At 72.8% G+C, this 57,671-nt stretch carries 46 protein-coding genes (1 of these 46 running past the window's edge); 22 read left to right on the plus strand and 24 right to left on the minus strand.

Annotated elements, in window-relative coordinates:
- The 7 genes from C1I95_RS00005 to C1I95_RS00035 form a co-directional block, all read right to left on the minus strand.
- Positions 1 to 127 (minus strand): Clp protease N-terminal domain-containing protein (locus C1I95_RS00005; RefSeq protein ID WP_146605600.1); only part of this gene is annotated, 127 nt, incomplete at its 3' end.
- A gap of 85 nt (positions 128 to 212) precedes the next feature.
- On the minus strand, positions 213 to 1,415 hold the full coding sequence (locus C1I95_RS00010) for a DUF6004 family protein (RefSeq protein ID WP_111211634.1): 1,203 nt from the start codon (positions 1,413 to 1,415) through the stop codon (positions 213 to 215).
- A 252-nt stretch (positions 1,416 to 1,667) separates the two neighbouring features.
- Entirely contained in the window at positions 1,668 to 3,047 is a 1,380-nt protein-coding gene (locus C1I95_RS00015) for a metallopeptidase TldD-related protein (protein ID WP_111211635.1), read from the minus strand.
- The gene (locus tag C1I95_RS00020) at positions 3,044 to 4,594 is read right to left on the minus strand and encodes a TldD/PmbA family protein (RefSeq protein ID WP_111211636.1); all 1,551 of its coding nucleotides are present in this window, start codon (positions 4,592 to 4,594) and stop codon (positions 3,044 to 3,046) included. Before C1I95_RS00020 ends, C1I95_RS00015 begins: the two co-directional genes overlap by 4 nt.
- On the minus strand, positions 4,558 to 5,826 hold the full coding sequence (locus C1I95_RS00025; protein WP_111211637.1) for a cysteine desulfurase: 1,269 nt from the start codon (positions 5,824 to 5,826) through the stop codon (positions 4,558 to 4,560). The genes C1I95_RS00020 and C1I95_RS00025 overlap by 37 nt, the downstream gene beginning before the upstream one ends.
- Complete coding sequence (locus C1I95_RS00030) at positions 5,823 to 6,641, minus strand: crotonobetainyl-CoA--carnitine CoA-transferase (RefSeq protein WP_111211711.1); 819 nt, start codon at positions 6,639 to 6,641, stop codon at positions 5,823 to 5,825. Before C1I95_RS00030 ends, C1I95_RS00025 begins: the two co-directional genes overlap by 4 nt.
- Complete coding sequence (locus C1I95_RS00035) at positions 6,638 to 7,528, minus strand: class I SAM-dependent methyltransferase (RefSeq protein WP_111211638.1); 891 nt, start codon at positions 7,526 to 7,528, stop codon at positions 6,638 to 6,640. The genes C1I95_RS00030 and C1I95_RS00035 overlap by 4 nt, the downstream gene beginning before the upstream one ends.
- 202 nt (positions 7,529 to 7,730) lie before the next feature.
- On the opposite strand from C1I95_RS00035, the gene C1I95_RS00040 reads away from it, so the two are divergent.
- Positions 7,731 to 8,474, plus strand: a complete 744-nt coding sequence (locus tag C1I95_RS00040; protein ID WP_111211639.1) for a DUF899 family protein — start codon at positions 7,731 to 7,733, stop codon at positions 8,472 to 8,474.
- Positions 8,475 to 8,479: 5 nt separating this feature from the next.
- Here the strand turns inward: C1I95_RS00040 and C1I95_RS00045 are convergent, their stop codons facing one another.
- From C1I95_RS00045 to C1I95_RS00075, 7 genes are all read right to left on the minus strand, one after another.
- Positions 8,480 to 9,151 carry an NHL repeat-containing protein gene (locus C1I95_RS00045; protein ID WP_111211640.1) on the minus strand — a complete coding sequence of 224 codons (672 nt, stop codon included), beginning with the start codon at positions 9,149 to 9,151 and terminating at the stop codon, positions 8,480 to 8,482.
- 62 nt (positions 9,152 to 9,213) lie between these two features.
- On the minus strand, positions 9,214 to 10,350 hold the full coding sequence (locus C1I95_RS00050) for a trans-sulfuration enzyme family protein (protein ID WP_111211641.1): 1,137 nt from the start codon (positions 10,348 to 10,350) through the stop codon (positions 9,214 to 9,216).
- A 5-nt stretch (positions 10,351 to 10,355) separates the two neighbouring features.
- Positions 10,356 to 10,796: an acyl-CoA thioesterase gene (locus tag C1I95_RS00055; RefSeq protein ID WP_111211642.1), complete on the minus strand. Its 441-nt coding sequence runs from the start codon at positions 10,794 to 10,796 to the stop codon at positions 10,356 to 10,358.
- A 3-nt stretch (positions 10,797 to 10,799) separates the two neighbouring features.
- Entirely contained in the window at positions 10,800 to 16,544 is a 5,745-nt protein-coding gene (locus C1I95_RS00060; protein WP_111211643.1) for a type I polyketide synthase, read from the minus strand.
- A 103-nt stretch (positions 16,545 to 16,647) separates the two neighbouring features.
- Positions 16,648 to 17,607 (minus strand): enediyne biosynthesis protein, encoded by a 960-nt coding sequence (locus C1I95_RS00065; protein WP_233513159.1) that lies wholly within the window; start codon positions 17,605 to 17,607, stop codon positions 16,648 to 16,650.
- Positions 17,604 to 19,526, minus strand: coding sequence for a CRTAC1 family protein (locus tag C1I95_RS00070; protein ID WP_438941264.1), 1,923 nt, complete (start codon positions 19,524 to 19,526; stop codon positions 17,604 to 17,606). Before C1I95_RS00070 ends, C1I95_RS00065 begins: the two co-directional genes overlap by 4 nt.
- Before the next feature lie 54 nt (positions 19,527 to 19,580).
- Positions 19,581 to 20,549, minus strand: a complete 969-nt coding sequence (locus C1I95_RS00075; RefSeq protein WP_111211645.1) for a DUF1702 family protein — start codon at positions 20,547 to 20,549, stop codon at positions 19,581 to 19,583.
- A gap of 269 nt (positions 20,550 to 20,818) precedes the next feature.
- On the opposite strand from C1I95_RS00075, the gene C1I95_RS00080 reads away from it, so the two are divergent.
- The 3 genes from C1I95_RS00080 to C1I95_RS00090 all read left to right on the plus strand — a co-directional run bounded on the left by C1I95_RS00080 (position 20,819) and on the right by C1I95_RS00090 (position 24,117).
- Positions 20,819 to 21,685, plus strand: a complete 867-nt coding sequence (locus C1I95_RS00080; RefSeq protein WP_438941263.1) for a helix-turn-helix domain-containing protein — start codon at positions 20,819 to 20,821, stop codon at positions 21,683 to 21,685.
- A 76-nt stretch (positions 21,686 to 21,761) separates the two neighbouring features.
- The gene (locus C1I95_RS00085) at positions 21,762 to 23,123 is read left to right on the plus strand and encodes a nucleotide sugar dehydrogenase (protein WP_111211646.1); all 1,362 of its coding nucleotides are present in this window, start codon (positions 21,762 to 21,764) and stop codon (positions 23,121 to 23,123) included.
- 4 nt (positions 23,124 to 23,127) lie between these two features.
- Complete coding sequence (locus C1I95_RS00090) at positions 23,128 to 24,117, plus strand: NAD-dependent epimerase/dehydratase family protein (RefSeq protein WP_111211647.1); 990 nt, start codon at positions 23,128 to 23,130, stop codon at positions 24,115 to 24,117.
- 63 nt (positions 24,118 to 24,180) lie between these two features.
- On the opposite strand, the gene C1I95_RS00095 is transcribed toward C1I95_RS00090, so the two are convergent.
- Both C1I95_RS00095 and C1I95_RS00100 read right to left on the minus strand, forming a co-directional pair.
- The gene (locus C1I95_RS00095; RefSeq protein WP_158566217.1) at positions 24,181 to 25,362 is read right to left on the minus strand and encodes an acyltransferase family protein; all 1,182 of its coding nucleotides are present in this window, start codon (positions 25,360 to 25,362) and stop codon (positions 24,181 to 24,183) included.
- Between the two features lie 227 nt (positions 25,363 to 25,589).
- Complete coding sequence (locus tag C1I95_RS00100) at positions 25,590 to 26,327, minus strand: class I SAM-dependent methyltransferase (RefSeq protein WP_111211649.1); 738 nt, start codon at positions 26,325 to 26,327, stop codon at positions 25,590 to 25,592.
- A gap of 119 nt (positions 26,328 to 26,446) precedes the next feature.
- On the opposite strand from C1I95_RS00100, the gene C1I95_RS00105 reads away from it, so the two are divergent.
- Positions 26,447 to 26,836, plus strand: a complete 390-nt coding sequence (locus C1I95_RS00105; RefSeq protein WP_111211650.1) for an ArsR/SmtB family transcription factor — start codon at positions 26,447 to 26,449, stop codon at positions 26,834 to 26,836.
- A gap of 281 nt (positions 26,837 to 27,117) precedes the next feature.
- Here C1I95_RS00105 and C1I95_RS00110 read toward each other — a convergent pair whose 3' ends face one another.
- The gene (locus C1I95_RS00110; protein ID WP_111211651.1) at positions 27,118 to 28,305 is read right to left on the minus strand and encodes a glycosyltransferase; all 1,188 of its coding nucleotides are present in this window, start codon (positions 28,303 to 28,305) and stop codon (positions 27,118 to 27,120) included.
- 188 nt (positions 28,306 to 28,493) lie between these two features.
- Here C1I95_RS00110 and C1I95_RS00115 point away from each other — a divergent pair, with 188 nt between their 5' ends.
- The 3 genes from C1I95_RS00115 (at position 28,494) to C1I95_RS35055 (ending at position 30,519) form a co-directional block, all read left to right on the plus strand.
- Complete coding sequence (locus C1I95_RS00115; protein ID WP_111211652.1) at positions 28,494 to 29,267, plus strand: class I SAM-dependent methyltransferase; 774 nt, start codon at positions 28,494 to 28,496, stop codon at positions 29,265 to 29,267.
- Positions 29,268 to 29,410: 143 nt separating this feature from the next.
- A complete protein-coding gene (locus C1I95_RS00120; RefSeq protein ID WP_111211653.1) occupies positions 29,411 to 29,950 on the plus strand; it encodes an SRPBCC family protein in 540 nt (179 codons plus the stop codon).
- A complete protein-coding gene (locus C1I95_RS35055; protein WP_158566219.1) occupies positions 29,950 to 30,519 on the plus strand; it encodes an SRPBCC family protein in 570 nt (189 codons plus the stop codon). Before C1I95_RS00120 ends, C1I95_RS35055 begins: the two co-directional genes overlap by 1 nt.
- Positions 30,520 to 30,682: 163 nt before the next feature.
- Here C1I95_RS35055 and C1I95_RS00130 read toward each other — a convergent pair whose 3' ends face one another.
- The 4 genes from C1I95_RS00130 to C1I95_RS00145 form a co-directional block, all read right to left on the minus strand.
- On the minus strand, positions 30,683 to 31,525 hold the full coding sequence (locus tag C1I95_RS00130) for an ABC transporter permease (RefSeq protein WP_111211654.1): 843 nt from the start codon (positions 31,523 to 31,525) through the stop codon (positions 30,683 to 30,685).
- Complete coding sequence (locus C1I95_RS00135) at positions 31,522 to 32,514, minus strand: ATP-binding cassette domain-containing protein (protein ID WP_111211655.1); 993 nt, start codon at positions 32,512 to 32,514, stop codon at positions 31,522 to 31,524. The genes C1I95_RS00130 and C1I95_RS00135 overlap by 4 nt, the downstream gene beginning before the upstream one ends.
- Positions 32,515 to 32,641: 127 nt before the next feature.
- Complete coding sequence (locus C1I95_RS00140) at positions 32,642 to 34,348, minus strand: ABC transporter substrate-binding protein (protein ID WP_111211656.1); 1,707 nt, start codon at positions 34,346 to 34,348, stop codon at positions 32,642 to 32,644.
- A gap of 24 nt (positions 34,349 to 34,372) precedes the next feature.
- Positions 34,373 to 35,371, minus strand: coding sequence for a methyltransferase (locus C1I95_RS00145; protein ID WP_111211657.1), 999 nt, complete (start codon positions 35,369 to 35,371; stop codon positions 34,373 to 34,375).
- Positions 35,372 to 35,534: 163 nt separating this feature from the next.
- On the opposite strand from C1I95_RS00145, the gene C1I95_RS00150 reads away from it, so the two are divergent.
- The 3 genes from C1I95_RS00150 (at position 35,535) to C1I95_RS00160 (ending at position 39,889) form a co-directional block, all read left to right on the plus strand.
- Positions 35,535 to 36,902, plus strand: a complete 1,368-nt coding sequence (locus C1I95_RS00150) for an aminotransferase class V-fold PLP-dependent enzyme (protein WP_111211658.1) — start codon at positions 35,535 to 35,537, stop codon at positions 36,900 to 36,902.
- A 1-nt stretch (position 36,903) separates the two neighbouring features.
- Complete coding sequence (locus tag C1I95_RS00155; protein ID WP_111211659.1) at positions 36,904 to 38,580, plus strand: ABC transporter substrate-binding protein; 1,677 nt, start codon at positions 36,904 to 36,906, stop codon at positions 38,578 to 38,580.
- Positions 38,581 to 38,647: 67 nt separating this feature from the next.
- Positions 38,648 to 39,889, plus strand: coding sequence for a DUF885 domain-containing protein (locus C1I95_RS00160; RefSeq protein WP_111211660.1), 1,242 nt, complete (start codon positions 38,648 to 38,650; stop codon positions 39,887 to 39,889).
- A 104-nt stretch (positions 39,890 to 39,993) separates the two neighbouring features.
- Here the strand turns inward: C1I95_RS00160 and C1I95_RS00165 are convergent, their stop codons facing one another.
- On the minus strand, positions 39,994 to 41,187 hold the full coding sequence (locus C1I95_RS00165) for a macrolide family glycosyltransferase (protein WP_111211661.1): 1,194 nt from the start codon (positions 41,185 to 41,187) through the stop codon (positions 39,994 to 39,996).
- A gap of 49 nt (positions 41,188 to 41,236) precedes the next feature.
- Complete coding sequence (locus C1I95_RS00170; RefSeq protein WP_111211714.1) at positions 41,237 to 42,244, minus strand: aldo/keto reductase; 1,008 nt, start codon at positions 42,242 to 42,244, stop codon at positions 41,237 to 41,239.
- A 179-nt stretch (positions 42,245 to 42,423) separates the two neighbouring features.
- Between C1I95_RS00170 and C1I95_RS00175 the strand changes: the two genes are divergently transcribed.
- From C1I95_RS00175 to C1I95_RS00225, 11 genes are all read left to right on the plus strand, one after another.
- Entirely contained in the window at positions 42,424 to 43,554 is a 1,131-nt protein-coding gene (locus tag C1I95_RS00175; RefSeq protein ID WP_111211662.1) for a DegT/DnrJ/EryC1/StrS family aminotransferase, read from the plus strand.
- Positions 43,555 to 43,593: 39 nt separating this feature from the next.
- On the plus strand, positions 43,594 to 44,730 hold the full coding sequence (locus C1I95_RS00180; protein WP_111211715.1) for a nucleotide disphospho-sugar-binding domain-containing protein: 1,137 nt from the start codon (positions 43,594 to 43,596) through the stop codon (positions 44,728 to 44,730).
- A gap of 66 nt (positions 44,731 to 44,796) precedes the next feature.
- Positions 44,797 to 46,002 (plus strand): cytochrome P450, encoded by a 1,206-nt coding sequence (locus tag C1I95_RS00185; protein ID WP_111211663.1) that lies wholly within the window; start codon positions 44,797 to 44,799, stop codon positions 46,000 to 46,002.
- 47 nt (positions 46,003 to 46,049) lie between these two features.
- Positions 46,050 to 47,291: an NAD(P)/FAD-dependent oxidoreductase gene (locus C1I95_RS00190; RefSeq protein ID WP_111211664.1), complete on the plus strand. Its 1,242-nt coding sequence runs from the start codon at positions 46,050 to 46,052 to the stop codon at positions 47,289 to 47,291.
- 69 nt (positions 47,292 to 47,360) lie between these two features.
- Complete coding sequence (locus tag C1I95_RS00195) at positions 47,361 to 48,392, plus strand: ketoacyl-ACP synthase III family protein (RefSeq protein ID WP_111211716.1); 1,032 nt, start codon at positions 47,361 to 47,363, stop codon at positions 48,390 to 48,392.
- A gap of 43 nt (positions 48,393 to 48,435) precedes the next feature.
- Positions 48,436 to 52,230 (plus strand): type I polyketide synthase, encoded by a 3,795-nt coding sequence (locus C1I95_RS00200; RefSeq protein WP_111211665.1) that lies wholly within the window; start codon positions 48,436 to 48,438, stop codon positions 52,228 to 52,230.
- Positions 52,231 to 52,260: 30 nt separating this feature from the next.
- The gene (locus tag C1I95_RS00205; RefSeq protein WP_111211666.1) at positions 52,261 to 53,322 is read left to right on the plus strand and encodes a methyltransferase; all 1,062 of its coding nucleotides are present in this window, start codon (positions 52,261 to 52,263) and stop codon (positions 53,320 to 53,322) included.
- Positions 53,319 to 54,263, plus strand: coding sequence for a formylglycine-generating enzyme family protein (locus C1I95_RS00210; RefSeq protein ID WP_111211667.1), 945 nt, complete (start codon positions 53,319 to 53,321; stop codon positions 54,261 to 54,263). The genes C1I95_RS00205 and C1I95_RS00210 overlap by 4 nt, the downstream gene beginning before the upstream one ends.
- 2 nt (positions 54,264 to 54,265) lie before the next feature.
- Positions 54,266 to 54,532, plus strand: a complete 267-nt coding sequence (locus C1I95_RS00215; protein ID WP_111211668.1) for a MoaD/ThiS family protein — start codon at positions 54,266 to 54,268, stop codon at positions 54,530 to 54,532.
- A 61-nt stretch (positions 54,533 to 54,593) separates the two neighbouring features.
- Complete coding sequence (locus tag C1I95_RS00220) at positions 54,594 to 56,018, plus strand: NDP-hexose 2,3-dehydratase family protein (protein WP_111211669.1); 1,425 nt, start codon at positions 54,594 to 54,596, stop codon at positions 56,016 to 56,018.
- Entirely contained in the window at positions 55,997 to 57,304 is a 1,308-nt protein-coding gene (locus C1I95_RS00225) for a cytochrome P450 (RefSeq protein ID WP_233513160.1), read from the plus strand. Before C1I95_RS00220 ends, C1I95_RS00225 begins: the two co-directional genes overlap by 22 nt.
- A 33-nt stretch (positions 57,305 to 57,337) precedes the next feature.
- Here C1I95_RS00225 and C1I95_RS00230 read toward each other — a convergent pair whose 3' ends face one another.
- A protein-coding gene (locus C1I95_RS00230) for an SRPBCC family protein (protein WP_111211670.1) crosses the window boundary here: on the minus strand, positions 57,338 to 57,671 show its 3' portion. 239 nt of this gene lie beyond the right edge of the window; only the last 334 of its 573 coding nucleotides appear in the window; its start codon lies beyond the right edge, outside the window; its stop codon occupies positions 57,338 to 57,340.

The raw sequence follows: 57,671 nt of genomic DNA on the forward strand, positions 1-57,671 counted from the left end.
CCTCACCCTCATGGATCAGGCCCAACAGGATGTGCTCCGTACCGATGTAGTTGTGATTGAGCATCCGGGCCTCTTCCTGGGCCAGGACGACAACCCGTCGCGCTCGGTCGGTGAACCGCTCGAACATAACTGCCACCCCTGGAGAGTGACGGCGCCCCGGGTGACGGAATGTCACCCGGGACGACGTCTTCTGCTACGGCACTAGCAACCCGTCAGGCGCTGACGTAGGCCTCGGAGCCCACCAGCGCGTCGGCCAGCTTCATCTGCACGCCGGTCAGGCGGGCACGGACCTCGCCGTCGTTGGTACGCAGCGCGGCGTCCGCGTGGTCCGCCGTCAGCACCGTGCCGGTCGGCTCGATGTCCTTGAGCCTGCCGCTCAGGTGCACCGGGGCCGCCGCGTACAGCGTCGCCGTCGGGGTGACCACCTCGAAGTGGGCGTCGAAGTGCAGCTCACCCGGGTAGCGCAGGGTGCTCAGGCTGTCCTCCGTACCCTCACCGAGCTGGCCGCCCGAGACGGTGAAGAAGCTGGCCCGCAGCATGACCTTGCCACCCAGCGCCGGGCTGTTGCCGACCAACGCCACGCGGGCGAGCTGGGCCAGCACGCCCGAGCCCTGGTCGTGCTTCTCCGGGCCGAAGAGGAGGATCTCGGCACCGGCGGCCAGGGGGTAGTCGCCGGCCAGCTCGATCTCCTCGGTACGGCCGTTGACCTCGACCTTGATCTTCGCCTCGGTCGAGGCCTGGATGATGATCGACGGGTCGACCAGCATCGAGACGCACGGGCCGATGCTCGACGCGAAGAAGGCGCTCGGCGTGTTGCCGACGGCCTCGTTCTCGTCGTTCGACGGGTACCACGCGGCCGGCAGGTTGGTGCCCCGGACCACGTTGTGCGCCGGCATGACCTCGCCCTGGTCGCCGTAGGGGCGGCCGAGGAACGGCGAGGTGAGCGGGGTCTTGTACGGCGGCAGGCCGTCCACGATCCCCTTGACGTCGATGACGCCCCGGTGGGCCAGCCGCATGGTGCTGGTCTCCAGGATGCCGAACCGACGGATGTAGAACTCCGCGGGGAAGTTCTTACCGGGCACGATCTGCTTGATGTGGCCGGTGTTGGGCAGGTAGGGGTTCGACAGGATCTGGATCCGGTCGTTCAGCGTGTAGCTGAACCCCTTGATGCCGACCTCGGGGGCGCTGATGAGCTCCAGGTCGAAGCTCGCCGTGCCGTCCTCGTCGACGGTGTGCTTGAACCCCGGCATCGGCCACTTGTTCATCTGCACGAAGCCCGACAGGTTGATCGTCTCCCGCCGGCCGCCGTAGTAGTCGTCACCGAAGACGACCGTCGCCGCAGCCAGGATGTGCGGCCGCAGCGGCTTCGGCTCGATGTTGAGCGACTCGTAGGTCTCTCTCGCCGTGTCAGTCACGGCTCCACCTCCCTGTATGCCCCGGATGCATCGACGCCTCTGTGACGCCTCTCGACCGGAGGACCATTGCCCAAACGCTATCGATTTCTAAAGTGGTCGTCAATCGGCCCACATTGATCATTTGCGAATTGATGTCCGGTTTCACGCATGGCCGAAGGCTGATCTTCGAATCGGCGCGCGGGATCCCTCGACGCGCACATCCCACGGCCGCTATTGGTTTCGTTAGCAAGACGTCGAGGTCGGGCCAGACGTTCAGACCGCCGTCGTCGCGGCGGTCAGCTGGAAGTCGGGCACCCGCAGCATCGGCATGGCGGTGTGCGCCACCGCGTCGCCCCAGTCACGGGCCCGGGTCGGCACGGCGCGACCGGCCTCCGTGACCCGCAGGGCCATCGCCAGCGGGCTGTCGTTGAAGCGGAAGTTGTGCACCGCGCCGACCACCTCGCCCTCCTCGACCAGGTAGACGCCGTCACGGGTCAGCCCGGTCAGGGCCATCGTGGCCAGGTCCACCTCGCGGATGTACCACAGGCTGGTGAGCAGCAGGCCGCGCCGGGTCCGGGCGACCAGGTCCGCGTCGTCGCCACCGCCCGGCGGTCCCTCCAGGATCAGGTTCTCCACCACCGGGGTCAGCGGCATGCCCAGTTCGTCGGCGCTGTCCCGGGTGTGCACCAGCGAGCGCAGCCGCCCCCGCTCCCACCAGCAGGTCGGGCCGAGCGGCAGGCCGTTGTCGAACACCGACCGCGTCCCGGTCGACGACGCGGCGACCAGGAAGGGCGCGCACCGCAACCCGCCGGCCAGCGGGTCGCTGCGCAGGGTCAGCGGCACCCCGGCGACCGTCTCGCCGATCCGGGTACGGCCACCGGCCCGGCTGTACGCCGTCCGTCCCTGCGCCGCCGCCCCGGCACCCGCCGTGGTGTACGCGTAGTTCATCAGGTCGGCGACGGCGCTGGGCGGCACCAGACACTCGTACCGGCCGGGCGGCAGCTCGACCCGCCGCCGCCCCCAGCGCAGCCGCCGGTCCAGCTCGTCCTGGAGGGCGGCCACGGACACGTCGGCGAAGTCCGACGTCACCGCGTTGGTCCACACCGGAGCGCCGGTCGAGTCGCGGGCGGTCAGCTCCAGGTGCCCGGCGGGCTCGTCGTGCCGTAGCCGCACTCCGGTGGAGGTGCCGAGGAACGTGGTCCGAGACCGATGCTCGGCGTACCCGTGCAGGACCTGACCGTTGCGTTCGGCCCGCGCGAACCCGGTCGCGATCTGGTCGACCAGACCGGCGAGCACGCCCGGCGCAGGAGGCCGAACCGGCTCCTCCCAGTGCGGCGACGTCACGCCGGGCTCGGGCAGCGGCCGCGCGTCCGGTGCCGGGGGCGCCTGCCGGGCCGCCGCCTCGGCGGCGTGCACCATGCCGACGACCTCCGCCCGGTCCACCGGTCCGGACACTGACACCGCACCTACCCGGCCAGCAACGACCGACACCACCGACACCCGATGTTCGGCACCGTCGCCGGCGCCCACCAGCGCGCTGTCGGCCCACCGCAGATAGCGGTCGCCACCCCGCTCCACGATCACCACGGTGGCGTCCCCCCGGGCGGCGGCGAGGGCGACCTCGACCGTCTCCTGTGGCCGCAGCGTGCTCATCCGGTCACCTCCGTGGACGTGTCGGTGACGCGTACCCCCCGGAACAGCGCCGACGGGCAACCGTGCCCGGCGGCGGCGATCTGCAGCGGCTGGGCCTTGCCGCACTGACCGGCGCCGGACAGCAGCCACGACTGCGGGCCGCCGACCGCCTCCAGCGAGCGCCAGAAATCCAGCGTCGTCCCGGTGTACGCGGCGTCCCGCACCTGGCCGGCCAGCCGACCGTCCCGGATCCGGTAGAACCGTTGGGCGGTGAACTGGAAGTTCACCCGGGCCATGTCGATGGAGAAGCTGTTGTCGCCGACGACGTAGAGGCCGTCGCGGACCCGACTGATCAGCTCGTCGGTGTCCGGGCCGTCCGGGGCCGGGCAGAGCGAGACGTTCGGCATCCGCTGCACCGGCAGGTGCCGGTACGACTCGGCGTACGCGCAGCCGGTCGAGCGGTCCAGCCCGGCCGCACCGGCGGTCTGCCGGTCGTGCTGCACCCCCACCAGCACACCGTCGGTGACCAGTGGCCAGGACCGGGTGGCCACCCCGTCGTCGTCGTAGCCGACGGTCGCCAGCGCGTGCGGGGTGGTCCGGTCGGCGATCACGGTCATCGCCAGCGAGCCGTAGCGCAGCGTTCCGACGTCGTCCGGCCGGACGAACGAGCTGCCCGCGAAGGCGGCCTCCCGCCCGAGCATCCGGTCCAGCTCGGTGGCGTGCCCGACGGTCTCGTGGATCGTCAGCCACAGGTTGGTCGGGTCGATCACCAGGTCGTACTCCCCCGGCTCGACGCGGGGGGCGGCCGCCTTCTCGGCGAGCAGGTCGGGCATCCGGGTCAGCTCACCGGCCCAGTCCCAGCCGGTGCCGGTCAGGTACTCCCACCCCCGAGCGGCCGGCGGCCCGAGCGTCCGCATGGCCTCGAACGTGCCGTCGCCGGTGTCGATCCGGAAGCCGAACACCATCGGGTGCAGCCAGGTCCGCCGCTGCCGGATCCGCCGGCCGTCGCTGTCGTGGTACACCGTGGACTCGCGGAACACCTGGAGGTACGCCTCGGCCAGACTCGCGCCGCCGTCCCGCAGTAGCCCGCACCACCCGGCCAGCAGCGCGCTGCGCTCGGCGGCCGGGACCCCGAACGGGTCGACCTCGCACGGCGACTCCCAGACTGCGGGGGCGGGCACCGGCTCGGGCGCGAGTCGCACCGGCGCGCCGCGCAACGGGCGCAGCGTACGGGCCAGCTCGCAGGCGCGGGTCGCCAGCGCGGCCACCCCGGCCGGGGACAGCTCGACCCCGGCCGCGAAGCCCCAGGTGCCGTCCACCAGGACCCGCACCCCGATGCCGGTCTCCACGCTCTCCTGGCTGCCCTCCGGGCGACCGTCGCGGACCCGCTCGCGCAGTGCCCGGACCCGGCGCAGCCGGACGTCGGCGTAGCTCGCCCCGCTGTGCCGGGCCCGGCGCAGCGCCGCGTCGGCCAGGTCGTCCACGGGTAGGGTGTCGAAGCCCGGCTCCACGACCGGGGTCGCCGGTGCGGTCACCGGAACCGGACGCCGGGGTAGTGCGTGGTCCACTCCCCGGCCCGCACGGTGCGCAGGGCGGCCACGATCCGGTCGATCTCGGCGGTGGTGCTGTAGACGGCGAACGAGATCCGCACGGTGCCGAGCAGACCGAGCTCGTCGAGGAAGGCGCTGGCGCAGTGCACGCCGGAGCGGACGGCGATGCCGTGCCGGTCGAGATGACCGCCGACATCGTACGGATGCAGGCCGTCCACGGCGATGGAGACGATCCCGGCCGGGTCGGCGGCCGGGTCGCCGACGACCCGTACCCGGTCGACGTCGTGCAGCGCGTCGACGGCGTACCGGACGAGTTGCGCGTCGTGCGCCCGGACCGCCGGCCGGCCGAGCTGGTCCAGCCAGGTCAGTGCCGCGGCGAGCGCCACCGCGGCGGCGATGTCCGGGGTGCCCGCCTCCAGCCGGGCCGGCACCGGCACGTACGACACCGGGGCGTGGTGGGCGACGCCCTTCACCGTGCCGCCACCGACCTGGTAGGGCGGCAGGTCGGCCAGCAGGTCGCGCCGGCCGTAGAGCACGCCGGAGCCCATCGGGCCGTACACCTTGTGGCCGGAGAAGCAGTAGAAGTCGGCCCCGATCTCCCGCACGTCGACGGGCAGGTGCGGGACCGCCTGCGCGCCGTCGACGACGACCGGCACGCCGCGCTCGTGTGCGACGCGGACGAGGTCCCGGACCGGGTTCACGGTGCCGAGCACGTTGGAGACGTGGGTGAGCGCGACGAGCCGGGTGCGGTGGCCCAGCACGGCCGCCAGATCCTCCGGCCGGACCGGGAGTCCGGCGGACGCGGGCACCACCCGCAGGGTGGCACCGTGCCGCTCGCACAGCCGCCGCCAGGGCAACAGGTTCGAGTTGTGCTCCATGCCGGTGACCACCACGTCGTCGCCGGGGCCGACGATCCGCGCGGCGAAGGTGTCGGCGAGCAGGTTCATCGCGTCCGTGGTGCCCCGGGTGAAGATGATCTCGTCGTCGTGGGCGGCGTTGAGGAACTGGCGGACCACCGCCCGGGCCTCCTCGTAGCGAGTGGTGGCCCGGCGGCTCAGCTCGTAGAAGCCGCGCCCGATGTTGCTGTTGGCGGTGGTGTAGTAGTCGACCAGCGCGTCGAGGACGCACCGGGGCTTCTGGGTGGTGGCCGCGTTGTCCAGGTAGGCCAGCGGGGGGCCGTGGTCCGGCGGGTCGAGGAACGGGAACTCGGCCCGCACCGATGCCAGTGGGAGAGCAGCCGTGTCGGTCATCGTGTCTCCTCCGTGAAGCTCGCGGTGAAGCGGCCGAGGAAACCCGGTGGGCAGGGGAACAGTTTCTGCTCCGGGTAGGGCCGATCGGTCGGGGGGATCCAGCCGGGCTCGCCGCGGCGGGGCCACCGCCCGGACCGGTCCGCGAGGTGCGGCCCGTGGAAGAACCAGCAGATCTGGCTGACCTGTTCGGTGAAGACGACCGGGTGCACCTGCGGCGAGTACATCGCCATGTGGCCGTAGGCGGCCCGGAACTCCCCCGCCACCCCCATCGTCGCGCCGAGCAGGACGTGGCCGAAGATGTCGTGCACGACCCGGAAGATGTCGTTGTGCAGCAGTTCGACGCCGTCGACGGTGACGCCGGACGGCGCGCAGAGCGGGTGGTCCGGGGTGGGCCCGTGCGGGCCGTGGCCGTCGTTGGTGAGGTAGACGTACAGCACGCCGGTGCGGTCCAGGGCATCGATCAGGTCCGCCGCGCCCCGGTACGGCTGCCCCGGGCCGGGCCAGGGCACGACCGTCAGCCCGGCCGGTTCGAGCAGCGCGAAGTGGCGCAGCGTCTCCTCGGTGAACCGGGCGTAGCGGGCCGCCAGGTCGGCGTCGAGGGCACGCCGGGGTGCGCGGTCGAAGTGTCCGGCCACCTCGCGGCAGAACTCCGGGTCGACGCGGACCCGGGTGCCAGGCAGCCGGGACAGGTCCCGGTGGGGCAGCTCGCCCCGGGCGGCGGCCTCGTCGACGTACGCCTGGGCGAGTCCCAGCAGACGGTCGTGCCGGGCTGACAGGTGGACCCGGGCCGGCGCGCTGCCGGCTTCCGCGGTCATCCGGGCCTCCCCGGCCCCGCCTCGTCGGGAGCGCCGCGCGCCCGCAGGCACAGCGCCGACCCGGGCAGGGTCACGATGCCGTCGCCGTCGGCGTACTCGGCGGCGGCCTCGGCGAGGCGGTCCCACCCGGCGCGTTCCGCGCCACCGCCGAGGCGCTGTCGCACGCTGCGGAGCAGGCCGGGCGGCGTCACGTCCCGGGCGTACTGGAGGTATTCGTCGACCGAGGCGAACCGCATCGAGACCGGCACGGACTCGGTGGTGATCTCGGTGAAGCCGGCCGCCACCAGTTCGTCGCGGGTGCGCCCGACGTCGGACATGCTGAACGGGCCGGGGCGCTGCGGCGGTGGGCCGGGCAGCTCCGCGGCGAGCGCACGGAAGGCCAGCGCGGTCATCGGGTTGGCTGCCGGGGAGTGCCAGGCCGCCGCGGCCAGCACCCCGCCGGGTACCAGCAGGCGGCGCAGGTCGGAGAGCATCTGGTGCCGGTCGACCGCGAACATCAGCCCCCAGCGGCTGAGCACGGCGTCGAACGAGCGCGGGGGCAGGTCCAGTGACTCCACGTCGGACTCGGCGAACTCGATCGGGTGGTCGAGGCCGGCGGCGCACATCCGGGCCCGGCGCACCATCTCCGGCGCGAGGTCGATGCCGAGCACCCGGCCGGTCGGGGCGACCAGTCGACCGGCGCTGATCGCCGGCTCGCCGGTACCGCAGCCGACGTCGAGCACCCGGTCGCCGGGGCGCAGCCCGGCTGCGCGCAGCAGCCAGGCGGTCACCGGTGCGGCGGCCCGTTCGTACCGGTCCTGCCAGAAGTCCCACCCGGCGCTGACCGCGTTCCAGGTGTCACGTTGCTCGGCCTTGAAGGCCGCGGAGTCGAACTGAACGACAGTCATCCTGCTCTCCTCGAAGGAGCACTCGGCCTCAGCCAACTATATGATTAGCAAGTTGATCGGGCAACGGCAGGCGGCTGCGGGCGAGAATCCCACGCGTTCTTAAAGCACACCGGACGCGAACCCCGGCGTGGTGCGACCGTCGTCGCGCCGACCGCGCCGGTAGCCTTCGCCGAGTTGGCCGGATCGTCCGAAGGGGATCCCGATGACCGAGGTCGACCTGACCGTCCACCCGCAGGCCGCGCCGCCGAGCTGGCCCGTCGGCACCGACGAGGCGTACGCGGCCGCCCGGCGCACGCTCGCCGCGGCCGAGCAGGACCTGCGGGACCGCCTCGAACGGGTGGCCGCCGCGCGTCGCGCCCTGCCGCCGGGCCCGCTGCTCGGCGACTACCGGTTCACCGAGGGACCCGCCGACCTGGACCACGCGGAGCCGACCCACGAGGTACGGCTGCGCGAGCTGTTCGGCGGCCACCACACGCTGTTCCTCTACCACCTGATGTACGCCCCGGACGCCACCGAGGCGTGCCCGATGTGCTCGCTGTGGGTCGACGGCCTCCACGGCGTACTGCCGCACCTGCTCCGGCACACCGCGGTCGCCGTGGTGGCGAAGGCGCCGCTGCCCCGGCTGCGGACCTGGGCGCGGCGTCGCGGCTGGACCGGCCTGCGGATCGTGTCCAGCCACGGCACCTCGTTCAACGCCGACGTTCGGGCCGAGTACCCGGACGGCACGCAGCGCCCGATGGTCAGCGTGCTGCGCGCCGAGGGCGACCGGGTACGGCACTTCTACTCGGCCCCGGCGAGCTTCCCGGACGGCGGCGAACGGGGGATCGACCTGCTCAGCCCGGTCTGGAACGTGCTGGACCTGCTGCCGGACGGCCGGGGCGACTGGTACGCCGGCAACGACTACCCGTCCGACCCGGACGGCGACGGCGGGCCCGGTCGCTGCTGACCGGCTCACGCGGCCGCGAACGTCCCGGTGGCGAGCAGGTCCCGCAACCGCACCGCCGCCAGCCGGCGGCCGGCGAAGTCGGCGTACCAGACCAGCGCGCCGTCCCAGGTCAGGCCCACCGGCCGGCCGTCGACCAGGGCCTCCCCGAGCAGCGTGCCGTCGCGGCCGTCGACCGCCCGCAGCAGCGCGCCCTCGAAGTCGGCGTAGACCACCACATCTCCGGCCACGGTCAGGCCGGACGGCGTACCGGGCACCGAGAACTCGCGCCGCACGGTCATCGTCTCGACATCGCGCAGTTGCACCACCGACGGGCCGCGCAGGCCCATCCACATCATCACCCCGCTGGTCTCGACGCCGCAGAGCCGGCCGCTGGACGGGGCGACCTCCCGCTCCCCGAGGGCGGCCCCGTTGAGCGGGTCGACCAGCAGGATCCGCTTCGGCCGCCCGCCGACCTGGCAGAGCGCCCCGCCGCCCACCGTCAGGTCCGCCCGTAGCCGGGGGCAGGACAGCGTGCGTACCACCGCGCCGGTGTCCGGGGCGAGCGCGTAGATCTCACCGGCCTCCTGGTCGGAGTGCCAGAAGAACTCGCCGTCGTAGGTGAGCCCGCACAGGTAGCTGCCGGGCGCGGGTAACTCCCGGACGATGGGCAACGTCGTGTCGACGCCGGGAACGGTCATCGGTGGTCCCCTTTCATGGCAGGCGGATTTCACGGCAGGCGGAGGGCGGCGGGCACGCCGGGTCAGGTCCCGTCGGCGAGCGCCCGGGACAGGTCCTCGACGAGGTCGTGGGCATCCTCGATACCGGCCGACAGCCGGATGAGCGAGTCACCGATCCCGCGGCGGGCCCGGACGTCGGCCGGCACCGGCCGGTGCGTCATCAGCGCCGGGCACTCCACCAGGGAGTGCACCCCGCCCAGGCTGACCCCACAGGAGAACAACACGAACCGGTCCAGTAGTTGCTCGGCCGGACCACCCAGGTAGTCGAAGGACACCATCGAGCCGGACGCGGCCATCTGCGCCTTGGCCACCGCGTGCTGCGGATGCTCGGGAAGCCCCGGGTAGTGGATCGCCCCGACGGCGGGGCTGGTCCGCAGCCGCTCGACCAGCGCCCGGGCGTTGCCCACCTGCCGGTGCACCCGTAGGGACAGGGTGTGCAGGCCGCGGCGGACCAGGAAGCAGTCCAACGCGCCCGGCACGTTGCCGGCCGCCGTCCGGTACGACCGGAACGACGCGTGCAGATCCTCGTCCCGACAGACCAGCGCACCGCCCAGCACGTCGGCGTGTCCGGCGATCGACTTGGTGGTGCTGTAGAGCGAGACGTCCGCGCCCAGCGCCAGCGGTTGCTGGAGCACCGGGCTGGCGAAGGTGTTGTCCACCACCAGCCGGGCGCCGCGCTCGTGCGTACGGCTGGCGACCTCGGCGACGTCCACGACGGTCAGCAGTGGATTGGTCGGCGTCTCCACCCAGACCAGCGCGACGTCCGGCTGGTCCAGCGCGGCGTCGATCCCCTCCGGCGTGGTCAGGTCGGCGTAGCGCACCCGGATGCCCTGCCGGGCCGCCAGGTCGAACAGGGCGTCAGTGCCGGAGTACACGTCGTCGGTGCTCACCACGCACTGCCCGGGACGCAACAGGGAGAGCACGGTCGCGGCGGCGGCCTGACCCGAGGACAGGACGGTCGCGAACTCGGCCCCCTCCAGCCCGGCCAGGCACTCCTCTAGTTCCTCCCGGGTCGGGTTCTCGCCCCGACCGTAGAAGTAGCGCGGGTTGTCCTGCGCCCGCCGCTCGTACGTCGTCGAGACGTGGATCGGCGGCACCACGTCGCCGGTGCCGGCCGTGGCCCGGCGTCCCCCGTGCACCAGGCGGGTGTCGAACCGCACGCCACTCACCCCGCCCCGACGCCGGCGCCGCGGAACGGCGACAGCGCCCGGACCAGGCCGGCCGGCACGCGGGCCGGCTCGGTGCGTCCGTTCGGCCCCCGCATGCAGGCGATCCGCTGCCGTCCCCGGGCCACCAGCAGGTCGTCGTCGGCGATCCGCAGGTAGTCGAAGGCCAGCTCCATCTGCGTCTGGGTCAGCTCGGCCAGCCGCATCCGGACCGCGAGCCGGTCGAACGGGGCCAGTTCGGCGAAGAACTCGCAGTCGACCTTCAGGGTGAACAGCTTGAGGTCGGCCCGCAGCTCCGCCAGGACCTCCGGCGCGTGCTCGTACAGGAACATCTCCCGGCACCGGCCCTGCCACCGCAGGTAGTTGACGTAGTAGACGTTACCGACGAGGTTCGTCTCCTCGAAGCCCACCGTGTGGCGGTACTCGTAGTAGCGCGGCACCTGTCACCTCCCCGTTCCGGCGAGCACCGCCACCACGACCCGTTCCGCGGTGTCCGCCACTGTGACGACCCGGGTGGCGATCCGCACGCCACCGGAGTCCAGGACCACCCATCCGTCCGGGACAGCGCCGGGCACCAGGGTCAGCGGGCCGTCGGTGCGTCCGGCCTTCTGCAGGCACTCGGTCGCGCACCACACCCGGGTGGCCGCGAGATCCGGGGTGTCTCCCACCTCGGCGACGAGCAGCGCCGCCAGCGGGCCGTGCCGGCCGATCAGGCCGCGCCGGACGTCCGCCGGGCGTACGGTCACCGGCTCCACGTCGCAGGCCAGCGGGCCGTCACCGGCGACCGCCAGGTGCAGCGACGCGGAGTGCGCCACCGAGACGGCGCACGGCAGGTCGACCTCGGGCCGCCCGTCGGGCCGGTGGCGCACCACCACCGGGCGGCCCACCGCCCGGGACAGCAGTCCGCCGGCGTCGCGCGGCCCGCCGCCCGGCGCGGCGGCCACCGCGACGTCGCCGGTGAACACGTCGGCCAGGCGCCGTTGCAGCAGCGGCCCGAGCAGCACCGCCGGCCAGCCGGCCGAGGGCGTGTGCGGGCGTACGGCGCGCAGCCGCAGGCCCGTCCAGTGCTCGATCACCGTCCCGGCGCCGTCCCGGACCACCACGTCGTAGACGTAGCCGGTGCCGTGCTGTTCCCGTTCCCAGGCGGTCATGGTCACCGTCTCGGCGGCGGACAGCTTCGGGCCGGCCGACCAGATCCGGTCGATGCCCTCCGGCAGCAGCGTCGCGTCCGGCACGCACACCTGGATGCCGTGCATGAACGCGTCCCGGGCGCCGGGGTCGCCCAGCACCAGGCGGCCCGGCAGGAAGGGGCTGAACCATTCGCCCGCGTCGCTGGTGACCACCTCCGCCTCGGCGACCCGTGCCGCCGCGTGCCGGTAGCCCCGCAACCGCCGGAACCGGCCGGCCTGGAACAGCACGTCGCCGTAGAGGTCACGGGCCGGGTCCAGGGGCAGCGCCGGCAGCTCCGCCGGGTCCGGTGCGTCGGTGTCCACCTCGTACGTCGCGTCCGGCGCGAACCGCAGGCGGGCCCGGAAATGGTCGGCGGCGAACCCGGTCGCGGCGCTGCGGATCACGACGTCGATCACCTGCTCGGACCGGACCAGCGCGGCCACCCGGACCGTGACACCGGCCTCCGGGTCGACCACGACCGGCCGGTCGAACCGGACGTCCTCGATGACCGGCACTCCCCGGTGGCGGGCCAACGCGGTGGCTACCTGCGCCATGGCCTCCAGGCCGAGCACCGCCGGGAACAGCAGGTCTCCGTCGAGCCGGTGGTCGGCCAGGTACGGGTCGGTGGTGGGCGTGAGGTCCACCTCGCAGACCAGCTCCACGCCGTCGTAGCGGACCAGTGGCCGCTCGGTGAACCGCAGCAGGGGCAGGTCCGGTTGGTGGTACCGCAGCGTCTCCAGCCCACCGGTACGTCCGGTGACCACCACCACCGGCGGCAACGTGTCGTCGGCGACCACCTCGCGCAGCACGCGCAGCCCATCGTCGGGGCTGATCGGGGTGACGCCGGTACCGCTGAGCGTCTCGACCACCGACAGCCGCTCCCCCATGCCGACACCGGACCACACCGACCACTCCAGGCAGACCGCACGGCACTCCGGGTGGGTCGCGGCTACCTCCCGGGTCAGCTCGGCGAGGGCCTCGTTCGCGGCAGCGTAGTGCGCCTCGCCGTGTAGGCCGGCCCGTCCGATGATGCTGCCGAACGTCACCAGCAGCCGCAGCCGCGCGGGATCGACCGCGGCCAGGACCGTCCGAAGGCCGCCCACCTTGGGCGCGAACACTGCCCGGACCGCGGCCTCGTCGAGGTCGCCGAGGGCGGCAGGAGTGTTCAGCCCGGCACCGTGCAGCACGGCGGTCACCGGCCCCCAGCCGGCGGTGAGGTCGGCGACGGCGGCGGCCACCGCGGCGGCGTCGGTGACGTCGACGCGCAGGTAACGCAGGTCGCCAGCGGCCTCGCGGAGCCGGGACAGGTTCGCGGCCAGAGCCTCGTCGGTGGCCGGGTCGGACCGGCCCACCACCGCCAGCCGGGCACCGCTCTCCCCAGCCAGCATCGCCGCCGACTCGGCGGTGATGCCCTTGCCGCCACCGGTCACCAGCAGCACGTCGTCGGGCCCTAGCGGCACCGGTCCCGGCCGGGGATCGACCGGCAGCGGCCGCAGCACCGGCACCCGGCGGACGCCCGTCGCGTCGTACGTCACCTCGGTGAAGTCCGTGGTGGCGGCCACCTCGGCCAGCACCCGGGCCACCGCAGCCGGTCCGAGCGGGGTGGTCACCACCGTGGTACGCAGCCGGTCGCCCTCCAGCCGTGCGGTCTTCGCCAGCGCCCCGCCCCGGGCCGCTGGCTGCACCAGCACCAGTCGGCCGCCGGCGGGTTGCCGCAGGGCGGCTTGGGCCCCGCGTACGGCGATGCCCAGGTGCGCGTCGTCGGAATCGTCGGGCAGGCAGACCAGGACCCCGCCGCCGAGCCCGGCCTCCGCCAGTACGCGACGCAGCGGGTCGGCGAGCGGGTGGCCGGGACTGGCAAAGACCTCCCACCGCCCCGGCCCACCGGCCGGCTCGGCCAGCGGCAGCGGCTCGTCGACCAGGTCGACGACGAAGGTACGCACCCAGGGCGCGACCCCGGCGACGAGATCGGGCCGCTCGGGTGAGCCCTCGTGTTCCCGGGCCTGCAACGCCTCAGCCATCTCCCGCACCGTGGCGGTGGCGAAGTTCGTCGGCACGGCGACCGCGGACAGCCCCATCGCGCGGGCGGCCTCGTTCACGAGCTGCCCGACGGTGATCGAGCTCATGTGCAGGTCGTCGAGGAGCCGGCTGTCGTCGTCGAGCACCTCCACCGGCAGCTCCGCGCGCTGCGCCACGAGTTGCCGTACCAGCTCCAACGCGCCGGTGCCGGCCGGCAGCGCGACGTCGTCGGCAGGGGTCGCCGCGACCGGTTCGGCGGCTACCGCCGCCGCCACCTGGGGGGCGGACTCGCACGGGCTGGCGAAGAAGGTCCGGGGTCGCTGCGGGTCGAACGGCCGGGTGAGCCGGTCCTCGAACAGCGCCGGGTACGCGGCCGGGCCGCCCAGCGCGTACACCGCGCCGACGGTGGCGAGCAGGCCGGCCAGCGACTCGGCGTCGGTGTCCAGGGCCAGCGCCGGGAGGTCCGGCACCTGGTCGCGGGCCAGCCGGGTGAGCACCTGTCCCGGACCGACCTCGACGAACAAGTCGACCTCGGCCGCGGCGCAGGCCAGCGCGGAGGTGAAACGCACCGGCGCCTCGATCTGCCGGTGCAGCAGCCCGGCCAGGTCGGTGTCCGGCGGCAGCACCGCCCCGGTCACCGTCGAGGCCACCCGGCGCAGCGGCGGACCGAACCGGCACGCCCGCAGCCGCTCGCCGAACGCGGCGGCGGCGGGCGCCATCAGCGGCGAGTGGAAGGCGTGCGAGACGTTCAGCCGGGTACAGACCAGCCCGGCCAGCCCCGCCCGCCGGGCCACCTCGCCGACGGCGTCGTCGGCGCCGGCCACCACCGTCTGCCGGGGCCCGTTGTAGCCGGCGATCACCGCGCCCGTGCCGGCGAGCAGGGCGGCGGTCTCGTCCGGGTCACCGGTGACGCCGGCCATCGCGCCGGGTCGGGCCCGGGTGGCCATGATCTCGCCCCGGGCGGCGACCAGCTCACGCAGCTCGTCCTCGTCCAGGCAGCCCGCCCAGTGCAGGGCGGTCAGCTCACCGAGGCTGTGCCCGACGGAGACCGTGGCGTCGATGTCGAGCGCGCCGAGGACGCGCAGCGCGGCCACCGATCCGGTGACGATCCGGGGCTGGGCGGACGCGGTTGCGGCGCGGTCCCCCACCGGCAGGTCACCGGCCGCCCGCCAGGCGTCGTCGACCTCGGTGAACCGCCGGCCCAGCGCGCCGCCGCCCCAGCCTTGGCCGGAGCCCTGACCGGGGAAGAGGAACCCGATGCGCACCGGCCGGGTGGCCCGCCCGACGAAGACGCCCCGGGCCGCGTCGACCAGCGCGCCGGGGCCGCCGGGGGTGAGCGCTGCCGCCGCCGTGCCGAGCGCCCGCTCGGCCTCCTGCGGCGAGCGGGCCACGACGGCCGCCCGGTACCCGCGCCCCCGTTGGGCCCGGTACAGGGTCGTCGCCAGGTCGGCCAGCTCGGCGAAGGCGAGCGCGGCCACCACCGGCCGCAGCGCCTCCAGCCGGTCCCGCAGCGCGTCCGGGGTGTCGGCGTCGAACAGGAGCAGCTCGGCGTCCTGCACCGACCGGGCGAGCTGCCGCGTACGCCGGTCCAGCGCGCGGCGGCGGGGCCGGACCGGCCCGTCGACGACCAGGTGGGTGTTGATACCGCCGAAACCCATCGCGGTGACGCCGGCGCGCTGCGGGGCGCCGGCCGGCCACGGCTCGGCCTGGCGGACGACGCGCAGCGCCGGCCGGTCGCCGGTGAGTTCGAGGTGCGGGTCGACGCAGCCGACGGTCGGCGGGATGACCTGATGGTGCACGGCCAGCACGGCCTTGATCAGGCCGGCGACGCCGGCTGCCGCCTTGGTGTGACCGATCATGCCCTTGATGGAGCCGATGGCCGCGCTGTCGGCGTCCGGGTTGACCGCCCGCCGTTCGGCGCCGAGCGCCGTCAGTTCGGTGGCGTCGCCGACCGCCGTGCCGGTGCCGTGCCCCTCGAAGAGCGGCACGGTGTCCACCCCGAAGCCGGCCCGCTGGTACGCGCGGCGCAGCGCCAGCCGGTAGCCGTTCGCCTCGGGCCGGGTGATGCCGCCACGCCCGTCGGAGGAGACGCCCCATCCGGCGATCGTGGCGTAGATGCGGCGGCCCTGGGCGAGTGCGTCCCGCTCCCGCATCAGCACCACCATGCCGCAGCCCTCGCCCGGCCAGAACCCGTTCGAGCGGCGGTCGTAGACGCGCATCTCCTCTCGGGCGAGCGCGCCGGTGCGGGCGAAGCCGACCATCTCGAACGGGTCGATCGAGAGGTCCACGCCGCCGGCCACCGCCACGTCGGCGTCCAGGTCGGTCAGGTTGCGGCAGGCGGTCAGCACGGACAGCAGCGAGGAGGAACAGGCGCCGTCCACGGTGTAGCCGCCACCGTGCAGGTCGAAATGGTTGCAGATCCGACCGGCGATGGTGTTGGACAGGCCGCCGGCGAGGGTGTCCTCGGTGACCTCGGGGAACGGGGACTTGTAGGAGGTCTCCAGACCGGCCAGGAAGCCGGCCACCTTCTCGTCGTCCCAGCCCTGCTCGCCCAGCGCGGCCCCCACCACTCGGCGGACGTACGGCCAGCGCAGCCGCATCGTGCCCGCCCGGGTGAACTCGCCGGTCAGCGTGTTGCCGACGACGACCGCCGTGCGTTCCCGCGGCAGCCCGTCGCCGTCGGCGAACCCGGCGTCGGCCAGGGCCTGTGCGGCCATGTCCAGCGCCAGCCAGTGGGTCAGGTCGGTGGACCGGTAGGTGCTGCCGCTGACCTTGAACCCGACCCGGTCGAACTCGTACCCCTCGATCACCGCGGCGTTGCCGGCGTAGTAGCGGTCCGGCGCGGTCGGGTCGGCCGACCAGTAGTCCTCCGCGCGCATCCGCTCGTCGGGCAGCCGGCGGAACGCCCGCCGTCCGGCGAGGGCGTTCTCCCACAGCTGCCCGGGCCCGGCAGCGTCGGGGAACCGGCACGCCAGGCCGACGACGGCTATCCGACTCATGCCGCCACCTCGCTCCGCTCGGCGTCGACCTGAGCCCATTCCGCGCTGCATTGACGATTCACTCGCTGCCGCTCGCTCATGCCACCACCTCGCTGCCGCTCGTTCATGTCCGCACCATCTCGCGGGCGACGGTGGACGACACCTTGCCGTCCAGGGCGCCGGTGCCGGCTGGGTCCGGGCGGTTGGCGAGTCGCACCGCGTGCAGCGACCACAGGAAGCCGCCCCGGATCAGGCAGACGATCGCGGTGGCGAAGAACAGGCCGTACACGATGGATGCTCCGGTCAGGACGCCGTAGACCAGGGCGACGCCGCCGCCGAACGCGAACTGCGACAGCGGTTTCGACGGCGTCGTCCCCGGGTCGGTGATCATGTAGTTGGTGAACAGGACGAACGCCACGCCGGTCATGGTGGCCAGCGCGGACGGGATGGAGGTGTCCAGCACCAGACCGCGGAACACCGACTGCAGGACGAACACCCCGAGCCAGCCGGCGATCAACCACATCCGGCCGGTGAGTTTCGCGTTCAGCATGGTCCCGAGAACGACGATCACCGCCGGGACGATCCAGTCGGCGACGCCGGTGAGGTTCTCGGTGAACTGGTACGGCGGAGCGATGGAGATCCAGGGGAACAGCAGCAGCACGATCGCGATGCCGAAGTTCGACGGGTTCATGAAATGCCGCAGCCGTCCCTTGACCGGGGCCCGGAGCAGCCACTTGCCGCTGATCGCGATGGCCACCGCGAAGAGCATGACCGGCAGGCGGTCGTTGACGTACAGCAGCATGTTCACGGCGAGACTGGTGATGTGCGCGGGGTAGAGGAACTCGACGAATCCCCGTACGCCGCCGCCGAGGTAGCGCGGCCGGCGTTCCTCGGCCCACGCGCCGATCGTCTCCAGCAGGATCTCGACGCCGTAGCCCACGGCCACCGCGATCAGCGGCCAGGCCCAGGCCTGCTCGAACCCGAGCACGGTGTACCCGAAGATGTTCAGCACCGTGATGGAGATGGCGAACCTGCGCAGCGCGGTGACGATCCGGGGGTCCTTCTGCATCGGTTGCTGCGTCATCGCGAGGCCTCCCGAGCCTGGGTACCGAGGGCGAGGGTGTGTCGGCCGGGAGTGAGCCGCAGCTCCTGCTCCCGGGGGGTGCCGCCGCGGTCGCGCCAGCTCAGCTGCACGGTGACCGGGCCGGTCACGTTGCCGAGGCCGACCGAGACCTCGTTGCTGCGCCGCCCGGAGTGGCCGCTGCCGCCGTCGACCCGGTCGATCAGCACCCGTCCGTCCGGCGTGGTCACCCGGACCTGCGCGCCGACCACCGGCGATCCGGCACCGGCGAGCGGGTCGGTGGCCGGCGCCTGCTCGTGCAGCAGCCGCAGGGTGAGGTTGGCCCCGGTGTCCGGGCTGTCGTTGTGGTAGAAGACCGGCGCGTCCCACTGCCGGGCCACGGCGAAGTCGAGCCGGCCGTCGCCGTCGGCGTCGGCGATGGCGATGCCCCGGCTGGGCACCCGGTCGGCGAGCCCGAGCTCGACGCTCAGGTCCTCGTACCGGCCGTTGGCGCCCTGCACGTGGAAGGCCAGGTGCTGACCGCCGGCGATGTCGTCGCCCTGCTCGACCCGCGGCCACCACCGGGGGTTGGACAGCAGTTCGTCGTTGGCGGTGGCGGTCTCCTGCAACTGCGCCCAGCGGTTGACCTCGCCCTTGACGAAGCCGGCCGTCTGCACGATGTCCGGCCGGCCCCGGTTGGTGAAGTCGGCGATCTTCACGTCCCAGCTCCAGCCGCTCCACGCCAGGCCCATCTCGGCGCTGCGGTCCTTCCACGGCGCCGTCCCGTCCAGCAGCGCCGCGCGCAGTTCGTCGACGTCCTTGGCGGTGTTCATGAAGGCGAAGTTGCTCTCCTGGATGCCGAACGACGTGGTGATGTTGCCGACGTACAGGTCGAACATGCCGTCGCCGTCGAGGTCGCCGAAGTCGACGCCCATGCCCTTGAACGAGTCGTGCCCGACCCGCTTGGACTTGGGCGTCAACCCGGGCAGCCCCTTGCTCTCCACCAGGGCGAAGGCGATCTTGCCGGGCTCCGAACGGTTGTGCAGCATCCGGTCGGGCCCGAAGTCGTTGGCGATGTACAGCTCGGGGAGCAGGTCGCCGTCGACGTCGTTGGCGGCGGCCGCCAACGTCCAGCCCCGGGACACGTCCGTCGCGAAGACGTCCGGCACCTCGGCGTACGAGACGCTGGGCGCGGTGCCTGCGGTGCCGCCGGTGAACCGGAGCATGTGGTCCTCGCCGCCGTTGAGGGCGTTGGACATCGACCGGTTCATCACCACCCCGCCGTTCTCGCCCGGATCGAGGACCGGGCTGTCCGGGAAGTAGTTGCCGATGTAGATGTCCAGGTTGCCGTCGCCGTCGAAGTCGGCCAGCGTCGCGGCGTTGGTGTTCCACTTCGGGCCGGTGTAGGTGGCTCCGGCGGGCACCCGGTCGGGCAGCAGCTCGACCGCCTGGTAGGCGTCCCGGGACAGGCCGGTCGCGTCGGCCCGGGCCAGGAACGCCACCGGCGTCCGGCCCCAGAAGTAGACCAGCAGGTCGGTGCGGCCGTCGCCGTTGAGGTCGCCGGGCAGGCAGCCCATCGGGGCGATGTGCGGGTTGGTCGGCAACGGTGCCAGGTCCAGCACGAACGGTTGGTAGCGGTCCGCGCCGACGGTCGGTGCCGGGGACACCACGACCTGGTCGATGCGGGGATCGGTGATGCACAGGTCGTTGGCGAGCCCGTCGCCGTCGAGGTCGTTGATCGCGATGCCCGCGCCCACCGAGGAGATCCACGCCGCCAGGTGCTGGTACGCGCCGTTCACCTGGCGGATCGACTGCTGTGGCAGACCGCCCGGCATGGACAGCGACAGGGGCGTGAACCGGTAGGGCTGGGACATCTCACGCCGCTCGTCGGCGCTCGCCTCCGGCAGCCGGACGACCACGTAGGTGCCGATGAGCAGCACCATCGCGACCACCCCGGCCAGTTGCCGGCGGAGCACTCTCAATATTGTCGACAAGGGTCAGCACCTCCCCAAGGTCACGAACTGCTCGGCGATCCGCTGCCGCCACACCAGGTAGGCCGGGACGGGCCCGTCGTGGTCGAGGCCGTCCAGCGCGGTCTGGGTGACCTTCGCCGCCTGCGCCGCAGGCGTGCCGCAGAAGACCTCGGTGGCGACCCCGGTGTGTTCCGTGGTCAGGCCGGCGCGCCCCCGGGCCTGGGCCGCGAACGCGCTGCCCTGGGCCATCGCCGGCGCGTGGGCCGCACCACGTACGGCCAGCCGGAGCAGCACCTCGCGGGAGGCGCCGCCGGCGTAGGTGGCGGCGAGGGCAGTGCCGCTGTACAGGTCCTCGCGCCGCTCGGCGGGGAACCGGTCGATCGTGTCGGCCACCCGGTCCGGGTCGGCACCCGCCACGAACCACAGCGCCCGGCCGATGCCCTGATCCACCACCTGACCGGTCCACCGCCCGGCGGGATCCCCCGGCCACGGCCCGACGTGGCCACGGTGGTGTTCCCGTACGTAGCGCGCGGTGTGGAAGTACGCCTGGTGGAAGCCGTACCCGTCGAGGGCGAGCCAGCCCAGCAGGCGGTCGGTCGGCTGGACGGCCCGCCGACGCCAGCGCGGCAGCCGGGCCATCGCCCAGCCCATTCCGACGTGGACCATGTAGACGTGCCGGTCGGCCGGTCCGGCGAGGAAGCGGGCCACCCGGCTGCCGCCGGTCAGCCCGTCCAGAACGGCGAAGCCCATCGCCGCGCCCTCGTACGCGAAGCCGCGCATGTCCGGCTCGACGGTCTCGAGTCGGTCCGTGGTCTCGGCGGGACCGCGTTCGGCCATGGCGTGTCCGTAGCCGGTGAGGAAGTGGACGCCGACGGACTCCAGCCGCTCGCGGCTCGCCTCGTCCCGAGCGTGGAAACCTCGGGTGGCGAAGCTGGTCTCGGCCATTGCCGGTGTCAGAAGGTATTGACGAATGGTTCGCCAATTGACGGGCATGGCGTACTCCTGACGCGCGTCATCTGCAATGATTCCGACCCGGTCGACAAATAGACTCCACGAAAAAAACTGGCCCCCCGACCGGAGCCTCCGTCGCCGTGCCAGTACCCAAACCATGTTTCACGGCGATCATCGGAGTTACTTCTCTCATCTTGCTCGGCTGGTTCCCGAATTGCGGGACAACCACGGCACCCTGGGCATCAAGAAAACTTCAAGGACGACCGCGCACACTCCACAGCGGTGCCCGAACGACTGCCCAGGGAGTTCTTGTGAAATCGACGCCAGGCGTTACGCGGAGCACGGTCGACCACTCCCGCGAGGCAGCCGCGGCGCGGGCCATCAACTACATGCGCGGTCATCTCGCCGAGCCACTCCAGCTGGCCGATCTGGCCCGGGTGGTCCCCTTCAGCCCGTTCCACTTCCACCGGCTCTTCCGGGACGTGACCTCGATGACCCCGGCCCGGTTCCTCGCCGCGCTGCGGATGGCGGAGGCGCGCCGGATGCTGCTGCACTCCGGCCTTACGGTGACCGCGATCAGCGGTCACGTCGGCTACACCAGCGCCGGCACGTTCACCACCCAGTTCTCCCGCCTCGTCGGTACCTCGCCGGGGCACTTCCGCCAGCTGGCGCGGCTGCTGGCCGGGCGGCCCTGCCACGTACTCGCGGAGTCGCTGCGCAGGGTCACCACCGAGGTCATCCGTCCCCGGCTGACGCTGCACCTGCCGGACAGCGCACCCGGCGACCTCGTCCTGGTGGGCCTGCGGCCCCAGGGGGAGGCCACCGACTCGCCGACGGCCTGGGCGGTCTCGGCCGGTGGCGCGGGCGTGCCGGTGGTGGCCCGTCCCGGCGTGTACCACGCCCGGGCGGTCCTGGTCCGCAGTCACAGCACGGTGGCCCGTGCCCTGGTGGACGAGGAGCCCACCAGCTACCTGGTCGGCGCCGCGGACCTGCTGCTGCCCCGCGACGGCCGGGCGAGCGCCCGGATCGAGGTCGAGCCGCCCAGACCCACCGACCCGCCGGCGTTGGCGATCGGGCCGGTGTGCCGGCTGGTCGAGACGTTCACCGGGCGGTCCGGGTCGAACCGCTGGTCGGGACCGTCCCGACCGCTCGGTCGCCGCACGCTGGCCACCGCGTGACCGGGCCGTACGGGCAACTCCGCACGGTGGTGACGGAACCACCAGGCCACGAACAGGAAGGCGGTGCCGGGCGATCATGCCGTTCGTTCCCGACCTCGGCCGGGCGTCCCCGCTGAGGGTCGCCGTCGCCGGCGCCGGCTACGTCGGCACCTGCCTGGGTGTCGCTCTCGCCGAGCGCGGCGCCGAGGTGGTGGCGATCGACAGCGACCCCGCCACCGTCGCCGACCTGCGGGCCGGCCGTTGCCGGCTGCCCGAGCCCGGCCTCGCCGCCGCCGTCGCCGACCTCACCGCCGCCGGACGGTTGACCGCGAGCACGTCGTACGACGCGGTGACCGGGGTCGACGTGGTCCTGGTGACCGTGGGCACGCCGACCGACCCGCGGGGCGAGATGGTCGCCGACCAGCTCGTGGCGGCCTGCGAGCAGATCGCCGGACGGCTGCACGCCGGGCAGTTGGTGATCGTCAAGTCGACGGTCTCCCCCGGCACCACGCGGACCCTCGTCGCTCCCCTGCTGGAGCGCGGCGGGCTGGTGCGCGAATGCGACTTCGGGCTGGCCTTCTGCCCGGAACGGCTGGCCGAGGGGGTGGCCCTGGCCCAGGTGCGCGCCCTGCCGGTGGTGGTGGGTGGGATCGGTCCCCGTTCCGCCGCGGCGGCCGAACGGTTCTGGCGCTCCGCGCTGGGCGTCGACGTCCACCAGGTGCCGTCGGCCGAGGCTGCCGAAGTGGTCAAGCTGACCACCAACTGGTGGATCGACGCGAACGTGGCGATCGCCAACGAGTTGGCCCGGTACTGCGCGGCACTCGGCGTGGACGTCCTGGACGTGATCGGCGCGGCGAACACCCTGCCCAAGGGCGGCAGCATGGTGAACCTGCTGATGCCCGGGGTGGGTGTCGGCGGTTCCTGCCTGACCAAGGACCCGTGGATGGCCTGGCGTGACGGTCGGCGCCGGGGCGTGTCGCTGCGGACGGTGGAGACCTCCCGGGCGGTCAACGACGACATGCCCCGCTACACCGCCTCGCTGATCGCCGACGAGTTGCTCAAGCTCGGCCGGGACCGGTCGGACACCACCGTCGCCGTGCTCGGCGCGGCGTTCAAGAACGACACCGGCGACGTCCGCAACACCCCGGTCCGGGGGGTGGTGTCGGCGCTGCGCGAGGCCGGGTTCCGGATCCGGATCTTCGACCCGCTGGCCGACCCGGCGGAGATCGCGGCCCGGTTCGACCTCACTCCGGCGGCGAGCCTCGACGAGGCGGTGGCCGGGGCGGGCTGTCTGGCCTTCCTGGCCGGGCACCGCCAGTTCCACGAACTCGACTTCGGTGCCCTGGCCACTCGGGTGGACAGCCCCTGCCTGGTCTTCGACGGGCGCATGCACCTGGCGCCGGCGCGCATCCGCGAGCTGCATCGGCTCGGCTTCGCCTATCGCGGTATCGGGAGGTGAGACGGTGCCAAGGTCTCTGGTCACCGGTGGCTTCGGCTTCATCGGCGGTCACGTCGTCCAGCGCCTGCTCGGGCGCGGCGACGAGGTCGTCGTCTACGATCCCGCCGATCCGCCGCCGGACCTGGCCGACGTGGCCGCCGGGGTCCGGCACGTGCGTGGCGACGTGCGCGACGCCGAGGCGCTGGCGACCGCCGCCGACGGCGTCGACGAGCTCTACCATCTCGCGGCGGTCGTCGGCGTCGACCGGTACCTCACCCGGCCGCTCGACGTGGTCGAGATCAACGTGGACGGCACCCGCAACGCGCTGCGGGCCGGCCTGCGGGCCGGGGCCCGGGTGCTGGTCTCCAGCACCAGCGAGGTGTACGGGCGCAACCCTCGGGTGCCGTGGCGGGAGGACGACGACCGGGTGCTCGGCAGCACGGCGACCGACCGGTGGTCGTACTCGACGAGCAAGGCGGCGGCGGAGCACCTGACGTTCGCGTACCACCGGCAGGAGGGCCTGCCGGTCACCGTGTTGCGCTACTTCAACGTCTACGGCCCGCGCCAGCGGCCGGCGTACGTGCTGAGCCGGACCATCGCCCGGCTGCTGCGCGGCGACCCGCCGGTGGTGTACGACGACGGCCGGCAGACCCGCTGTTTCACCTGGGTGGACGAGGCGGCCGAGGCGACCCTGCTGGCGGCCGGACACCCCCGGGCGGTCGGCGAGTGTTTCAACATCGGCAGCAGCGTGGAGACGACCGTGGCCGAGGCGATCCGGCTGGCCGGCGTGGTGGCGGGGGTGCCGGTACCGGCGCAGACGGCGGACACCGGGGCCGGGTTGGGCACCCGCTACCAGGACATCCCGCGCCGTGTCCCGGACTGCGCCAAGGCCGCCGCGCTGCTCGGCTGGCGGGCCGAGACGCCCCTGGAGACCGGCCTGCGCGCGACCGTCGAGTGGGCCCGGCGCAACCCGTGGTGGACGGCGCAGGCCGACGACGGGCTGGTCGTCCGTTAGACCTGGGTGCGGCATCCGTCTTCCCGGCCCGTGAGTGGTCCCGGGCCGGGAAGACGGAGGCGGTCAGGCCTGCTGGTGCAGGACGGTGGCGGGACCGGAATCGAGGTCGGGCCGGCGGCCGGCGGTGCGGGCCTTGGCGTAGCGGCGGCGCAGCGGCTCCTCCACCCAGCGGTAGAGGCCGACCGCGACGGCGGTCGACGCCAGCAGCATCGCGCCGGCGATCAGGAAGCCCGCCCCGGCGCCGAACCGCTGGTCCGCGCCGACCAGGTGCCGGATGATCAGCATGATCGGGAAATGGATGATGTACAGCGCGTACGACGCGTCGCCCAGCATGACCAGCGCCCGGGAGCGCAGCACCCGTCCGCGGCCCTCCAGGTCCGCCTGGGCCAGGTTCGCGACCAGTGCGAACAGCGGCAGGAACAACGCGGCGCTGAAGATGAAGGTGAACGGCAGCATCGGTGTCACCAGGAAGGCGAGGATCGTTCCGGTGATCAGCTTCCAGCGGGCGACCCGTCGCCACCGGCCGGCCTGGACGATCCGCGCCAGCACCATGCCGAGCAGGAAGTTCAGCAGCCGCACCGGCGGGAAGGTGTAGACGAACCAGTACTCGTTGAGGTTGAACGGCAGCCAGCTCAGCTGGGGGGCGCCGGGCAGCAGCGGGCTCAGCGCCGAGATCAGCAGGATCCCGCCGACGATCGCGAGGCACCACCGCCACAGCCGCTCGGTCGGGATGCGCAGGACCAGCGGCAGCAGCAACGGGAACAGCAGGTAGAAGAAGGCCTCGGTGGAGATCGACCAGGCCGGCGCGTTCAGGTAGAACAGGTAGTCCCAGGACGGCACCCACCCCTGCACCAGAAACAGGCTCGCCACCGCCGGTCCCGGCTCGAGGTCGGCGGAGAAGCCGCTGACCGGTGACGGCGCGGTGGCGATCAGGACGAACGCCACCGCGACGCCCCAGGCGAGTGCGTGCAGCGGCACGATCTTCCAGAACCGGCGGCGCCAGAACCGCCTGGCCGTGTCCCCCGCTGGTGCCGACCAGGTCAGGACGAAGCCGCTGAGGGTGAAGAAGGTGGCCAGGGCGGCCGACGCCAGCGGGGTGGTGAGCCCCAACCCGAGTTGCAGCGCGTCGTCGGCGAAGAGCTGGGAGGTGAAGATGAGGTGGACCGTCGCCACGGTGAGGGCGAGGAAGAAGCGGTATCCGGTAAGTGCTGGCAGCTGATGCGGTCGTGCGTCGGTGTGTGTCACGTCGCTCCTCGGATGGGAAGGCCGCGCCGCCCGGTGAGTCCGTAACATTTCCGACTCATATCTGCCAACGAAACGGGATCAATCCGTCCGCCACGCAAATTTCCGGCACCTTGCGAATTGGTTGCAGCCAATGCGACAATGACACGCCAACAATGGCGTGGTCACCGTCCTATCGGCCGGTTCGACGCTCCGGAAAGTGGTGGCTCGACGCCGAGGAGACGGTACGGTCAGCCCGTTCCCCGGGTGGCGTACCCACCGGTACGAGTAGCCACGAAAAGCCCCCGGCCGGTCAGCCAGCCCGCCTCGTACGAGCCCTCGCAGCCGGCGGCGGCGAACGCCTCCAGGTACTCCTCGCGAGTGAACATCGTGAGCAGACCGACCTGGCTGAACTCGCGGATTCCGGAGGCGTCACCCACCAGCCAACGCTCCTCCATCCGGGTCACCCGACCCTGCCGGGTGGAGCGCGAGACCCGGGCCACCGTACGGTCCGGCTCCCGCACCAGGTCGCCGCCGACGTAGCCGTCGATGAACTGCTCCGGGAACCACCACGGCTCCAGCACCAGCACGCCCCCCGGCGTGAGGTGCGCGGCCATCGCGGCGACGGCGGCCCGCATCTCGGCCAGCGTGCCGAGAAAGTTGATCGCGGTGAACAGGCAGGTCACCGCGTCGAAGGTGACGCCGAGACGGAAGTCGCGCATGTCACCGGCGTGCAGCGGCACCCTGGGCAGCCGGCGACGGGCCAGTTCCAGCATGGGCGGGGCCAGTTCGACGCCCTCGACGTGAGCGAACCGGCCGGCGAACGTCTCCAGGTGCGCCCCGGTGCCGCAGCCGACGTCGAGCAGCCGGGCCGCACCCGGACGCACGGCGAGAATCCGGTCCGCCACGTCGGCCGCCTCCGCCTGCCAGCTCTTGCCCCGGCCGCGGTACGCCGCCTCATACACCTCTGCGTGCTCCGGTCCGAACACCAATCCCCCTCCCGGCGCCACCCGGGCTCACCGCCGGGCGGCGATCTGGATCGGCGTCGACGGAACTACGACAGCCGAACCTGCCGCTTCTATAACCCCAGTCTGATATTGTCGTACCCGTGCACGCGTTCGACATCCTGGGTGACCCGGTCCGCCGGCGCATCATCGAGCTGCTGGCCGACGGTGAGATGTCGGCCGGCGAGGTCGGCGCGATCGTGCAGCGCGAGTTCGGCATCTCCCAGCCCGGCGTCTCCCAGCACCTGCGGGTGCTGCGCGAGAACGGCTTCGCGACCGTGCGCCCGCAGGGCACCCGGCGGCTCTACGCCGTCGATCCGACGCCGCTGCAGGAGCTGGACCACTGGCTGGAGCGCTACCGGGGCTTCTGGAGCCAGCGCCTCGACGCCCTGGGCACGGAGATCGCACGGGGTCGCATCCGGCGGCAGGCCGAGAGCGGCGAGGGGCGGGCTGGCCGCCGACCGCGCCGTCCGGCCGGCGACGCGGGCGACTAGCCGACCGCGCGCGGGCCAGGCCGCGCCGATGAACCCGTCCACCCGCACGGACCCGCTCCGGGCCGCGCCGCCCCTGGCTGACCCGGGCATGATCACGAGCGTCACCGCGGCGCAGTCCGGGCGGCCGCCAGGCGTCGGCCCGGTTGGAGGCGCACCTGTCCCCCGGTCTGGAGGCGGCGCCGGCTCGCCGACGTACCGCGAACCGCATTGACCTGGCCGCACCGGGCGGTCGGTCACCGCGCGTCGCCGCGCCCGGCGCCGGCCCCGGTGCCGCACGGCGATCAGTTGGTCCGTCGCTCGGCGAACTCCGGCAGCCGGCGGACCACCTCCTCGGGCGCCGGCATCGCCGCGATCTCGGCGGCGACCGCCTTCGCCGCGGTCCGGTAGCTCTCGTCGGAGAGCAGCCGCTTCGCGGTGCTCGCCACGGCCTCAGAGTTGATGGCGTCGGGCAGCAGGTGGTCACCGGCCTTGGCCTGGGCGACCGCCTGGGCGTTGGCGAAGGAGTCGCCGGCCCACGGGAAGGACAGCTGCGGCACGCCCGCGTCGAACGCGCCCAGCGTGGTCCCGCTGCCACCGTGGTGCACCACCAGGTCGACGTGCGGCAGCAGCCCGGCCTGCGACACCCACGGCTCGACCCGCACGTTCGCCGGCACCTCGCCGAGGTGGGTGACGTCGAGGGACGGACCGCTGGCCACGAGAACGTCGACGTCCAGCGTGGCCAGCCCGTCGATGGCGGCCCGCAACACCTCGACGGTGCCGCCGCTGGAGGTGCCCAGGGTCAGGTACACCAGTGGGCGCGACCTGTCTCCCGAGGTCACCCAGCTCGGCACATCCGTCCGCTCGGTAAAGGGAACCGGGCGCAGCTCGTACCGCTCGGCCCGGGTCCGGAAGGCCGGGTCCTGCAACGACGGCGGATAGATGTCGAGGAACGGGTTACCGAACGCGTCGATGCGCCCCGGTGGCAGGTCGATACCGAGTCGCGCGGCGAGCCGCCCAACCTCCTCCTCGATGGACCCGGTCAGCTCGTCCGGGGTGTCCCGACCGACGCCGTGGCAGATCGTCGGGATCCCCGCCTTGGTCGCGGCCAGGCCCGCGCCGTAGTTACTGATCTCCTGTACGACGAGGTCGGGGCGGAACCCCTCGATCACCGGCTGGAGTTCGTCGAAGATGCGTTGTGGCATCACGTTGCCGAACACGATCTGGGGCAGCTCACTGAGCTGCTCGGGGGTCAGCCCCTCGGGGCTGTCGGTGTCGAAGCGGATCCGCAGCGCCGCCAGGAAGCCGTCGAAGACCGGCATCCCAGTCGCGACGGGGTCGAAGCCCTGGGCGCGCAGGGTGTCCGCGAAACCCTCACCGGTGGCGAAGGTGATCTCGTGGCCCGCGTCGCGGGCGGCCGCGGCGAGCGGCAGCAGGGGGTAGGTGTGGCCGTGTGTCCCGAGGCTGGCGAACAGCACACGCACGTCGATCACTTGCCTTTCCGGGGAGGGTCAGCAGGAAGACTCATCAACTTGACTCATATCTAGCACATGCTTGAGTCGATCTACATTGGTCTAGCTTGCGGACCTGCCCCCACCGGCGATCCTGGCATGTTGTGCCACCCAACCCCGCTCAACTACGCTTGAAACAATAAAGTGATCTACGTATCGGGAGGCACTGGATGGGCAGCGGTGACGGCCAGGACCTGCGTGCGTTCGTGCACGACTCGGCCGAGGAGACGGATACAACCCAGCGCCTGACGAAGCTTCTGACCAACTCCCCCATCCCCACCGAGGAACTGGTCAACAACCTTCCCCTCTTCCTGCGCCGGCACCAGATAACCGATCTGCTGTCCATGGACCACCTCTACCGCGAGGTCCTGGACGTGCCAGGCGTGATCATGGAGTTCGGCGTCCGGTTCGGCCGCCACCTCGCCGCCTTCACCGCCCTGCGCGGCCTCTACGAGCCGTACAACCCGCTGCGGCGCATCATCGGCTTCGACACCTTCACCGGGTTCCCCGAGGTCCACGAGGTCGACATGGTCGGCCCGACCGCGTACCAGGGACGCTTCGCCACACCCGGCGGCTACCCTGCGTACCTTCAGGAGGTCCTGGAGGCCCACGAGCGCAGCGAGTTCTTCGGCCACGTGACCCAGCGCAGCGTGCTGGTGGAGGGGGACGTCCGGGAGACGGTGCCGCGCTACCTGGCGGAGAACCCGCAGACGGTCATCGCGCTGGCCTACTTCGACCTGGATCTCTACGAGCCGACCAAGGCGGTGCTGGAGGCGATCCGGCCGCACCTCACCAAGGGCAGCATCGTCGCCTTCGACGAGTTGGACAACCCGAAGTGGCCGGGCGAGAACGTCGCGATGCGGGAGGTGTTCGGCCTGGACCACGCCCCGCTGCGCCTGATTCCCGGCCGGCCAGCGCCGGCGTACCTGCGGTGGGGCGACTGAGCGCGAGTGTTCACCCGTGCCACCCGGCCGATCGAGCGGACAACGTATAAACTGGTGCTTACGTTTGTGCCGACTTATGGAGGACCGGGCAGCGGACCTCGACAGACCGCCCGTCTTCCGCACAGCGACAGTGAGGACGAGACATGCCACAGGAGAAGACCGTGCCGGCGAAGAGCACGGCGGCCAAGAGCACCGCCACCAGGAAGCCGAAACCCCCGAACTACGATCCCTTCGTCCGGCACAGCGTCACGGTCAAGGCCGACCGCAAGACCGCCTTCAAGGTCTTCCTGGAAGACTTCCCACAGTGGTGGCCGAAGAACTTCCGCACCACGAAGGTCGGCGCCCCCCTGGGCGTCGACCCCAAGACCGGCGGACGCCTCTACGAGATCGACGAGCAGGGCGAGGAGCACACCTTCGGTCTGATCCGCAAGGTGGACGGCCCGGACACGCTGGCCGTCGGCTGGCGCCTCAACGGCTTCGGCCGCATCGACCCGGACAACGCCAGCGAGTTCACGGTGACGTTCGTGCCGGACGGCCAGAAGAAGACCCGGGTGGACGTCGAGCACACCCACTTCGACCGGATGGGCACCAAGCACGCCAAGCGGGTGCGCAACGGCATGGACAAGGGCTGGCCGACCATCCTCGCGTCCTTCCAGACGAAGATCGAGGAGGCCACGTCGTAGTGACCGACCTCAACAACCCGGTGGCCTCCGGTCAGCCGACCGAGCGGGTGCTCGGCCAGCGGTCCATCCCGGCCGGCGAGGCCCGCAGCATCATCATCCGGCAGCGCTACGACGCTCCCATCGAGGAGGTCTGGAGCGCCTGCACCGACCCGAACCGGATCAACCGCTGGTTCATCGAGCCGAAGGGCGACCTACGGCAGGGCGGCACCTTCGCTCTCCAGGGCAACGCCCACGGCGACATCCTCCGCTGCGAGCCGCCGCGCCGGCTCACCCTCGGCTGGATCTACGGCGACAAGCCGGACAGCGAGGTGGAACTGCGGCTCAGCGAGGAGGGCACCGGCACGCTACTCGAACTGGAGCACGCCACGGTCTCCGACGAGATGCTCGTCGAGGTGGCCGTGGGATGGGAGATGGCCCTCGACTTCCTGGGCATGTTCCTGCGGGGCGACCTGTCCGGCGGGCCGATCCCCGAGGACGCCGCCGCCGAGTTCGAGCCGAGCCCCGAGATGATGCGGATCGCCCAGGAACGCGCCGAGACCTGGGCGGCCCTGGTGAGCTCCGGCTCCTGAACGGGCGCCCGCCCACAGCTACCGACGGCGGCCCGGCCGGACCACACCTCCGGCCGGGCCGTCGTCGTGCCTCCTGCGGCCGGCCACCCGAACGGATCACCGCCACCGGCCAGCGGCCCCGGTACCCTCGGACGAGGAACCGGGGCCGGGCGCCGCTCAGCGCTCAGCGCTGCTTACGGCTGTAGAGCAGGACGGTCGGCGGCGCGAACAGGACGACGAGGACGGCGCAGGCCAGCAGGCCGGCTCCCAGGTCGCCCGAGGCCAGGTCGCCGTGCATCAGACCACGGGTGGTGGTCGCGGCGTGGGTGACCGGGTTGAGCTTCACCACCGCCTCCAGCCAGCCCGGCATGGTCTGTTGCGGCGCCAGGATGTTGCTGCCGAACAGCAGGATGAACTGGAGCAGGTTGACGATGCCGGCCGCGGCTGTCGGCTGGGGGATCAGCACCGCGAAGAACATCCACAACCAGCTCACGCTGAAGGTGAAGAGCTGCAGGTAGAGCAGCGCGAGCAGCACCCCGGAGAAGCCGCCGTCCGGACGGAAGCCGAGCAGCAGGCCCAGCGCCAGCGGCACGACCGAGGTCAACGCGTATCGCAGGACGTCGCCGCCCATCGTGCCGACCAGTACCGCGGGCTGCCAGATCGGGGTGCTGCGCACCCGGTCGAACATGCCGGTCGCGATGTCCCGGTTGAGCGTGAGGGCGCTCATCATGCTCGACGCCACCAGCGACAGGACGATAACGCCGGGCAGGAAGAACTGGAGGTACTCCCGGGGCGATCCGGCGATCGCGCCACCGAGCAGGTAGGTGAAGACCAGCGTCAGGATCACCGGGAAGACCACGGCGGTACCCAGGTGGTCCTGCACGTACTTGAGCTTGATGAGCGTCCGCCAGGCAAACGTGCGGCAGGCGAAGAGCGGGCCCGGGGCGGGCGGTCGTTGCGCGCCGGCCACCGACCGGCTGAAGATCTCGGCTGCGGCTGGCCGAGCCTCCGTGCTGGATGACGTCATGCCGGTACCTCTGCTTCTTCTTCTCGGGTGCCGTCGAGCGTGGAGTGACCGGTGAGCGCGAGAAACACCGTGTCGAGTGAGGGCTTGCCGAGGCTGAAGTCCTCGACGCCGATGCCGGCGCGGGCCAACTCGCCCAGGGCCCGGGCGGCCCGGTCGGCGTCGGCGATCTTCACCGACAGCCGCGACGGGTTGGAGTCGGAGTCGGGCTCGACGCTGGCGCCGATCGCTCCGGCGAGCAGCGCGCCCGCCTCGGCGCGGCGCGCGGGATCGACGAGCTGCACCTCCAGCACACCTTCGGCGCGACTGGCCTTCAGCTCCGGCGGGGTGCCCCGGGCGACCAGGCGACCCTGGTCGATCAGCGTCAACTCATCGGCCAGGTGGTCGGCCTCGTCGAGATACTGCGTGGTGAGCAGGACGGTGCCACCGTCCCGGACGAGGTCCCGGATCATCTGCCAGACCTCGCTGCGGCTGCGCGGGTCGAGACCGGTGGTCGGCTCGTCGAGGAACAGCAGCTCGGGCGTCACCACCATGCTCGCGGCCACGTCGATGCGCCGACGCTGGCCACCGGAGTACGTCTTGACCAGGCGGTTGCCGACCTCGGTCAGATCGAACGCGGCCAGCAGTTGCTCACCGCGGGCGCGCGCCGGGCCGTGCCGCAGCCCCTGAAGGCGGCCGGCCAGGATCAGGTTCTGCAGGCCGGTCATGTCCTCGTCGAGCGCCATGGTCTGCCCGGTCAGGCCGATCCGGCGGCGCACCGCCGATGCCTCGCGCACCACGTCATGGCCGAGGACCGTGGCCGTGCCGGAGGTCGGCCGCAGCAGGGTCGTGAGCATCTTGATGGCGGTCGTCTTGCCGGCACCGTTGGGGCCCAGGACACCGTGGATCGTCCCGGTGCGTACCGCCAGGTCCAAACCGTCGACGGCGCGCGTCTCCCCGTAGACCTTCACCAGCTCATGGGTCTCGATGGCCAGCGCTGGGTTGGTTGTCATGCTCTCTCCCGTCGCGTCACAGGCGAACTCGGGCAGCCGAATCGCGAAAACTCGCCCGGATCAAGCTACAGAACCTACTTATATCATTCAAGCCTGCTATTAGCCGTGACGACATTAGTGGCCGCCATCAGTCCGGCGGGTCCAGCCACAGGTTGGCCGCGTCGTACCAGCGGTCGACGTGCGGGAGCGGAATCGCGTCGCGGACCCGGGCGCTGGTCAGGTGTTCGATGGTCGGCTCGCAGACCAGGATCGGCACGATCGCCACGTCGGCGAGGACCTGCCGGTCGACCTGGTGCCACAGCTCCGCCGCCTCGACCTCGGTCGGCGCGGACAGTGCCCGGTCGATCAGGTCGTCGACGACCGGGTTGAGGTAGCCGCCGTAGTTCGCCGTGCCGACGGCGGTGTGGGACTGGAACATCGGCTGGACGTACGACCGGCCGTTGTTGCCGAACCAGTCGGGCATGAACGCGGCCGGGGTGATGTCCCAGTCCCCCGCCGCGGCGCGCTTCGGATCCTGCAGGATGCGGTAGTACTCGTCGGTCCGGTCGATCTCCACCAGCCGGACGTCGACGCCGCCCGCGGTCAGGTCCTCGGCGATCGCCTTGGCCACCTGGCCGTGCACCGCGTCGATCCGGTAGATCATGGTCAGCGTCAGCCCGTCCGGGTAACCCGCCTCGGCCAGCAACTCCCGACAGCGCGCGCGGTCGCCCCGGTCGCCCGGCGTCGGGTACGGGTCGTACTCACGGTGGCCGACGTTGCCGGGTGGGATGACGGTGTGCGCGGGACGGGTCACCGTGCCGATGTTCATGTCGTCGAAGAACCGGACCAGCCGCGCCTTGTCGATGGCGTACGCGATGGCCAGCCGGACCTCCCGCCGGCGCAACGCGCCCCCCTCCCGTGGGCTGTGCAGGTTGAAGGCGAGGTAGGGGTTGAGCGCCCAGCCGAGGTCACGGTCGGCCTCGGTGCGCCGGCGCGGCCGCCCGACGGCGGCGCCCCAGGACAGGTCCGCCCGGCCGCTGGCGATCTCGGCGCGGACCCGCTCGTCGCTCACCCGGGCCATCCGGACGTCGATCCGCTCGACGTAGCGGCGGCGGATCGGGTCGGCGGCGGCCCGCCAGGCCGGGTTGTGGTCCATGGTGAGGTGGCTGCCCGGGACGTAGCCGGTGATCCGGTACGGCCCGTTGGAACGCACCTGCCGGGCGAAGTCCGGGCTGTCCGGGACCAGTTCGTCGTACTCGGGTGGTGCCGCCGAGGCGAACGGCATCGCCAGCAGGTTGAGCAGGTCGTTGGCGGGCCGCAGCAGCTCGATGACCAGCGTCCGGTGGTCGACGGCGCGCAGGCCGGAGATGTGGTGGCCGTTCTGGTACGCGGCCAACTGCGCGGCGGTGGGCGTACGGCCGGCGAAACGGGCCCGGTAGCCCTCGGCGAACTCCGCCATCCCGGCGATGGTGCTGGTGTAGTAGGCCAGCGCGCCCGCGCCGACCACCGGGTTCGCCATCCGTTTGAAGCCGCGCACGAAGTCCCCGGCGGTGACCGGCCGAGGCGGGCTGGTGTCCCAGCAGACCCCGTCACGAAGGCGGACGGTGTAGCGCCGGCCGTCCGCACTGAGCCCGCCGTTGGCGACGGTGGGCAGCTCGGCGGCCACGTCCGGGACCGGCACCAGCGCGCCGGCGTCCTCGGTGGTCGGGTAGCTGAACAGCTGCCGGGCGAACAGCCGGATCACCTGGTGGGAGAAGGCGTAGTAGGCCGCGGCGGGATCGAGGTGGTCGAGCCCGCCAGGGCCGTAGTAGCGCAACGTGCCGCCGTGGCGGGGGCGTGGGTCGTGGTCCGGCACGGGTCTGCGGCCCTCTCTCCCTGCTCAGGCCGGCACGCCGACCGCGACGGACATCACCGACGAGGTGCCCACCACCTGCTCCAGGCGCAGGCCGGCGGCCGCGAACAGCGGCTCCAACTCGTCGGCCGTGCGCTCCTGACCGGTACGCGCGGCCAGCATCATGAAGTCCATCTCCTTGCTCTGATGCGGGTCGTTGCCCTCCGGCACGATCGCGTCGACCATCAGGACCCGACCGTGCGCCGGCATGACCCGTCGGCAGTTGGCCAGGATCCGGACGCTGTGCTCGTCGTCCCAGTTGTGCAGGATCCGCTTGAGCACGTGCACGTCGGCGTGCGGCGCCTCGCTGAGAAAGTCGCCGGCGACGACCTTCCAGCGCCCGGCCACGTCCGGCTCGTCCAGCCGGTGCCGGGCGACCACCTCGGCCCGGTCCAGCAGGATTCCCTGCAGGCCGGGATGCTCCCGCAGGACGGTGAGCAGGAAGCCACCCCGCCCGCCACCGACGTCGGCGACGGTGCCGGTGTCGGGGAACAGGCCGGTGCGGGCGAGGATCCGGTGCTCGGCCGCGCTGACCGTCTCCATGCCCTGGTAGTAGAGCGCCTCGACCTCGGCGTCGTGGTCGAAGTAGTCGTCCAGCGAGCCGCCGAAGATCTCGGCGAACGCGGGCCGCTCCGGCCCCATCGCGGCCGTCACCCGGTGGCTCATCGTCCAGAACATGGTGTCGGTGAACATGAGGATGCCGGCCCGTGCCGGCACCGGGGAGTCCGAGCGCAGCGCGGCACCCTTGTCGGTGAGGGCGAACCGGCCGTCGCGCTCGTGCACGACGTCACGCGCGGCGAGCAGCCGCAGCACCCGGCGCAGCGCGTCGGCGTCGGTGCCGGTGGCGGCGGCCAGCTCGGTCGCCGTACGCGGTCCGTCGACCAGGTGGTCGGCGACGTTCACCGTCGCGGCCGCCCGCAGGGCGGCCGCGTACGTGTAGCCCATCGCCTCCTGATACAGGGCCAGCGCCGACTGCAACCTGTCCATATCCCCTCCGGCCCGTGATCGTGGACTGCCCGGCGTGCACTGTCCTGAATGCTATACCTGAATGAAGTGGGTGTCAGGGAGGCCGAGCGGGTTTACCGCAACTTGCGCGATAGTCGGGCCCCCATTCACTTGAGAAAGTGGTGGTGGTTCGTCTTCGGCCCGGGTGCATACGACCCCCGGGCACGCCATTGGCTACGAAGGGATCGCCGTGAGCCATACCGTGGAATCCCCGGGCCCGGCCGCCGTCTCGGCGTCGGTGTCACCGAGCCCGTTGCGCACCGCGTCGTGGGCCCGCATCCGGGAACTGTTCGCCCTGGACCCGACGACCGTGCACCTCAACACCGGCACCGTCGGCGCGATGCCGTACGAGGTGCTGGACACCGTCGACCGCGTCACCCGGCAGTGGACCGGCGGGCTGCTCGACGTCTACCGCCCGGCCATGTTCACCGAGTACCGGGACTACATCGCGCGGACGTTCGGAGTGGACGAGGACGAGATCGTCATCTGCCACAACGCCACCGAGGGGGTCGCCCGGGTCATCCACGGGCTGGACCTGCGCGAGGGCGACGAGGTGGTGACCACCACCCACGAGTGCTACTCGGTGCTGTCCAACTTCAACCTGCTGCGCAACCGGCACGGCATCGTGGTACGCACCGTCACCCCGCCGTCGGGCCACCACGTACGGGCCGAGGAGATCGTCGAGCTGGTCGAGGCGGCGATCACACCGCGCACCAAGGTGCTGTCGTTCGCGGCGATCACCCTGTTCACCGGCACCATGTTCCCGGTCCGGCAGCTGTGCGAGCTGGCCCACCGGCACGGCCTGACCACCGTCATCGACGGCGCGCTGATCCCCGGGATGCTCGACGTCAACCTGCGCGACTACGGTGCCGACTTCATCACCTGCTCCGGCTCGAAGTTCCAGTGCGGGCCACTGGGCACCGGCCTGATCTACATCCGCAACAAGGTCGTCCCCGAGTCCAACCCGCTGCCGCTGCCCACCTTCTGGCCGCTCATCTCGACCTGGTACCCGATGATGGGCAGCCCGCCGCCGCGCACCGCCACCGAGGTGGAGAGCTACAACATGGGCGACTACCTGCAGAGTGCGGGCAGCGCCAACCTGGCCCGGGGCGCCGCGCTGGCCCGCGCGTTCGAGCTGTGGGACGACATCGGACGGGACCGGATCGAGGCGTACGTGATGGACCTCGCCGAGTACGCCCGCGGCCGGCTGATCGAGGGCTTCGGCGTCGAGGCCCTGTACTCCCCCGGCGCCGACCCCCGGCTGCGCTCGCCGCTGATCGCGTTCAATCCGTTCCGCCGTCCGGAGGACGCCTGGAACATCAAGAAGTTCATCACCTTCGTCAAGCGGCTGGAGACCGAGCACCGGATCTGGACCCGATGGACCGAGTTCGACGTCCCCGGTTCCCCGCACCAGCACTACGCGGCACGCATCACCACGCACCTGTTCAACACCCGGGAAGAGATCGACCACAGCGTACGGACGATGGTCCGCCTTGCCGAGGAGATGTCCTGACGTGACCCAGGCACGCAGCGCAGTGACCACCAGGCCCGACACCCGGCAGCAGGACCTCCTGCGGCTGCTCGGCCCGGCCGCCGTCCACCAGGCCGACCCGGCCGCCGCCTGGACCCCGGCCGAGCGCCAGCTGCTGCGCCTGACCACGCGGCAGCTGGTCAGCTACCGTGCGGCGCCCGACCCGACCGACTGGCGGGCGCTCGGCCCGGTCGGTGACCTGGCCGTCGACGTGCCCTCGACCTACAACGCCGGGCTCGGTGCCAGCCACCGCTCGTACGTGGCGCACCTGCGCCCGGACGTGTGGTGGGACACCCCGCAGCCGCGACGGATCACCGCCCACGACGTCGTACGCGGCTTCAAGCGCCTGGCCAACCCGGTCATCCGGCACCCCGCCCTGGCCTACTTCCGGGGCACGCTGCGCGGCATGGACCGGTACTGCGCCGAGTACGCCGACGCGGTCGCCGGCCAGCCGGTCACCGCCGCGCTGCTGGCGGCCTTCGCCGACGCCCACGAACTGCCCGGCGTGTTCGCCGTCGACGACGAGACGGTCGTCCTCGAACTCGTCCGCCCGGCGCTGGACTTTCCCGACCTGCTCGCGCTGAGCTGCGCCTCCCCGGCCCCCGCCGAGTACGACGCGTACCTGCCGGGCAGCCCCGAGCTGCACGCCAACCTGGTCGCCAGCGGTCCGTACCGGATCGCCTCCTGGCAGCCCGGGGCGGCGATCCGGCTGGAGCCGAACCCGACCTGGCGGCCGGAGAGCGACCCGGTGCGGCGGCGACTCTTTGCCGCCGTCGAGTTCCGGGTGTCCACCGGCGGTCCACGCCAGCTGGCCGACCGGCTCGCCGCCGACGAGGCCGACCTGCCGTGGGGCGTGCCCGTCGGCCCGGTGCCCGGGCACCGGGCCGACCCGTTCCTGGTGTTCAACCTGCGCGACCCGGCCAACCCGGCGGTCGGCTCGGCCACCGTGCGGCGGGTGGTCGCCGACACGATCGACCGGTCGGCGCTGGCACGGATCGCCGGCGCCGCCGACCCGTGGTCGGATATCCGCGAGGCGCACACGGTGGTGCCGCCGGGCAACGACGGCCACCGACCCCCGGACCCGCTCGCCGACCCGCTACCCCCCGACGGCGGCGCACGCGAGCGGCTCGCCGCGGCCGGGCACCCGGACGGGCTCATCCTGACCGCGGTGCACCCCGACACCGCCGAGGACCTGGCGCTGGCCCGCACCTGGGCGGCCGACCTGGGTGCGGCCGGTGTCGAGGTGCGGCTGGTGGCGCTGGACGAGGTGAATCACCGGGCACTGCTGGCCGGCACCGCGGACGCCCCGGCCCTGCGCTGGGACGTCAGCACCGCGTCACGCACCGCGCCCTGGGGGTACGGCAACGCGCGGGCGTTCCTCCAGCCGCTGGTGGACGCCGGCAGTCCCGGCGGCTACCACGATCCGGAGATCGACCGGATCGTCGAGCAGGCGCTGGACGCCGCCGATCCCCGGGAGGCCGTGGCGCGCTGGCAGGAGGTGCAGCGTCGGCTGCTCGCCGCGGGCGCCGTCGTACCCCTGCTGTTCCGGCGGGCCACGGACGCCGCGCCGCGCGGCCCCCGGGTGCGCGACGTGGCTCCCCTGCCCTCCCTCGGTGGCCTGGCCGACCTCGGTGAGGTGCGCCTGGAGGGGGGCCGGTGAGCGCGCGGAAGCGAGCGAACCAGCAACGCCGGGAGAATGCCGACCCGCGGCGCAGCGGAGGTACGGCATGAGCGGCACCGAGGACGTCGTCACCGACTACCTCGCGTTGGGCCTGCGGATGGGCCGGCTCGTCGACGGCTACGTCGACTGCTGGTTCGGCGACCCGGCGCTGGCCGACCGGGTCGCCGCCGAGCCCGCCCCGGAGCCGGCGGTGCTGGCCGCGCAGGCCGGCGACCTGCTGGCCCGGTTGCCCGACGCGGACCTCGACGCCGGGCGCCGGCGGTTCCTCGTCGCCCAGGTGACCGCGGTGGAGTGCGCGGCCCGGCGGGCCGCCGGCGAACCGCTCGGCTTCCTCGACGAGGTGCGGACCTACTTCGACGTCGAGGTCGGGCTCGGCGACCCGGAGCGGTACGCGGCGGTGCACGCGGCCATCGGCGAGCTGCTGCCCGGCAGCGGCCCGCTGATGGACCGGGTCGAGGCGTTCTACGCCCGCAACGTGGTGCCGCCGCAGCGGCTGGCCGGGGCGGTGCGGGCAGTCGCCGACGCGCTGCGCGACCGGGCCCGGCCGCTGCTCGGGCTGCCGGAGGCCGAGCGGGTCGACATCGAGGTGGTTCGCGACCGGCCGTGGAACGCGTTCAACCGCTACCACGGCGGGTTCCGCTCCACGGTGACGCTGAACGAGACGGCGGGTCGCACGATCGCCGTGCTGCCGTTGATGGCGACCCATGAGGCGTACCCCGGTCACCACGTCGAGCACTGTCTCAAGGAGGCCGGCCTGGTGCGTGCGCGGGGCCAGGACGAGCACCGCATCGCCCTGGTCAACACGCCACAGTGCCTGGTGGCCGAGGGCACCGCCGAGCACGGCGCGGCGGCCCTGCTCGGGCCCGGGTGGGGTCGGTGGACCAGCGCGGTGCTGGCCGACGAGGGCGTCACCGTCGAGGGTGAACTGGTCGAGCAGCTGGTCGGGCTGGTCAACCAGCTCATGCCGGCCCGCCAGGACGCCGCGATCCTGCTGCACGACCGGGGTGCCTCGGTCGACGACGCGGTGGCGTACCTGCACCGTTGGCTGTTGCTGCCGCGGGACCGGGCCGAGCAGATCGCCACGTTTCTGACTGATCCGCTGTGGCGGGCGTACTCCACGACCTACATCGAGGGTGCCCGGCTGGTCGGCTCGTGGCTGGCCGTCCGGCCGCCCAGCGAGCCGCTCCTGAAGCGGTACCGCACCCTGCTGACCGAGCAGGTGCTGCCCGGTCAGCTCCGCGACGGCACCGTCCCGGCACCGGCGGATCCGGTCCGTGCCGCCGGCTGACCCCCACCCCGGCTCGCGGCGTCCGGACCGTTCACCGCCGGGCCGCACGCGACGCCCGGCCGTCGACGCCCGGTCCGGCGGCGCGGGCCGCCGGACCGCTGTGGTCAGCGAGGCCGGGCGAGGTACCCCTCGATCGCGTCGGCGGCCCGGCCGGCGCCGCCGGCCTGCCGGACCTGCGCACGCATCGCCGCCACCCGCCGGGCCAGCGCGGAATCGGCGGCGACCACGTCGACGGCCGCGAGCAGCGCATCCCCGTCGGCCTTCTCCCCGGGCAGGAGCACGCCGAGACCGAGCTGGTCGACCCGGCGGGCCATCGGCCACACGTCGAAGGACTGCGGCACGACGACCAGCGGGCGGCCCCAGTGCAGCGCCTCCATCAGTGTGCCCATGCCGCCGTGCGTCACGCAGACGGCCGCCCGCTCCAGCACCTCGACGTGCGGCACCCACCGGTGCACCTCCACGTTCGGTGGCAGCTCGCCGAGCTGCGCCGGGTCGACCTGGCCGCCGAGGGTCATCACGACGTGCCAGGGCTGGCCGGCGAACGCCCGCGCGCAGTCGCGGAAGAAGTCCGGCCGGTCGTTGAACGTGGTGCCCAGCGACACCAGCACGATCGGCCGGTCGTCGGCCGGCGGGGTCCACCGGCCGAGGAACCGCCGTGGCCCGAAGCACGGCCCCACGAACACGAAACGGTCGTCGAAGGTCTCGCCGGCGATCTGGAACGCCTTCGGCACGAACACCAGGTTGAGATCCTCGACGTGCTGCCAGCAGTCGGCCACCGACCGGGACAGGCCGTGCTCGGCGAGCAGTTCCCGCAGGGTGTCACGGAACGCCGGCAGGTCCAGCGGATCGATCGTGCCGGCGAGGTCGATCATGTCTCGGGAGAACGAGTAGTGCTCGTTGGAGGCGAAGGCGGCGCTGAGCCGGCCGGCCGGGCGATCCCACCGGGCGGCCAGCAACTGACCGGCGATGAACGGGAAGTCGTCGTAGAGGACCAGGTCCGGGATGTCGTCGTCGAGCGCGGCGGCGGTGGCCCGCAGGACCGACAGGTTCTCCCGCAGGTACATCAGGTGTGGGCGGACGCCGAGGTCGTCGGAGCCGAACACCTCGGCGGCGTCCGCGTCGATGATCTCCGAGGCGTACGGCACGACGGTGGCGCCGGCCGCCGCGACCGGTTCGGCGAAGCCGCCCGCGGTGACGTAGCTGACCCGGTGGCCGCGCCGGACCAGCTCGGTGACCACGGCCAGGGTGGGGAAGACCAGGCCGTGACTGGCCACGTTGACGAACAGGAGATGGGCCATCGTCGGCTCCGTCCGTGGTCGGGATCCCGGCCGGGCGGCGCGGGGCAGGTCAGGACATCCAGGCGTCCGGAGCCGGGCCGCCCCGACCCGGCGGCGGAAACAGCTCGTCCAGCCGGGCCAGCTCGTCGACCGCCAGCGGCCGGTCCAGGGCACGCAGGGCACCGTCCAGATGCGCCGGCGTACGCGGGCCGACCACGGCGGCGGTCACGCCGGGCCGGTGCAGCACCCACGCCATGCCGACCTCCGCCGGATCCCGGCCGATCTCGGTGCAGAACTGTTCGTACGCCGCCAACGCCGAGCGGTGCCGGGCCAGCCCGTCGGCGGCCCGTCCCTGGGCGGACTTGACCGCCGTGCCGTCGGCGAGCTTGCGCAGGGCGCCGCTGAGCAGGCCGCCGTGCAGCGGCGACCAGGCCAGCACGCCGATGCCCTCGGCCGCGGCGGCCGGCAGCACTTCCAACTCGACGTACCGGCTGACCAGGTTGTAGACGCACTGTTCGCTGGCCAGGCCGAGCAGCCGGTGCCGGCGGGCGGTCTCCTGGGCGCTGACCAGGTCCCAGCCGGCGAAGTTGGAGGAGCCGACGTAGCGGACCTTGCCCTGGGCCACCAACTGTTCCATGGCCTGCCAGACCTCGTCCCAGCCGACCTCCCGGTCGACCTGGTGCATCTGGTAGAGGTCGATGGTGTCGGTCTGCAGCCGGCGCAGCGACGCCTCGCAGGCGGCGACGACGTGCCGCGCGGACAGGCCCCGGTCGTTGGGGCCGTCGCCCATCGGGTTGCCCACCTTGGTGGCCAGGACGACCTCGTCGCGCCGGGCCGGGTCCTTGGCCAGCCACCGACCGATCATCTCCTCGGTCCAGCCGCGGTGCACGCGCCAGCCGTAGATGTCGGCGGTGTCGACCAGGTTGACGCCCCGGGCCAGTGCGTGGTCGAGCAGCCGGTGGGCGTCCGTCTCGTCGACCCGGCCGCCGAAGTTGACGGTTCCGATCGCGACCCGGCTGACCCGCAGGCCGGTCCGCCCGAGCCGGACATGCAGCGACGCCACCGGTACCTCCCGCACGAGGCCGGACCCGACGTCCGGCAACGCGTCAGACGATATACATTTCTGAACTCATTGACCTCGGACGGGACGAGTTCCGCAATCACGAAGAACTGTTCCGAGGGCCAACGGCGCACCCCTCCCTTGACTGCCTCCGATCGTTCACTTGAGAATCATGTGGCACAGACTGAGGGGGTGCCATGATCCCGTTGTCCAAGGTCGCCATGTCTCCGGACGTCGGCGCGCGCGTCTCCGCCGTGCTGAGCAGCGGCCGGCTGGAGCACGGGCCGACCGTCGCCGAGTACGAGGCGGCCGTGGGTGAGCGCCTCGGCAACCCTCGCGTGGTGTCGGTCAACTGCGGCACCGCCGGGCTGCACCTGGCGCTCAGCCTCGCCGCCCGGCCCGGACCGGACGGACCGGAGCGGACGGAGCCGGGCGAGGTGCTCAGCACCCCGCTCACCTTCGAGGGCACCAACTGGCCGATTCTCGCCAACGGGCTGCGCGTCCGCTGGGCGGACGTCGACCCGATGACGCTCAACGTCGACCTCGACGACCTGGAGGCCAAGATCTCGCCGGCCACCCGGGCCATCGTGGTCGTGCACTGGCTCGGGTACCCGGTGGACCTCAACCGGCTCCGCGCCATCGTGGACCGGGCCGAGGCCCGGTACGGCCGCCGGCCGCTGGTGGTCGAGGACTGCGCGCAGGCGTGGGGGGCCACCTACCGGGGCACCCCGCTCGGCACGCACGGCAACGTCTGCGTGTTCAGCACCGGCGCGATCAAGACCCTCACCACCGGCAGTGGTGGCTTCGTGGTGCTGCCCGACGACGACCGCTACGACCGGCTGCGGCTGCGGCGGTGGCTGGGCATCGAGCGGGCCTCGGACCGGATCACCGGCGACTACGACGTGGCCGAGTGGGGCTACCGGTTCGTCCTCAACGAGATCGGCGGCGCTATCGGCCTGTCCAACCTGGAGCGGGTCGACGAGCTGGTGCACCGGCACCGCGAGAACGCCGCCTTCTACGACAAGGAGCTGGCCGGCCTCGACGGTGTCGAGCAGACCGAACGCGCCGACGACCGGGAGCCGTCGTTCTGGATGTACCCGTTGAAGGTGCGCGACCGGCCCGCGTTCATGCGGCGGCTGCACGACGCCGGCATCGCCAGCAGCATCGTCTCCCGCCGCAACGACGCGCACAGTTGCGTGTCGTCGTCGCGGGCCCATCTGCCCGGCCTGGACTCGGTGGCCGACCGGGTGGTCTACATCCCGGTGGGCTGGTGGCTCACCGAGGACGACCGTTCCCACATCGTCGAAACGATCAGATCCGGCTGGTGAACCGTGCCGGCCCGTTACCCGACCCAGAAGGGCACCGACATGCGCGTCCTGTTCGTCTCCTCTCCCGGTCTAGGTCATTTGTTCCCGCTGATCCAGCTCGCCTGGGGTTTCCGCACGGCCGGTCATGACGTGGTGATCGCGCTCGCCGAGCACACCCAGAAGGCCGCCGCCGCCGGCCTGGAGGTGGTGGACGTCGCACCGGACTACAGCGCCGTCAAGGTCTTCGAGCAGGTGGCCAAGGACAACCCCCGCTTCGCCGAGACGGTCGCCACCCGCCCGGCCATCGACCTGGAGGAGTGGGGTGTGCAGATCGCGGCGGTCAACCGCCCACTGGTGGACCGCACCATCGCCCTCGCCGACGACTTCAAGCCCGACCTGGTCGTCTACGAGCAGGGCGCGACGGTCGGCCTGCTCGCCGCGGCCCGCGCCGGAGTGCCGGCCATCCAGCGCAACCAGAGCGCGTGGCGTACCCGCGGCATGCACTCCTCGATCGCCTCCTTCCTCACCGACCTGATGGAGAAGCACCAGGTCAGCCTGCCCAAGCCGAGCGTGACGATCGAGTCGTTCCCGCCGAGCCTGCTGCTGGAGGCGGAGCCGGAGGGCTGGTTCATGCGCTGGGTGCCGTACGGCGGTGGCGCGGTTCTCGGCGACCGGCTCCCGCCGACGCCACCCCGCCCGGAGGTGGCCATCACGATGGGCACCATCGAGTTGCAGGCGTTCGGCATCGGCGCGGTGGAGCCCATCATCGCCGCCGCCGCCGAGGTGGACGCGGACTTCGTGCTGGCACTCGGCGAACTCGACATCACCCCGCTGGGCACCCTGCCACGCAACGTGCGCGCGGTCGGCTGGACGCCGCTGCACACCCTGCTACGGACCTGCACCGCGGTCGTGCACCACGGCGGCGGCGGCACGGTGATGACGGCGATCAACGCCGGCATCCCGCAACTGCTCGCGCCCGACCCGCGCGACCAGTTCCAGCACACCGCCCGGGAGGCGGTCAGCCGGCGGGGCATCGGCCTGGTCAGCACCTCCGACAAGGTCGACGCGGACCTGCTGCGCCGGCTGATCGGGGACGAGTCGATGCGTACGGCGGCGCGGGAGGTGCGCGAGGAGATGATCGCACTGCCCACGCCGGCGGAGACGGTACGCCGCATCGTCGAGCGTGTCTCGGGCTGAGCCGGCTCGCGTCGTCCGCCGGCCCGGCCGGCGGGCGGCGCGACGAGCCACTGGAAGGGGTGCCTCGTGCTGGCCGACGCCGTGACCGCGTTCGACCCGACCGCCGACGATGTCCGGCGGGACCCGTACCCGTCGTACCACTGGCTGCTCCGCCACGATCCGGTGCACCGGGGGGCGCATCACGTCTGGTACGTCTCCCGCTTCGGCGACGTGCGCGCGGTCCTCGGCGACGAGCGGTTCGCCCGCACCGGCATCCGGCAGTTCTGGACGGATCTGGTCGGGCCGGGCCTGCTCAGCCGGATCGTCGGCGACATCATCCTGTTCCAGGACGAGCCGGACCACGGCCGGCTGCGTGGCGTGGTCGGCCCGGCCTTCAGCCCGTCGGCGTTGCGGCGGCTGGAACCGGTGATCGCCGCCACCGTCGAGGACCTGCTGCGCCCGGCGCGGGCCCGCGGCACGATGGACGTCGTCGCCGAGCTGGCGTACCCGCTGGCGCTGCGCGCGGTGCTCGGGCTGCTCGGCCTGCCGGACGGCGACGAGGACGCGGTCGGCCGCTGGTCGCGTGCGGTGGGCCGGACGCTCGACCGAGGTGCCTCCGCCGAGGACATGCGGCAGGGCCACGCGGCCATCGCCGAGTTCGCCGATTACGTGGAGCAGGCGCTGGCCGCGCGGCGCGACGACGGCGAGGACCTGCTGGCCTTGATGCTCGCCGCCCACCGGCGCGGCCTGATGAGCCGCAACGAGATCGTCAGCACCGTGGTCACGTTCATCTTCACCGGTCACGAGACGGTCGCCAGCCAGGTCGGCAACGGGCTGCTGAGCCTGCTGAACCATCCGGACCAGCTGGACCTGCTGCGCGGCGCTCCGCAGCTGGTGGCACCGGCCGTCGAGGAGTGTCTGCGCTACGACCCGGCGGTGCAGTCGAACACCCGGCAGTTGACCGCCGACGTCGAGCTGCACGGCCGGCTGCTGGGCCGCCACGACGTCGTGGTGGTGCTGGCCGGCGCGGCGAACCGGGACCCGCTGCGGTACGACCGGCCGGACGAGTTCGACATCCGCCGCGACCCGATCCCGTCGATGTCCTTCGGCGCGGGGATGCGCTACTGCCTCGGGTCGTACCTGGCCCGGTTGCAGTTGCGGACCGCTCTCGGCGCGTTGGCCGGGCTGCCGGACCTGCGGCCGGCCACCGCCCCGGAGGGGCTGACCTACCAGCCACGAACGATGTTCCGCGGCCTCACGAGGCTGCCGGTCGCGTTCACGCCGGCCGGCTGACCGCCGTCGGCGCGGTCCGCGAACGCGAGCAGGAGGAGCAGCTTGCCATGAGCCATCCCGTTCCCGAGTACGACGTCGTCGTCGTCGGCGGCGGCCCCGCCGGGTCGTGCACGGCCGGCCTCCTCGCCCTGGAGGGGCACCGGGTCCTGTTGCTGGAGCGCGACAAGTTTCCCCGCTATCACATCGGCGAGTCCCTGATCACCGGTGTGGTCCCGACGCTGACCGCGTTGGGCGTGCTCGATCGCATGGCCGACCTGCGGTTCCAGGTCAAGTACGGCGGCAGCCTGCTGTGGGGCGCCGACCAGAGCGCGCCGTGGTCGTTCCGCTTCCGGGAGGTCCGCGGCGGCCGCTTCGAGTACGCCTGGCAGGTCCGACGCGCCGAGTTCGACGCGATGCTGCTGGACCGGGCCCGGGAGTTGGGCGTGCAGGTGGTCGAGGGGGCCACCGTCCGGGAACCGCTGACCGACGGCGACCGGATCGCGGGTGTCCGGTACCAGCTGCGGGGCGAGTCGTCCCCGGTGGACGCACGGGCGGTGATGGTGGTCGACGCCTCCGGCCAGCAGCGCTGGCTGGGCCGCCGGTTCGGGTTGGTCGACTGGTACGACGACCTGCGCAACGTGGCCGTGTGGAGCTACTGGCAGGGCGCGCTGCGGTACCCGGGCGAGCACGAGGGCGACCTGCTGACCGAGAGCTGCCGGCAGGGCTGGCTCTGGTACGCGCCGCTGAGTCCGACGTTGACCGGTATCGGGTACGTCACGACGAGCGACCGGCTGGTGGCGTCCGGGCTGCCCCCGGAGCAACTGCTGGAGAAGCAGATCGCGGGATCCTCCGAGGTCGCCTGGCTCACCTCGGGCGCGAAGCGGGTGGACATCTACCGCGCCGCGCGCGACTGGTCGTACACCTGCACCCAGTTCTCCGGTCCGGGCTGGGTCCTGGTCGGCGACGCGGCGGCGTTCATCGACCCGCTGCTGTCCTCCGGCGTGACCCTGGCGATGCGCGGTGCGAGCAGCGTCGCGCGGGCGGTCCACGAGACGCTGACCGCGCCGGACAAGGAACGTCACGTCATGCAGGCCTACGAGGACCGGTACCGCGACTTCCTCGGGTCCCTGCTGGAGCTGGTCCGGTTCTTCTACGACGGCGCCCACGGCAAGGAGGAGCTGCACCTGCGGGCCCAGGCCATCGTGGACCCGGACCACAGCCTGCCACCCAAGATCTCGTTCGTGACGCTGCTCTCCGGGTTGGTCCGGGGCGACGAGAGCCTGGAACTGGGCAGCCTGAGCGACCATTGACCCGACACCGGGCGCTATATAATCTTAAAGTGAAATCGCCTCGATCATCGGACCCGAGGAGTGAACTCGATGCGCACCGCCGGAACGTACATTCGTGGGATCGGGGCCTACCTTCCTGAGACCGTCACCGTCGAACACGCCGTCGCCCAGGGCTGGTACCCCGAAGAGGACATCGAGACCCACGGGCTCGGCGGCGCGGCCGTCGCCGGCGAGCTGCCCGCCCCGGAGATGGCGCTACGCGCCGCGCAGGACGCCCTGAAGACCAGCGAGCTGAGCCGCGGCGACATCGACCTGCTGCTCTACGCCGCCGCCTGGCACCAGGGCCCGGAGGGCTGGATCGCGCACTCCTACCTCCAGCACTACCTGCTCGGCGGCGTTGCCCGGGCGAGCGAGATCCGGCAGGGCTGCAACGGCATGTTCACCATGCTGGAACTGGCCGCCAGCTACCTGAAGGCCGCGCCGGAGCGCAAGGCCGCGATGCTGGTCGCCGCCGACAACTACGGCACCCCGCTGCTGGACCGCTGGCGGACCAACCTCGGATTCATCCTCGGCGACGCCGCCTCGGCGGTGGTGCTGAGCACCGAGAGCGGCTTCGCTGAACTGCTGTCGGTCTGCTCGATCACCGTGCCGGAAGCCGAGGAGGTGCACCGCGGCGGCGAGCCGATGTTCCCGCCCGGCGCGACGCTCGGCAAGGATCTCGACTTCGGTGCCCGCCTCTTCTACCACATCACCGAGCAGACCCCGGTGCTCGCCGTGCTGGCCGAGGCGCAGGAGACCATGACCACGGTGGCCGAACAGGCGCTCGCCGAGGCCGGTATCGGCACCACCGACCTGGCCCGGGTCTCCTTCATGAACTACTCCCGGGAGGTCGTGGAGCAGCGCTGCATGGCGCCGCTCGGGCTCGGGATGGACAAGTCCACGTTCGACTTCGGCCGGATGATCGGGCACTGCGGCGCCAGCGACCACCTGCTCGCCTTCCACCACCTGCTGCGCACCGGCGAACTGTCGGCCGGCGACAACGTGCTCTGGCTGGCGATGGGCCCCGGCGTGGAGTTCACCGCCGCCGTCGTACGCGTCCTGCACACGCCCGACGGCCTCTGACCGGCCCGCCCCGCCGCGACCCGACTCCAACGGAGGTACGACGATGACCCGGGACGACCCCGCCACCCGCCCGTTCCAGGTGGCCGTCATCGGTGTCGGTTGCCGGCTGCCCGGCGATGTCGACAGCCCCGACGCCCTCTGGGAACTGCTGCTCAAGGGCGGCCAGACCAGCGGGGACATCCCGGCCCAGCGGTGGCGGGCATACCGCGAACGCGGCCCGGAGTACGAGGCGGTCCTGCGGGAGACGGTCACCGCGGGCAGCTACCTGGGCGACGTCGCCGGCTTCGACGCCGAGTTCTTCGGCCTGACCCCCCGCGAGGCCGCCGAGATGGACCCGCAGCAGCGGATCCTGCTGGAGGTCGGCTGGGAGGCGCTGGAACACGCCGGGCTGCCGCCCAACGGGCTGGCCGGCACCGACACCGGCGTGTTCATCGGGGTCAGCACCACCGACTACGGCGACCGGCTGCTGGAGGACCTGCCCACCGTCGAGGCGTGGACCGGCATCGGCGCGGCCACCTGCGCGCTGGCCAACCGCGTCTCGTACGCCCTGGACCTGCGCGGACCGAGCGTCGCGGTCGACACCGCCTGCTCGGCGTCGCTGGTCGCGGTGCACCTGGCCTGCCAGAGCCTCCTGCTCGGCGAGAGCACGGTGGCCCTGGCCGGCGGCGTCAACCTGGTGCTCACCCCCGGGCAGAACGTGTCGCTGCAAGCCGCCGGCACGCTCGCCCCGGACGGTGTCAGCAAGTCCTTCGACCGGGACGCCGACGGCTACGGCCGGGGCGAGGGCTGCGGCGTGCTGGTGCTCAAGCGCCTCGACGACGCGGTCCGCGACGGCGACCGCGTGCTGGCGGTGATCCTGGGCAGCGCGGTCAACCAGGACGGGCACACCGACGGCATCATGGCCCCGTCCGGCGAGGCTCAGCAGCACGTCGTCCGCCGGGCCTGCGAGCGCGCCGGGATCACGCCGGACAGCGTCGACTACGTGGAGGCGCACGGCACCGGCACCCGGCTGGGCGACCCGGTCGAGGCCGGCGCGCTGTCCGCGGTCTACGGCGCCGGCCGGCCGCCGGAGCGGCCCTGCCTGATCGGGTCGATCAAGTCGAACATCGGCCACCTGGAGGGCGCGGCCGGGGTCGCCGGCCTGATGAAGGCGATCCTCGCGCTGCACCGGGGCCAGATTCCTGGCACCCCGCTGCGCGGTCGGTCGATTCCCGCCGTCGACGCCGACGGCACCGGCCTACGGCTGGTCACCGGCACCCTGCCCTGGCCCCGCCGGGACGGGCCGCGCCGGGCAGCCGTCTCCGGCTTCGGCTACGGCGGCACCATCGGGCACGTGGTCCTGGAGCAGGCGCCGCCGGTACCATCGGCCACCGGGCCGGCGGTCGACGGCGACAGCCGCCCGCTGCTGCCGTTGTCGGCCCGCTCGGACGCCGCCCTGCGCGCGCAGGCCGGCCGGCTCGCCGACCGGCTCGACGGCGACGACCGGGCGGACCTGACCGACGTCGGGCACACCCTGGCCCACCGGCGCGCCCACCTGAACCGCCGAGCCGTGGTCACCGGAGAGGACCGCGACGGCGTGGTCGCCGCGCTGCGCCGGCTCGCCGCCGGCCAGCCGGACGCCGGCACGGTTTCCGGGGTCGCGCCGGCCGGCCGGTCCGCCCGCCCGGTGTGGGTGTTCTCCGGGCACGGGTCGCACTGGGCCGGGATGGGCCGCGACCTGCTCGCCCACGAGCCGGCGTTCGCCGCCGCGATCGACGAGATCGAGCCGGTGGTGGCCGAGGAGGCGGGCTTCTCGTTGCGCGCCGCCCTCGCCGACCCGGAACTGGGCGGCGTGGACCGGATCCAGACACTGACCTTCGCCATGCACGTCGGCCTCGCGGCCGTGTGGCGGGCGTACGGGGTGCGGCCGGCGGCGGTCATCGGCCACTCGGTCGGCGAAGTGGCCGCCGCGGTCACCGCCGGCGTGCTGAGCCCGGCCGACGGCGCCCGGCTGATCTGCCGCCGCTCGGCCCTGCTGCGCCGCGCCGCCGGCCGGGGCGCGATGGCCATGGTGACCCTGCCGTTCGCCGACGTCGCCGAGCGGCTGGCCGGCCGCGCCAACCTGGTCGCGGCCATCGCCTCGGCGCCCGCCTCCACGGTGGTCTCCGGCGACGTCGCCGCCGTCGACGAGGTCATCGAGCAGTGGCCGGCCGACCGGATCGGGGTCCGCCGGGTGCAGTCCGACGTCGCCTTCCACAGCCCGCACATGGATCCGCTCACCGACGAACTGCGGGCCGCGGTGGCCGACCTGGACCGGGCACCGGCCGTCGTGCCGATGTACTCGACCGTGCTGGACGACCCGCGCGAGACGCCCGCCGGTGACGGCGACTACTGGGCGGCCAACCTGCGCCGGCCGGTACGCCTGGTCGACGCGGTCACCGCCGCCCTGGCCGACGGGCACCGCGCGTTCGTCGAGATCTCCGCGCACCCGGTGATCGCCCACTCGCTGCGGGAAACCGTCGACCACGCCGACATCGAGGACGCCTACGTCGGGACCACGCTGCGCCGGCACGCCGGGCACCGCGCCGTGCGGGCCGCCGTCGCCGAGGCGTACTGCCACGGGGTAGAGGTCGACTGGGCGCGGCTGCACCCGGACGGCCGGCTCACCGACCTGCCCCGGTACGCCTGGCAGCACCGCGAGCACTGGCGCGAGCCGGAGCCCCCGGTGGCCGCGGGCGGACACGACATCGCCTCGAACACGCTGCTCGGCACCGCGACCAGCGTCGCGGGCAGCGAGCTGCGGCTCTGGCACACCGTGCTCACCGACGCCAGCCGGCCGTACCCGGGCAGCCACACCGTGCAGGGCGCGGAGCTCGTGCCGGCCGCGGTGCTCATCGCCACGTTCCTCGCCGCCGGTGCCCGGGACGGCGTGCCGGTGACGCTGCACGACCTGTCGATGCGGGTCCCGCTGGCCACCAACGTGCGTCAGGAGATCCAGGTGGTCGACGACGACGGCCGGCTGGTGCTCGCCTCCCGGCCGGCCGGCGGCGACCCGGCGCCGTGGCTGACCCACGCCACCGCCCAGGCCGTGCCGGCCGACGCCCCGCTGGCCGGCACCGCCGCGGTGCCGCCGGGCGGGATGGTCGCCGACGCCGGTCTGGTCCGCGAGCACCTGGCCCGGGTGGGTGTGCCAGACACCGCCTTCGTCTGGACGGTGGACCGTCTGATCACCGCCGACGGCGGGCTGCGCGCCCGGGTCCGCTTCCCGGAGGCGGCGTGCTGGGCGGCCGTCGTCGACGCCGCGGTCTCCGTCGCGCCGGTCGCCTTCCCCGGCGAGCCCCGGCTGCGCCTGGTCGACGGCGCCGAGCGGATCGAGACGGCCGGCCCCGCGCCGTCGGTGGCAGTGCTCGACGTGGTACGCGACGCCGCCCGGGAGGACACCGTCACCGTCCTGATCACCGCGCCGGACGGCCGGGTCGTCGGGCGGCTCGCCGGGCTGCGCTATCCGGTGGTGCCGGACGCCCCGGCCGGAACGGCCGACGGATCCGGCCCGGCCGGCGGTTCCCTGGCCGACCTCGATCCGGAGGAGCTGCGCGAGCGTCTGGTCGACGAGGTACGCGCCGCGGTGGCCGCCGAGATGAAGCTGCCCGTCGAGTCGCTGGATCCGCGCCTGCCGCTGGTGCAGCAGGGCATGGACTCGGTGATGACCGTCATCGTGCGCCGGCGGCTGGAGAAGACGTACCGCCAGGTGCTGCCGGCCTCGCTGTTCTGGCAGCAGCCCACCGTGACGGCGATCGCCGTGCACCTGGCCGAGCTGCTCGCCGCCCCGCCGCAGCCGGCCGGGGCCGCCGCCCGCTGACCCACCGGACGTGCCCCACCGGAGGACCGCATGGCAACGACTACGACCACCGCCCAGCCCGGGCTGCGGCACCGGATGCAGCAGCTGATCTACGGGTTCTTCACCGCGCAGACGCTGCACGTCGCCGTCCGGCTGCGGATTCCGGACCTGCTCGCCGAGGGCAAGCCGGACCTCGCGGAGCTGGCCGAGGCCACCGGGGCGCACGCGCCGTCGCTGCGCCGGCTGCTGCGGGCGCTGGTGTACCTGGAGGTGCTGGCGGAGCCGGAGCCGGGCAGGTTCGTCCTCACCGAGCAGGGCGAGGTGCTGCGGTCGGACGTCACCGGGTCGATGCGGGAGCTGGTGCTGCTGCTGTCCGGGCCGGAGAGCTGGGCCGCGTGGGGACAGCTCGAACACAGCGTCCGCACCGGCGGGGTGGCCTGGGACCACGTGCACGGCCAGAGCTGCTTCGCGTACCTGATGGCGGACCCGCAGCGGCAGGCGGCGTTCAACGCGGCCATGGCGGAGGGATCCCGGGCGTTCGTGCCGACACTGCTGTCCGCGTACGACTTCGCCGAGCTGGACACCGTCGTGGACGTGGGCGGCGGCAGCGGGGCGCTGCTCGCCGGGGTGCTGGTCGCGCACCCGCACCTGCGGGGCACGGTCTTCGACACCCCCGACGGCGTGGCCGACGCCGCACGCACGCTCGCCGAGCAGGGGGTGGCCGACCGGTGCGAGGTGCGCGCCGGGGACTTCTTCGAGTCGGTGCCGCCCGGCGCGGACGCCTACCTGCTCAAGAGCGTCCTGCACGACTGGGACGACGAGCAGTGCGTGGCGGTGCTGGGTACGGTCCGCCGGGCGGCCCGGGCGGACAGCCGGGTGCTGCTGGTCGAGTCACTGATGCCGACCACGGTCGGCACCGGCCCGAGCGTCGCGCAGGTGGTCATGAACGACCTGAACATGATGGTGTGCCACGGCGGGCGGGAGCGCACCGTCGCGGAGTTCCGGGAGCTGCTGCGCGCCGCCGGCTTCCGGCTGGAGTCCGTCACGCCCTGCCCGGCACCGAGCGTGATGGGCATCCTGGAGGCGGCGCCGGTGGCCGGGGCGGAGTCATGACCAGCGTCGGCGACCTCGACACCGCCGGGCCCGCCGCGTCCACGGCCCCCGGCGAGATGGTGCGCGTGCCCGGCGGCACCTTCCTCCAGGGTTCTCCGGATCGGACGCTGGACTGGTTGGAGAGCGAGGGTCAGGCGTTCCCCCGGGACTGGTTCACCGACGAGACCCCGCAACTGCCGGTGACCCTGCCGGACTACCTCATCGACCGGTATCCGGTGACCGTCGCCCAGTTCGCCGCGTTCGTCGCCCGCACCGGGTACGTGACGTCGGCCGAGCGGTCCGGCGGCAGCATGGTCTACAGCGACTACTGGGAGATCCGCGAGGGTGCCTGCTGGCACCGCCCGGCCGGGTACGGCAGCGGCGTCCGCAACCGCGACGACCACCCGGTCGTGCACATCTCCCACCTGGACGCCGAGGCGTACGCGAGGTGGGCGGGCCGGCGGCTGCCGACCGAGTCGGAGTGGGAGCGGGCGGCCACCGGGCCGTCGTACCGGCTGTGGCCCTGGGGTGACACCTGGGACCCGGGCAACGCCAACACCGCCGAGTGGACCGGCGGCACCTTCCGCGGCCTGGCCGAGTGGCGGGAGTGGTGGTCGGCGATCCACGCGGCCCAGGGGCCGGTGCCGCAGACCACGCCGGTCGGCGCGTTCTCCCCCCGGGGCGACAGCGTCGACGGCTGCGCCGACATGACCGGCAACGTGTACGAGTGGACGTCCACCCTGGCCCACCTGTACGCGCCGGAGACCCGGTGCGACCCCACGATCCACCTGGTGATGGGCCGTTCCCGGGTCATCCGGGGCGGGTCCTGGATGAACTTCCGCTATCAGGTGCGGTGCGCGGAGCGGCTCTACGGGGATCCCACCGGCTGGTCCAACTTCGCCCTCGGCTTCCGCTGCGCCGGTGACGCGCCGGCGGCCGGTGTCGAGCACAACGGGAGGTAGCGATGGTCACGGTGCTGCTGTCGGCCGGCTGGGCCCACCGTGGGCAGAAGACGTTCGCGTGCCACGAAGGCACGGTCCGCGACGTCATCAAGGAGTTCGTCGAGTCCTACCCGCTCTACCGCCGCCGGCTGCTCGACGACGACGGCGAGCCACTGACCTACTACAACGTCTACCTCGACGGGGACCTGGTGGAGACCGCCGACCGGTCCCGGGTGACCGCCCGCTCGGACAGCACGGTCGCCATCATCCCGCCCCTGGCCGGGGGCTGACCCCACCGGCCAGCCCGGTGTGTCACCGGTGCCCCACCGAGGCCAACCCTATGGAGAGACCATGGTCCTGCCGCACACCGACGCCCGACCCCGTCCCGGGCGAACCGACCGGGACCACCTCCCCGCCCGGCTGGCCCGGTCGGCGCGCCACCGCCCGCGCCCGGCCGCCGAGCTGGAGGCATGGCTCGCCGCCCGCGAGCGGGCCAACCCCTTCGAGATCACCGAGGTGCCGTTCGCCGAGCTGACCGGGTGGTCCTTCGCCCCGCAGAGCGGCGACCTGGTGCACGACAGCGGCAGGTTCTTCAGCGTGGAGGGGCTGCACGTCCGCACCGACGGCGGGCCGGTCGACGAGTGGTGGCAGCCGATCATCCACCAGCCGGACCGGGCCATCCTCGGCATCCTGGCCCGCGAGATCGACGGCGTGCTGCACTTCCTGATGCAGGCCAAGATGGAGCCGGGCAACGTCAACGGCGTCCAGTTCTCCCCCACCGTGCAGTCCACGCCCAGCAACTACCAGCGGGCGCACCGGGGCGCGCGGTCCCGCTACGTCGAGTACTTCCTGGAGCCGGAGCGCGGTCGCGTGCTGGTGGACGTGCTCCAGTCCGAGCAGGGCTCCTGGTTCCGGGGCAAGCGCAACCGCAACATCATCGTCGAGGTCACCGACGAGGTCGAACCGCACGAGGACTTCGTCTGGCTCACCCTCGGCCAGATCCACGACCTCCTGCACCGGCCCAACCTCGTCAACATGGACGCCCGTACCGTGCTCTCCTGCCTGCCCGGCCACGCGGACACCGCGAGCGCCGACGGCACGACGGTCGGCGCCGCCGTCGCGCGGTCCGCGCTGGCCGACGACGACGAGGCGTGGCAGCCGCTGCTCCAGGTCCGCAACTGGCTGACCGCCAGCAAGGCCGGCCGGACGCTGGTGGCCCGGCAGATCCCGTTGTCCGAGGTGCGGGACTGGCACCGGGGTGACGTGGACATCCGGCACCGCTCCGGCCGGTACTTCCGGATCGTCGGACGTCACGTACGGGCCAGCAACCGCGAGGTCGCGCAGTGGCGGCAGCCGCTGCTGGCCCCCTGCGGTACCGGGCTGGTCGCGTTCGTCGTCCGGCGCATCGACGGCGTACTGCACGTGTTGGCCCATGCCGACCTGCGACCCGGCTACCGGGACACCGTCGAGCTGGGTCCCACCGTGCAGTGCACGCCGGACAACTTCTCCGCTGAGAACCGCCCCGACTACCTGGATCTGGTCCGCTCGGAGCAGGTGCGGGTGCACTACGACGTACTCCAGTCCGAGGAGGGCGGGCGGTTCCACCACGCGGTGACGCGGCACATGGTGGTCGAGGTGGGTGCCGACTTCCCGGTCGCGACACCACCGGACTACGTCTGGGTGACCCTGCGCCAGCTCACCGCCATGACGGCCTTCAGCTACCAGGTGAACATCGAGGCGCGCAGCCTCCTGCTGTGCCTGCGGGCACTGCGGTGACCGAGCACCAGGACCGACCGGGCGACCGGCTGCGGGCCGACGACGAGTCAGCCGCCCCGGCGTCGTCCGGGCCGGCCGCCGCGGGGGTCGACGCGTTCCCGCTGCCCCGACGCTGCCCGTTCAGCCCGCCCCCGGAGTACGCGCGGCTGCGCGCCGAGCACCCGGTCGCCCGGCTGCCCATGCTCGGCGGCGACGCGGCCTGGGTGGTGTCCCGGCACGCCGACGTACGGCAGGTGCTCAGCGACCCGCGGATGAGCGCGGACCGGCGCCGGCCCGGTTTTCCGAAGTTCGCGCCGACCACGGAGAGCCAGCGGCAGGCGTCGTTCGTGAACTTCCGTCCGCCGCTGAACTGGATGGACCCGCCGGAGCACGGCACCGCCCGCCGGCAGATCGTCGACGAGTTCTCCGCCCAGCGGGTCCGGCAGTTGCGGCCCCTGGTCGAGCGGGTGGTCGACACGCACCTCGACGCGCTGGCCGCCGGGCCCCCCGGCGCCGACCTGGTGGCGGCGTTCGGCTACCCGGTGTCGTCGCAGGTGATCTGCGAGGTGCTCGGCGTGCCGTACGCCGACCACGAGTTCTTCGAGCGGCGGTCCACCCAGATGTTCCGCCGCAGCACACCGGCGGAGGAGCGGGCCCGGTGCGCCCGGGAGATCCGCGACTTCCTCGACGGGGTGGTGACCGAGAAGGAGCGCCGACCCGGCGACGACGTGCTGAGCCGGCTGCTGTCCCGGCAGCGGGCGGCCGGCGGGCCGGACCACGAGGCCGTGGTGAGCATGGCCTTCGTGCTGCTGGTCGCCGGGCACGTCACCACGTCCAACATGATCGCGCTGAGCGTGTTGGCCCTGCTCACCCATCCGGCCCGGCTCGCCCGCCTACGCGCCCAGCCGGAGCGGTTCCCGACCGCCGTGGAGGAGTTGCTGCGGTACTTCACGGTGGTCGAGGCGGCGACGGCGCGTACCGCCACCGCGGACGTGGAGATCGGCGGGGTGACCATCCGGGCCGGCGAGGGCGTGGTGGCGCTCGGTCAGGCGGCGAACCGCGATCCGGCGGTGTTCGAGCGGCCGGACGAGTTCGACCCGGACCGGGATGCCCGCGCCCACCTCGCGTTCGGTCACGGTCGGCACATCTGCCCGGGTCAGCACCTCGCCCGGCTGGAGCTGGAGGTCGCGCTCGGCCGCCTGGTCCGGCGGCTGCCCGGCCTGCGGCTGGCCGTGGCGGTGGACGATCTGTCCCTGAAGGAGGACGGCAACATCTTCGGGCTGTACGCCCTGCCGGTCGCCTGGTGACGGCACCGGGTGCCGGACCCCGTCGGCCGAGGACTAGGAACGTTCGCCGATGACCTTCACCCACGCGTCGCTGATCTGGTCGGCCGTCGCCGATGCCGCCGCCATCTGCTCGGGCCCGGCCGCGGCGATCCAGTCGATCGCCCGCCCCTCGGGCAGGTCACCGGCCAGGTAGTCGCCCAACGCGACCAGACCCATCTCCCAGCCCGCGCCCAGTCCCCACACCCCCGGGGCGGCGTTCGGCACGATCTCTGCCGGCACCGGGGCGTGCTCCAGCTCCAGGACGGTGGCCTCGCCGTCCGGGGTGAGCCGCAGGTGGACCTCACTGCTGCCGCCGCCCGACTCCCAGCTCAGGCCGATCAGGCTGGGC

Source organism: Micromonospora craterilacus, from assembly GCF_003236315.1.
Lineage (GTDB): Bacteria > Actinomycetota > Actinomycetes > Mycobacteriales > Micromonosporaceae > Micromonospora > Micromonospora craterilacus.

Bases quoted from the DNA above. Each gene is read 5' to 3' on its own strand.
- C1I95_RS00145 (WP_111211657.1), bottom strand. From the start codon at position 35,371: ATGGACAGGTTGCAGTCGGCGCTGGCCCTGTATCAGGAGGCGATGGGC.
- C1I95_RS00180 (WP_111211715.1), top strand. From the start codon at position 43,594: ATGCGCGTCCTGTTCGTCTCCTCTCCCGGTCTAGGTCATTTGTTCCCG.
- C1I95_RS00040 (WP_111211639.1), top strand. From the start codon at position 7,731: ATGACCGAGGTCGACCTGACCGTCCACCCGCAGGCCGCGCCGCCGAGC.
- C1I95_RS00195 (WP_111211716.1), top strand. From the start codon at position 47,361: ATGCGCACCGCCGGAACGTACATTCGTGGGATCGGGGCCTACCTTCCT.
- C1I95_RS00015 (WP_111211635.1), bottom strand. From the start codon at position 3,047: ATGAGCACGCTGCGGCCACAGGAGACGGTCGAGGTCGCCCTCGCCGCC.
- C1I95_RS00220 (WP_111211669.1), top strand. From the start codon at position 54,594: ATGGTCCTGCCGCACACCGACGCCCGACCCCGTCCCGGGCGAACCGAC.
- C1I95_RS00190 (WP_111211664.1), top strand. From the start codon at position 46,050: ATGAGCCATCCCGTTCCCGAGTACGACGTCGTCGTCGTCGGCGGCGGC.
- C1I95_RS00200 (WP_111211665.1), top strand. From the start codon at position 48,436: ATGACCCGGGACGACCCCGCCACCCGCCCGTTCCAGGTGGCCGTCATC.
- C1I95_RS00085 (WP_111211646.1), top strand. From the start codon at position 21,762: ATGCCGTTCGTTCCCGACCTCGGCCGGGCGTCCCCGCTGAGGGTCGCC.
- C1I95_RS00135 (WP_111211655.1), bottom strand. From the start codon at position 32,514: ATGACAACCAACCCAGCGCTGGCCATCGAGACCCATGAGCTGGTGAAG.
- C1I95_RS00165 (WP_111211661.1), bottom strand. From the start codon at position 41,187: ATGGCCCATCTCCTGTTCGTCAACGTGGCCAGTCACGGCCTGGTCTTC.
- C1I95_RS00045 (WP_111211640.1), bottom strand. From the start codon at position 9,151: ATGACCGTTCCCGGCGTCGACACGACGTTGCCCATCGTCCGGGAGTTA.
- C1I95_RS00160 (WP_111211660.1), top strand. From the start codon at position 38,648: ATGAGCGGCACCGAGGACGTCGTCACCGACTACCTCGCGTTGGGCCTG.
- C1I95_RS00070 (WP_438941264.1), bottom strand. From the start codon at position 19,526: ATGGTGCTGCTCATCGGCACCTACGTGGTCGTCCGGCTGCCGGAGGCG.
- C1I95_RS00035 (WP_111211638.1), bottom strand. From the start codon at position 7,528: ATGACTGTCGTTCAGTTCGACTCCGCGGCCTTCAAGGCCGAGCAACGT.
- C1I95_RS00075 (WP_111211645.1), bottom strand. From the start codon at position 20,549: ATGCCCGTCAATTGGCGAACCATTCGTCAATACCTTCTGACACCGGCA.
- C1I95_RS00210 (WP_111211667.1), top strand. From the start codon at position 53,319: ATGACCAGCGTCGGCGACCTCGACACCGCCGGGCCCGCCGCGTCCACG.
- C1I95_RS00205 (WP_111211666.1), top strand. From the start codon at position 52,261: ATGGCAACGACTACGACCACCGCCCAGCCCGGGCTGCGGCACCGGATG.
- C1I95_RS00025 (WP_111211637.1), bottom strand. From the start codon at position 5,826: ATGACCGACACGGCTGCTCTCCCACTGGCATCGGTGCGGGCCGAGTTC.
- C1I95_RS00065 (WP_233513159.1), bottom strand. From the start codon at position 17,607: ATGACGCAGCAACCGATGCAGAAGGACCCCCGGATCGTCACCGCGCTG.
- C1I95_RS00115 (WP_111211652.1), top strand. From the start codon at position 28,494: ATGGGCAGCGGTGACGGCCAGGACCTGCGTGCGTTCGTGCACGACTCG.
- C1I95_RS00215 (WP_111211668.1), top strand. From the start codon at position 54,266: ATGGTCACGGTGCTGCTGTCGGCCGGCTGGGCCCACCGTGGGCAGAAG.
- C1I95_RS00060 (WP_111211643.1), bottom strand. From the start codon at position 16,544: ATGAGTCGGATAGCCGTCGTCGGCCTGGCGTGCCGGTTCCCCGACGCT.
- C1I95_RS00175 (WP_111211662.1), top strand. From the start codon at position 42,424: ATGATCCCGTTGTCCAAGGTCGCCATGTCTCCGGACGTCGGCGCGCGC.
- C1I95_RS00130 (WP_111211654.1), bottom strand. From the start codon at position 31,525: ATGACGTCATCCAGCACGGAGGCTCGGCCAGCCGCAGCCGAGATCTTC.
- C1I95_RS00030 (WP_111211711.1), bottom strand. From the start codon at position 6,641: ATGACCGCGGAAGCCGGCAGCGCGCCGGCCCGGGTCCACCTGTCAGCC.
- C1I95_RS00120 (WP_111211653.1), top strand. From the start codon at position 29,411: ATGCCACAGGAGAAGACCGTGCCGGCGAAGAGCACGGCGGCCAAGAGC.